General features: G+C 64.3%; 53 protein-coding genes, 1 tRNA gene and 1 pseudogene. 26 read left to right on the plus strand and 29 right to left on the minus strand.

The annotated features are described in order from the left end of the window. Positions 1–212: 212 nt before the first annotated feature. From AB4099_RS28495 to AB4099_RS28505, 3 genes are all read right to left on the minus strand, one after another. Positions 213–1,040, minus strand: a complete 828-nt coding sequence (locus AB4099_RS28495) for an AprI/Inh family metalloprotease inhibitor (RefSeq protein ID WP_162768410.1) — start codon at positions 1,038–1,040, stop codon at positions 213–215. Next, complete coding sequence (locus tag AB4099_RS28500; RefSeq protein ID WP_441480585.1) at positions 1,025–1,984, minus strand: 2-hydroxyacid dehydrogenase; 960 nt, start codon at positions 1,982–1,984, stop codon at positions 1,025–1,027. The genes AB4099_RS28495 and AB4099_RS28500 overlap by 16 nt, the downstream gene beginning before the upstream one ends. A gap of 171 nt (positions 1,985–2,155) precedes the next feature. Continuing rightward, on the minus strand, positions 2,156–2,917 hold the full coding sequence (locus tag AB4099_RS28505) for a FadR/GntR family transcriptional regulator (RefSeq protein ID WP_113518046.1): 762 nt from the start codon (positions 2,915–2,917) through the stop codon (positions 2,156–2,158). 258 nt (positions 2,918–3,175) lie between these two features. On the opposite strand from AB4099_RS28505, the gene AB4099_RS28510 reads away from it, so the two are divergent. The 5 genes from AB4099_RS28510 (at position 3,176) to AB4099_RS28530 (ending at position 8,618) form a co-directional block, all read left to right on the plus strand. Next, on the plus strand, positions 3,176–4,228 hold the full coding sequence (locus tag AB4099_RS28510) for an ABC transporter ATP-binding protein (protein WP_441480586.1): 1,053 nt from the start codon (positions 3,176–3,178) through the stop codon (positions 4,226–4,228). A gap of 176 nt (positions 4,229–4,404) precedes the next feature. Then, positions 4,405–5,724: an ABC transporter substrate-binding protein gene (locus tag AB4099_RS28515; protein ID WP_441480587.1), complete on the plus strand. Its 1,320-nt coding sequence runs from the start codon at positions 4,405–4,407 to the stop codon at positions 5,722–5,724. An 82-nt stretch (positions 5,725–5,806) separates the two neighbouring features. Beyond that, positions 5,807–6,754 (plus strand): carbohydrate ABC transporter permease, encoded by a 948-nt coding sequence (locus tag AB4099_RS28520; RefSeq protein ID WP_069882381.1) that lies wholly within the window; start codon positions 5,807–5,809, stop codon positions 6,752–6,754. A gap of 11 nt (positions 6,755–6,765) precedes the next feature. Next, positions 6,766–7,671 (plus strand): carbohydrate ABC transporter permease, encoded by a 906-nt coding sequence (locus AB4099_RS28525; protein ID WP_441480588.1) that lies wholly within the window; start codon positions 6,766–6,768, stop codon positions 7,669–7,671. A gap of 47 nt (positions 7,672–7,718) precedes the next feature. Beyond that, entirely contained in the window at positions 7,719–8,618 is a 900-nt protein-coding gene (locus AB4099_RS28530; protein ID WP_162768312.1) for an NAD(P)-dependent oxidoreductase, read from the plus strand. Between the two features lie 7 nt (positions 8,619–8,625). Here the strand turns inward: AB4099_RS28530 and AB4099_RS28535 are convergent, their stop codons facing one another. After that, complete coding sequence (locus tag AB4099_RS28535) at positions 8,626–9,705, minus strand: LacI family DNA-binding transcriptional regulator (protein WP_441480589.1); 1,080 nt, start codon at positions 9,703–9,705, stop codon at positions 8,626–8,628. 98 nt (positions 9,706–9,803) lie between these two features. Here AB4099_RS28535 and AB4099_RS28540 point away from each other — a divergent pair, with 98 nt between their 5' ends. Continuing rightward, on the plus strand, positions 9,804–10,721 hold the full coding sequence (locus AB4099_RS28540) for an NAD(P)-dependent oxidoreductase (RefSeq protein WP_441480590.1): 918 nt from the start codon (positions 9,804–9,806) through the stop codon (positions 10,719–10,721). Positions 10,722–10,734: 13 nt separating this feature from the next. Here AB4099_RS28540 and AB4099_RS28545 read toward each other — a convergent pair whose 3' ends face one another. From AB4099_RS28545 to AB4099_RS28565, 5 genes are all read right to left on the minus strand, one after another. Beyond that, entirely contained in the window at positions 10,735–11,649 is a 915-nt protein-coding gene (locus AB4099_RS28545) for a DMT family transporter (protein ID WP_441480591.1), read from the minus strand. A 97-nt stretch (positions 11,650–11,746) separates the two neighbouring features. Further along, complete coding sequence (locus tag AB4099_RS28550; RefSeq protein WP_441480592.1) at positions 11,747–12,229, minus strand: MarR family winged helix-turn-helix transcriptional regulator; 483 nt, start codon at positions 12,227–12,229, stop codon at positions 11,747–11,749. Between the two features lie 93 nt (positions 12,230–12,322). Further along, the gene (locus AB4099_RS28555; protein ID WP_113517144.1) at positions 12,323–12,904 is read right to left on the minus strand and encodes an NAD(P)H-dependent oxidoreductase; all 582 of its coding nucleotides are present in this window, start codon (positions 12,902–12,904) and stop codon (positions 12,323–12,325) included. A gap of 2 nt (positions 12,905–12,906) precedes the next feature. Further along, complete coding sequence (locus AB4099_RS28560; RefSeq protein ID WP_441480593.1) at positions 12,907–14,334, minus strand: FAD-binding oxidoreductase; 1,428 nt, start codon at positions 14,332–14,334, stop codon at positions 12,907–12,909. After that, on the minus strand, positions 14,331–15,659 hold the full coding sequence (locus AB4099_RS28565; RefSeq protein WP_441480594.1) for a cytosine deaminase: 1,329 nt from the start codon (positions 15,657–15,659) through the stop codon (positions 14,331–14,333). Before AB4099_RS28565 ends, AB4099_RS28560 begins: the two co-directional genes overlap by 4 nt. A 222-nt stretch (positions 15,660–15,881) precedes the next feature. Here AB4099_RS28565 and folD point away from each other — a divergent pair, with 222 nt between their 5' ends. Continuing rightward, positions 15,882–16,742, plus strand: a complete 861-nt coding sequence (gene folD / locus AB4099_RS28570) for a bifunctional methylenetetrahydrofolate dehydrogenase/methenyltetrahydrofolate cyclohydrolase FolD (RefSeq protein ID WP_113517147.1) — start codon at positions 15,882–15,884, stop codon at positions 16,740–16,742. A gap of 136 nt (positions 16,743–16,878) precedes the next feature. Here folD and lpdA read toward each other — a convergent pair whose 3' ends face one another. After that, positions 16,879–18,276 carry a dihydrolipoyl dehydrogenase gene (gene lpdA / locus AB4099_RS28575; protein WP_441480595.1) on the minus strand — a complete coding sequence of 466 codons (1,398 nt, stop codon included), beginning with the start codon at positions 18,274–18,276 and terminating at the stop codon, positions 16,879–16,881. 221 nt (positions 18,277–18,497) lie between these two features. On the opposite strand from lpdA, the gene AB4099_RS28580 reads away from it, so the two are divergent. After that, positions 18,498–20,159, plus strand: coding sequence for an L-lactate permease (locus AB4099_RS28580; RefSeq protein WP_113517149.1), 1,662 nt, complete (start codon positions 18,498–18,500; stop codon positions 20,157–20,159). A 66-nt stretch (positions 20,160–20,225) separates the two neighbouring features. Here the strand turns inward: AB4099_RS28580 and AB4099_RS28585 are convergent, their stop codons facing one another. The 8 genes from AB4099_RS28585 to zapE all read right to left on the minus strand — a co-directional run bounded on the left by AB4099_RS28585 (position 20,226) and on the right by zapE (position 30,369). Further along, positions 20,226–20,651: a VOC family protein gene (locus AB4099_RS28585; protein WP_113517150.1), complete on the minus strand. Its 426-nt coding sequence runs from the start codon at positions 20,649–20,651 to the stop codon at positions 20,226–20,228. A gap of 164 nt (positions 20,652–20,815) precedes the next feature. Continuing rightward, positions 20,816–22,045, minus strand: a complete 1,230-nt coding sequence (gene odhB, locus AB4099_RS28590) for a 2-oxoglutarate dehydrogenase complex dihydrolipoyllysine-residue succinyltransferase (protein ID WP_441480596.1) — start codon at positions 22,043–22,045, stop codon at positions 20,816–20,818. Between the two features lie 45 nt (positions 22,046–22,090). Next, positions 22,091–25,048 (minus strand): 2-oxoglutarate dehydrogenase E1 component, encoded by a 2,958-nt coding sequence (locus AB4099_RS28595; protein WP_113517152.1) that lies wholly within the window; start codon positions 25,046–25,048, stop codon positions 22,091–22,093. Between the two features lie 111 nt (positions 25,049–25,159). Then, positions 25,160–26,044, minus strand: a complete 885-nt coding sequence (gene sucD, locus AB4099_RS28600) for a succinate--CoA ligase subunit alpha (RefSeq protein WP_441480597.1) — start codon at positions 26,042–26,044, stop codon at positions 25,160–25,162. Positions 26,045–26,053: 9 nt separating this feature from the next. Next, positions 26,054–27,250 (minus strand): ADP-forming succinate--CoA ligase subunit beta, encoded by a 1,197-nt coding sequence (gene sucC, locus AB4099_RS28605; RefSeq protein ID WP_113517153.1) that lies wholly within the window; start codon positions 27,248–27,250, stop codon positions 26,054–26,056. Positions 27,251–27,333: 83 nt separating this feature from the next. Then, positions 27,334–28,296, minus strand: a complete 963-nt coding sequence (gene mdh, locus AB4099_RS28610; protein WP_113517154.1) for a malate dehydrogenase — start codon at positions 28,294–28,296, stop codon at positions 27,334–27,336. A gap of 260 nt (positions 28,297–28,556) precedes the next feature. Next, complete coding sequence (locus AB4099_RS28615) at positions 28,557–29,156, minus strand: TetR/AcrR family transcriptional regulator (RefSeq protein WP_113517155.1); 600 nt, start codon at positions 29,154–29,156, stop codon at positions 28,557–28,559. A 13-nt stretch (positions 29,157–29,169) separates the two neighbouring features. Further along, on the minus strand, positions 29,170–30,369 hold the full coding sequence (zapE, locus tag AB4099_RS28620; protein ID WP_441480598.1) for a cell division protein ZapE: 1,200 nt from the start codon (positions 30,367–30,369) through the stop codon (positions 29,170–29,172). A 234-nt stretch (positions 30,370–30,603) separates the two neighbouring features. Here zapE and AB4099_RS28625 point away from each other — a divergent pair, with 234 nt between their 5' ends. Then, positions 30,604–31,221 carry a GNAT family N-acetyltransferase gene (locus tag AB4099_RS28625; protein WP_162768313.1) on the plus strand — a complete coding sequence of 206 codons (618 nt, stop codon included), beginning with the start codon at positions 30,604–30,606 and terminating at the stop codon, positions 31,219–31,221. Between the two features lie 21 nt (positions 31,222–31,242). On the opposite strand, the gene AB4099_RS28630 is transcribed toward AB4099_RS28625, so the two are convergent. Next, positions 31,243–31,932: an AprI/Inh family metalloprotease inhibitor gene (locus tag AB4099_RS28630; RefSeq protein ID WP_441480599.1), complete on the minus strand. Its 690-nt coding sequence runs from the start codon at positions 31,930–31,932 to the stop codon at positions 31,243–31,245. A gap of 173 nt (positions 31,933–32,105) precedes the next feature. Here AB4099_RS28630 and AB4099_RS28635 point away from each other — a divergent pair, with 173 nt between their 5' ends. Beyond that, positions 32,106–32,489, plus strand: coding sequence for a RidA family protein (locus AB4099_RS28635; RefSeq protein WP_113517158.1), 384 nt, complete (start codon positions 32,106–32,108; stop codon positions 32,487–32,489). Between the two features lie 9 nt (positions 32,490–32,498). On the opposite strand, the gene AB4099_RS28640 is transcribed toward AB4099_RS28635, so the two are convergent. Beyond that, positions 32,499–34,088, minus strand: a complete 1,590-nt coding sequence (locus tag AB4099_RS28640) for an OpgD/OpgG family glucan biosynthesis protein (RefSeq protein ID WP_441480600.1) — start codon at positions 34,086–34,088, stop codon at positions 32,499–32,501. A gap of 295 nt (positions 34,089–34,383) precedes the next feature. On the opposite strand from AB4099_RS28640, the gene AB4099_RS28645 reads away from it, so the two are divergent. From AB4099_RS28645 to AB4099_RS28660, 4 genes are all read left to right on the plus strand, one after another. Continuing rightward, the gene (locus tag AB4099_RS28645) at positions 34,384–34,941 is read left to right on the plus strand and encodes a glyoxalase superfamily protein (RefSeq protein WP_113517160.1); all 558 of its coding nucleotides are present in this window, start codon (positions 34,384–34,386) and stop codon (positions 34,939–34,941) included. Positions 34,942–35,525: 584 nt separating this feature from the next. Continuing rightward, on the plus strand, positions 35,526–36,671 hold the full coding sequence (locus AB4099_RS28650; RefSeq protein WP_069878757.1) for a type III PLP-dependent enzyme: 1,146 nt from the start codon (positions 35,526–35,528) through the stop codon (positions 36,669–36,671). A gap of 117 nt (positions 36,672–36,788) precedes the next feature. Next, positions 36,789–37,316 (plus strand): GNAT family N-acetyltransferase, encoded by a 528-nt coding sequence (locus AB4099_RS28655; RefSeq protein ID WP_441480601.1) that lies wholly within the window; start codon positions 36,789–36,791, stop codon positions 37,314–37,316. Between the two features lie 166 nt (positions 37,317–37,482). Beyond that, on the plus strand, positions 37,483–38,919 hold the full coding sequence (locus tag AB4099_RS28660; RefSeq protein ID WP_441480602.1) for a homospermidine synthase: 1,437 nt from the start codon (positions 37,483–37,485) through the stop codon (positions 38,917–38,919). 136 nt (positions 38,920–39,055) lie between these two features. Here AB4099_RS28660 and AB4099_RS28665 read toward each other — a convergent pair whose 3' ends face one another. Together AB4099_RS28665 and AB4099_RS28670 are read right to left on the minus strand one after the other, a co-directional pair. Continuing rightward, positions 39,056–39,361, minus strand: coding sequence for a hypothetical protein (locus AB4099_RS28665; RefSeq protein WP_441480603.1), 306 nt, complete (start codon positions 39,359–39,361; stop codon positions 39,056–39,058). A 141-nt stretch (positions 39,362–39,502) separates the two neighbouring features. Next, positions 39,503–40,567, minus strand: a complete 1,065-nt coding sequence (locus AB4099_RS28670; RefSeq protein WP_441480604.1) for a hypothetical protein — start codon at positions 40,565–40,567, stop codon at positions 39,503–39,505. Positions 40,568–41,041: 474 nt separating this feature from the next. On the opposite strand from AB4099_RS28670, the gene AB4099_RS28675 reads away from it, so the two are divergent. Further along, positions 41,042–42,076, plus strand: a complete 1,035-nt coding sequence (locus AB4099_RS28675) for an aspartate-semialdehyde dehydrogenase (RefSeq protein ID WP_113517165.1) — start codon at positions 41,042–41,044, stop codon at positions 42,074–42,076. Between the two features lie 218 nt (positions 42,077–42,294). Continuing rightward, the gene (locus AB4099_RS28680; RefSeq protein WP_441480605.1) at positions 42,295–43,167 is read left to right on the plus strand and encodes a DMT family transporter; all 873 of its coding nucleotides are present in this window, start codon (positions 42,295–42,297) and stop codon (positions 43,165–43,167) included. Between the two features lie 5 nt (positions 43,168–43,172). Here the strand turns inward: AB4099_RS28680 and AB4099_RS28685 are convergent, their stop codons facing one another. Continuing rightward, positions 43,173–43,832: a TetR/AcrR family transcriptional regulator gene (locus AB4099_RS28685; protein WP_113517166.1), complete on the minus strand. Its 660-nt coding sequence runs from the start codon at positions 43,830–43,832 to the stop codon at positions 43,173–43,175. A 141-nt stretch (positions 43,833–43,973) separates the two neighbouring features. On the opposite strand from AB4099_RS28685, the gene AB4099_RS28690 reads away from it, so the two are divergent. The 7 genes from AB4099_RS28690 to AB4099_RS28720 all read left to right on the plus strand — a co-directional run bounded on the left by AB4099_RS28690 (position 43,974) and on the right by AB4099_RS28720 (position 49,490). Beyond that, on the plus strand, positions 43,974–45,161 hold the full coding sequence (locus AB4099_RS28690; RefSeq protein WP_441480606.1) for an HlyD family secretion protein: 1,188 nt from the start codon (positions 43,974–43,976) through the stop codon (positions 45,159–45,161). Positions 45,162–45,308: 147 nt separating this feature from the next. Further along, a complete protein-coding gene (locus tag AB4099_RS28695) occupies positions 45,309–46,886 on the plus strand; it encodes a DHA2 family efflux MFS transporter permease subunit (RefSeq protein ID WP_441480607.1) in 1,578 nt (525 codons plus the stop codon). Positions 46,887–47,031: 145 nt separating this feature from the next. After that, entirely contained in the window at positions 47,032–47,571 is a 540-nt protein-coding gene (gene irrA / locus AB4099_RS28700) for an iron response transcriptional regulator IrrA (protein ID WP_113517169.1), read from the plus strand. Then, on the plus strand, positions 47,568–47,855 hold the full coding sequence (locus AB4099_RS28705; RefSeq protein ID WP_113517170.1) for a (2Fe-2S)-binding protein: 288 nt from the start codon (positions 47,568–47,570) through the stop codon (positions 47,853–47,855). Before irrA ends, AB4099_RS28705 begins: the two co-directional genes overlap by 4 nt. Before the next feature lie 109 nt (positions 47,856–47,964). Next, positions 47,965–48,450, plus strand: a complete 486-nt coding sequence (gene bfr / locus AB4099_RS28710) for a bacterioferritin (protein WP_113517171.1) — start codon at positions 47,965–47,967, stop codon at positions 48,448–48,450. A 245-nt stretch (positions 48,451–48,695) separates the two neighbouring features. After that, a complete protein-coding gene (gene hemP / locus AB4099_RS28715; RefSeq protein ID WP_441480608.1) occupies positions 48,696–48,878 on the plus strand; it encodes a hemin uptake protein HemP in 183 nt (60 codons plus the stop codon). 69 nt (positions 48,879–48,947) lie between these two features. Further along, entirely contained in the window at positions 48,948–49,490 is a 543-nt protein-coding gene (locus tag AB4099_RS28720; protein WP_441480609.1) for an MOSC domain-containing protein, read from the plus strand. Here AB4099_RS28720 and AB4099_RS28725 read toward each other — a convergent pair. The 6 genes and pseudogenes from AB4099_RS28725 to AB4099_RS28750 all read right to left on the minus strand — a co-directional run bounded on the left by AB4099_RS28725 (position 49,487) and on the right by AB4099_RS28750 (position 52,644). Then, complete coding sequence (locus AB4099_RS28725; RefSeq protein WP_441480610.1) at positions 49,487–49,903, minus strand: inositol monophosphatase family protein; 417 nt, start codon at positions 49,901–49,903, stop codon at positions 49,487–49,489. The two genes, AB4099_RS28720 and AB4099_RS28725, sit on opposite strands and share 4 nt — an antisense overlap. After that, on the minus strand, positions 49,887–50,330 hold the full coding sequence (locus tag AB4099_RS28730; protein WP_441480611.1) for an inositol monophosphatase family protein: 444 nt from the start codon (positions 50,328–50,330) through the stop codon (positions 49,887–49,889). Before AB4099_RS28730 ends, AB4099_RS28725 begins: the two co-directional genes overlap by 17 nt. Before the next feature lie 200 nt (positions 50,331–50,530). Next, positions 50,531–51,175 carry a cold-shock protein gene (locus AB4099_RS28735; protein WP_113517174.1) on the minus strand — a complete coding sequence of 215 codons (645 nt, stop codon included), beginning with the start codon at positions 51,173–51,175 and terminating at the stop codon, positions 50,531–50,533. A gap of 90 nt (positions 51,176–51,265) precedes the next feature. Then, complete coding sequence (locus AB4099_RS28740; RefSeq protein WP_113517175.1) at positions 51,266–51,964, minus strand: carbonic anhydrase; 699 nt, start codon at positions 51,962–51,964, stop codon at positions 51,266–51,268. A 71-nt stretch (positions 51,965–52,035) separates the two neighbouring features. After that, positions 52,036–52,352 (minus strand): annotated as a pseudogene (locus AB4099_RS28745) (DUF167 family protein). A 1-nt stretch (position 52,353) separates the two neighbouring features. Next, a complete protein-coding gene (locus tag AB4099_RS28750; RefSeq protein WP_113517231.1) occupies positions 52,354–52,644 on the minus strand; it encodes a YggT family protein in 291 nt (96 codons plus the stop codon). Between the two features lie 118 nt (positions 52,645–52,762). Here AB4099_RS28750 and AB4099_RS28755 point away from each other — a divergent pair. The 3 genes from AB4099_RS28755 (at position 52,763) to AB4099_RS28765 (ending at position 55,967) form a co-directional block, all read left to right on the plus strand. After that, positions 52,763–52,838: transfer RNA gene (locus tag AB4099_RS28755), tRNA-Ala, on the plus strand. A 356-nt stretch (positions 52,839–53,194) separates the two neighbouring features. Beyond that, entirely contained in the window at positions 53,195–53,809 is a 615-nt protein-coding gene (locus AB4099_RS28760; RefSeq protein WP_441480612.1) for a transglycosylase SLT domain-containing protein, read from the plus strand. Between the two features lie 220 nt (positions 53,810–54,029). Next, a complete protein-coding gene (locus AB4099_RS28765) occupies positions 54,030–55,967 on the plus strand; it encodes an AI-2E family transporter (protein ID WP_441480613.1) in 1,938 nt (645 codons plus the stop codon). The last annotated feature ends 79 nt before the right edge of the window (positions 55,968–56,046 follow it).

Here is a 56,046-nt window from a genome sequence, read left to right on the forward strand (position 1 = left end):
GCCGCCATGCGCACGATCCGCTCTCGACCCAGCGGCGTCAGCCGGGCATTCTTGTGGATGTTCATCCGGTTCCTCCCCGAGGGCTCTGAAGCTTCGCAACCTCAGCTTCCTCGCTCGGGACCGGATGGACAACCTATTGAGAGCTCACATCTAGCCCTTTGTCTTCGCATCGGCTTTCCCGAATACCGCAAACCACTTTTCGGGCCGGTGCTTTAGGGCGCGAGCTTGCGCAACATTAGCGGCGCGCCCACCGCAGGGTCCTTGCGCCATTGGCCGTTCTCGAAGACGAGATCGACGCTGTGTCCCTTGCGCGCAACCAGCGATAGGCGTCCGGCGGCATAGCGCCAGCCGACGGGATCGAAGATCGTCAAGCCGGTATCGTCGCAGCGCCCGTCAAAACGGGCGGGAGCGCCACCGGGTGAGTTTGCGGGACCGGCCACAAGCATGAGGCGACATCCCTCGCGGTTCTGCTGGCGCATGGTGACATAACGTCCGGGCACGGCGTCGGTCGCCGGCGCACCCGCCGGGTCGACGACAGTCGGCCGGGCCGCGGCGGTCGCGGCGCGTTCCGCCGCACTCGGAGGCACCGGACGCGCGCTGCGCGGATGGTCCTTCGGATCCAGCAGATAGTCCTGCCCATCGGTGCCCTTGCCATTCAGGCCAGCGGCCGACTTGCTGAGCGTGATCACGGCCTTGCCGGCCTCGTCATTCAGACGCAGCCCGCCTCCTTCAGCCGCGCTCCAGGACACAATCTGCCCGATAATGGGCAATGCCCGCCGGCAGGTGGCAGGGAAGCGCAATTGCCGTCCCTGCCCCGACTGTTCCACCCCAAGGGTAATGGTGCATTGGCGCGGCGCGCCGACCTGTTCGAGGTTCCAGGCACCGATCAAGGGGCGAACGGTGTCAGGCGCGGTCTCCGCCCCTTTCGGGAGCGGCGGCCTCTGCGCCTGTACTGCCCCCGCGAATAGGACGCCCGCCATAAACGGCAGGCATCCTCGACTCATCGGAACCAAAATGCGGTGTCTCAGGCTTTCTTCCATGGCGTCTCGGCAACCGGCGTCAGTGGACCCTTGCCATCGAACCATGAAACCAGGTTGTCGACCAGAAGCTGGCCCATCTGTTCACGCGTATGCACCGATGCCGATCCGACATGCGGCAACAGCACCACATGATCCATCGCGATCAGTTCGGCCGGCACGCGCGGCTCGTCCTCGAAGACGTCGAGGCCAGCCGAAAGAATGACCTTGTTCTTGAGCGCCTCGATCAATGCCTGTTCGTCGATCACCGAACCGCGGCCGACATTGATGACGATGCCATTCGGGCCGAGCGCCTTCAGGACGTCGGCATTGATCATGTGATGAGTCGAAGCTCCGCCGGGCGCAACCGAGATCAGGGTGTCGACATCGGCCGCCATCTCGATCAGCGAAGCATAGTAGCGATAAGGCACGTCGGCCTGACGGGTGCGGCCATGATAGCTGACTGGCAGGCCGAAGGCCTCGATGCGCTGCGCCACGGCCTTGCCGATTCGGCCGAGCCCGACAATGCCGACCTTGCGGGTCCGCAGCGAGGTCGTCAGCGGATAGGCCTTCTCCAGCCACTTGCCGGCACGCAGGTAACGGTCGACCTGCGGCAGCTGGCGCACCGTCGCGAGTAGCAGGCCGAGCGCCAGATCCGCGACCTCATCGGTCAGCACGTCCGGCGTATTGGTGACGATCAGCCCGCGCTTGCCGGCTTCCTTGGCATCGACGGTGTCGTAACCGACGCCGAAATTGGCGACGATCTCCAGCTTTGGCAGGGCGTCGAACAGTGCGCCGTCGATCCTGACATGCGCGCCGCCGCCGGCAACACCACGAACCTTGCCGCCGATCTCCTTCAGCATGGCGGCCCGGTCCTCTGCCTTCCAGAGTTCATGCACCGTGAAACGGGCCTTCAACTGGTCGGCAGCATAGGCCATCAGCGGGCCGGTCATGATGATTTCGGTCATATCGTGAACTTTCGTCGGGCGTGGGTGTCAGAGCGGCTGGCTTGATTTCAATTCTTTAAAACGATTAGATCGCGAAACCTCAAGGCCTCCGCTACGCGGCATCGGCAGAGCAGTACTACACGGGCTGCAGAGCGAGAAAAGCGCGTCTTTGTCATATGTAGTATGACTTATTCAGGCGATTTTCGGAGTGTTCTGCTGTCCTGCCCAGGCCAGGAAGGTGAGCGTGGTATTCAGACTATCCGTGACGAGCGCGCTCATCCGGGCTGCGGCGAGATCTCCGTCCCGCTGGATGATCGCATCGAGCACCCGTTCGTGGTCGAACAGCGAGGTGACATAGAAGCCCTGATCGTCTCCCGACTTCAGCAGCAGCGACCATTGGATCGTCGCCGAGACGACGCTTGCCAGACATTGCAGCGTCGAATTCTGCGCCGCAGCGAGGATCGCCTCGTGGAAAGCCAGGTCGGCACGGATGGTTGCCTCGGCATAGGGCGGGTTGTCGATCATCCCGTGGTAGCCGGCTTGGATTCGCGCGAGATCGGCAGGCGTACGTCGCAGTGCCGCAAGCCGCGCCGCGCTCGGCTCGACAAAACTGCGCAACTCGAACAGGTCGCGAATGAATTTCTCGTTCGGGTCGGCCTCGAAATGCCAGGACAGCACGTCGGGGTCGAGCAGGTTCCAGCCGTCACGCGGCGCCACCCGGGTGCCGCTCTTGGGGCGCGCCTCGACCAACCCCTTCGCCGTCAGGTACTTCACGGCTTCGCGATAGGCTGTGCGCGAAACCGAGATTTCGGATTTCAGATCGGCCTCGTTCGGCAGCAGTTCGCCGGCCTTGAACGTCCCTGAAATGATCGCGACCGCGAGCTTCTGAGCCACCTGCCCGAACAGGCGGTCGGGATTCAGGGTCGTCGGCCGCGAAAAGTCGCGCACCCGCATCGGCTGGCGTCCTCACCCGTTTTCAATCGCTCCCAAGCCGCGGGAAAGCGGTTTCAATGGAACGATTCCGGCGCTTGACACGCCTGTCCGTATCGTATGACTTTATCGCAGATGGAACCCGGCGCAACAGGCACTGCCTGGTCTGCGGCGCTTTTCGTCGGTCGGTCACGAGAAGCCGGCAGCAGCGGCGGTGCGGAGTGCCCGGACACGGGCCGATACCGGACCCCAGAGGAAACTTAAGTCCGAGAGAGGGTTCAGATGGCCTCAGTCCAGATCGCTGATGTGCGCAAGGCTTACGGCTCGACGCAGGTCATCCATGGCGTCGATATCGACATCAACGATGGCGAGTTCGTTATTCTGGTCGGCCCCTCGGGCTGCGGAAAATCGACCCTTCTGCGCATGATCGCCGGGCTGGAGAATATTTCCGGCGGCGAGATCCGCATCGGCCCGCGCGTCGTCAACGACGTACCGCCGAAAGAGCGCGACATCGCCATGGTATTCCAGAACTACGCACTCTATCCGCATATGACGGTGGCCGACAACATGGCCTTCTCGATGAAGTTGCGGAATGCCCCCAAGGCCGAGATCGACGAGCGCGTCAACAAGGCCGCCGGCATTCTCGGCCTCAACAAGCTGCTCGACCGCTATCCGCGCCAGCTTTCGGGCGGTCAGCGCCAGCGTGTCGCCATGGGCCGCGCGATCGTGCGCGATCCGCAGGTCTTCCTCTTCGACGAACCGCTCTCGAATCTCGACGCCAAGCTGCGCGTGCAGATGCGCACCGAGATCAAGGAACTGCATCAGCGTCTCAAGACCACGACGGTCTACGTCACGCACGACCAGATCGAGGCCATGACCATGGCCGACAAGATCGTGGTGATGCATGACGGCATTGTCGAGCAGATGGGCGCTCCGCTCGACCTCTACGACCGGCCGAATAACCTCTTCGTGGCGGGCTTCATTGGCTCGCCGTCGATGAATTTCCTCAAAGGCAAGATCACCGCGGCCGGGTTCGAGACCGAGGGCGGCGTGATCTGGCCCATCGGGCAGCATCCGGCCGATTCGAACGGCAAGGCTGCGGTTTTCGGCATCCGTCCGGAGCATGTCCAGCTCAACCCGAATGGCCTCAAGGCCGAGGTCGTGGTCATCGAACCGACCGGCTCCGAGACGCAGGTCGTCGTGCGCTGCGGCGGGCAGGAACTGACCTGCGTCTTTCGCGAGCGCATCACGGCCAAGCCTGGCGAGACCATCGGCATCACGCCGGACACCAGCGTGACGCATCTGTTCGACGCCGCCACCGGCAAGCGTATCTGAGCTTCTGACTGCGGAGGCCCGCGCCGCGTTGCGCCCTGGCCCGCATGACATGACGTTACGACAGGCCAGTCCAGATGCTGGTTGGCCTGGCGCATCCAAAAGAGCCGGCGACGGCTTCCAGGGACGGGTCGCAGGCGAAATAAAAAAGGTCCCTTCTTTCCGGGAAGGAACAACCAATGACGATTTCAAGACGCGATATGCTGCTAGGCAGCGCGGGCGTGGCCGCGGGCGCCGGCCTGATGGGGCACTTGGGAACCGCCCCCGCCTTCGCCCAGGCGGGCGCTCCAAAATTCACGCCCGAGCCGGGCGCTCAATTGCGCGTCCTGCGCTGGGCCCCCTTCGTCAAGGGTGAGGAAGACGCCTGGCTCGCCAATACCAAGAAGTTCACCGACGCGACCGGCGTCCAGGTCCGTATCGACAAGGAAGGCTGGGAGGACATCCGCCCGAAGGCAGCGGTTGCGGCCAATGTCGGCGCCGGCCCCGACATCGTCTTCGTCTGGTTCGACGATGCCTTCCAGTATCCGGACAAGCTGCTCGACGTCTCTGACCTCGCCAATTATCTCGGCGGCAAATATGGCGGCTGGTATCCTGGCCTCGAAGGCTACACCAAGAAGGATGGCAAGTTCATTGGCCTTCCGCTGGCGGCCATCGCGAACGCGATCCTGTATCGCGAGAGCTGGGTCAAGGAAGCCGGACACTCGACCTTTCCGACCAAGACCGATGCTTTCCTCGATCTCTGCAAGGCGCTGAAGGGTAAGGGCCACCCGGCCGGTTTCGCGCTCGGCAAGGCCGTAGGCGATGGCAACAACTTCGCCCATTGGCTGCTCTGGAGCCATGGCGGCCGTACCGTCGACGACAACGGCAAGGCCGCGATCAACAGCCCCGAGACGGTGGCTGCAATCAAATATGCCGCCGAGCTCTATAAGACCTTCATCCCGGGCACGGAAAGCTGGCTCGACATCAACAACAACCGTGCCTTCCTGGCTGGCGAAGTTTCGGTCACGGCCAACGGCGTCTCGCTGTATTATTCGGCCAAGAATGATCCGAAGCTCGCTGACATGGCCAAGGACATCAAATCGGCCAATCTGCCGGTGGGCCCGATTGGCCAGTCGGTCGAACTGCACCAGACGACCTCTTGTGTCGTTTTCAAGTACACGAAGTTCCCGCAGGCTGCGCAGGCCTATCTCCAGTTCATGTATGAGCAGGAACAGATGCCGACCTGGATCACCCAGGCGAGCGCCTATTGCTGCCAGCCGCTGAAGGCCTATGCCAACAACCCGGTCTGGACCTCGGACCCGGTCCACACGCCCTATCAGCGGGCCTCCGAGACGCTGCGGCCGAACGGCTATTCCGGCCCGCTCGGCTATGCCTCTGCAGCGGTGATGGCTGACTATGTCCTGCTCGACATGTTCGCCGAGGGCGCGACCGGCCAGCGTACGCCTGAGGAAGCGATCAAGCGGGCCGAGGCGCGCATCAACCGCTACTACCGCGTCTGATCGCTGCGATGAGACGGCGCGGCCACGGCCGCGCCTGCCGGCGGCGGACGGCCGCCGGCCCTGCATTCCAGGGAGGCCCATTATGGCTGACACCGCACTTGCGCGGCCAACCGAACGCGCCAAGCCGTCATTGCTGTCGCGACTGAGCCAGAGCCGCAACGGACTCGGCCTGCTCTTCATGGTCCCTGCGGCCATCTTCCTGCTTGTCTTCCTCGCCTGGCCGCTGGTGCTTGGCGTCTGGCTCGGCTTCACCGATACCCGCATCGGCCGGGCGGGCGTCTTCATCGGCCTCGAGAACTACGAGTCATTGCTCACGGACTCGGTGTTCCGGCTCGCGGTCTTCAACACCATCCTCTACACGGTCGTCGCCTCGGCCCTGAAATTCGCGCTCGGGCTCTGGCTGGCGCTGCTGCTGAATGAGCACCTGCCCTTCAAGGCCTTCATCCGCGCCATTGTGCTGCTGCCCTGGGTGGTGCCGACCGTGCTCTCGGCGATCGCCTTCTGGTGGATCTTCGACACCCAGTTCTCGGTGATCTCCTGGGCTCTGAAGGAGCTCGGCCTGATCTCGACCAATATCAACTTCCTCGGCGACACCACGAATGCACGCGCCTCGGTGATCGCGGCCAATGTCTGGCGTGGCATTCCCTTCGTCGCGATCTCGCTGCTGGCCGGCCTGCAGACCATTTCGCCCTCGCTCTACGAGGCCGCGATGCTGGACGGCGCGACCAACTGGCAGCGCTTCCGCTTCATCACCTTGCCGTTGCTCTCGCCGATCATCGCGGTGGTGATGACCTTCTCGGTGCTGTTCACCTTCACCGATTTCCAGCTCATCTACGTGCTGACCCGCGGCGGCCCGCTCAACGCCACTCACCTGATGGCGACCCTCTCCTTCCAGCGCGCCATTCCGGGTGGCCAACTCGGTGAAGGCGCGGCAATCGCGGTCGCGATGATCCCCTTCCTGCTCGGAGCGATCCTGTTCAGCTATTTCGGCCTGCAGCGGCGGAAATGGCAGCAGGGCGGCGCGGACTGAGGACGCCAGCCATGACCGACATCAGCCAACCGACCGCCCCGCGCGTTCAGCTCACCGACGAAAGCGTCGGCACCAGCTACATGGCCAACCTGCCGCGTCGGCTGGTGACCACCTGGTTGCCGCTCCTCGTCTTCATCTTCGTGCTGTTGTTTCCATTCTACTGGATGGGCGTGACGGCGCTGAAACCCAATCACGAGTTGACGGATTTCAAAAGCCAAAACCCGCTCTGGCCGGGCGAGCCTACGCTGCGCCACATCAAATATCTGCTGTTCGAAACCACCTATCCGCACTGGCTGCTTAACACGATCGTGGTCTCGATCGGATCGACGATCCTGTCGCTCACCGCCGCCGTGTTCGCCGCCTATGCGATCGAGCGTCTGCGCTTCACCGGCTCGCGGATCACCGGTCTGGCGATCTTCCTCGCCTATCTCGTTCCGCCCTCGATCCTGTTCATTCCGCTTGCCGTGCTGATCTTCGGCTTCGGCATCTACGACACCAAGTTCGCGCTGATCTTCACCTATCCGACCTTTCTGGTGCCGTTCTGCACCTGGCTTCTGATGGGTTATTTCCGCTCGATCCCCTACGAGCTGGAGGAATGCGCGCTCGTCGACGGCGCCAGCCGCTGGCAGATCCTGGTCAAGATCATCCTGCCGCTGGCGGTGCCAGGGCTGATCTCGGCCGGCATCTTCGCCTTTACCCTCTCCTGGAACGAGTTCATCTACGCGCTCACCTTCATCCAGTCCTCGGAGAACAAGACCGTTGCGGTCGGCGTGCTCACCGAGCTGGTGCGCGGGGACGTCTATGAATGGGGGGCGCTGATGGCCGGCGCGTTGCTCGGCTCGCTCCCGGTCGTCATTCTCTACTCCTTCTTCGTCGAGCATTACGTCTCGTCGATGACCGGAGCGGTGAAGGAATAATCAAGCGGGGCCCGCCGGGCCCCGCCTGCGTTTGAGGAACTGCTTTCGTGAACGAGATCAAATCCATCGCCTTCGTCGGGCTCGGCGCCATGGGGGCGCCGATGGCCGAGAACCTCGTGAAGCGTCAGTTCCGGGTCACCGGCTTCGATATGCGCGAGAGCGCCCGCGAGGCGCTGGTCTCAGCCGGGGGCCACGCTGCCGAGAGCGCCGCGGCGGCCGCAAAGGATGCCGATGCGCTCGTCATGATGGTCGTCAATGCCGCGCAGGCGAGGTCAGTCCTGTTCGAGGCCGGCACCCTGGCGGCACTCGCGCCCGGCGCAAGCGTGCTGCTGATGGCCACCTGCCCTCCCGGCGAGGTCGAGGCGATCGCGACGGAGGTCACGAAAACCGGCCGGCACCTCGTCGATGCTCCCGTCTCCGGCGGCATCAGCGGCGCGCGCGGCGCGACGCTGACCATCATGGTCGGTGCCCCGCAGGAGAGTTTCGCACTGGCCAAGCCCGTGCTCGATGCGATGGGCGACAAGGTCTTCCATGTCGGCCAGAAGCCCGGGCAGGGCGCGACCGTGAAGACGGTCAACCAACTGCTCTGCGGCGTCCATATCGCGGTCGCGGCCGAGGCACTCTCGCTCGCCGAGAAGGCCGGGATCGACGGCAGGATCCTCTTCGAGATCATGGGCGGCTCGGCCGCCTCGTCCTGGATGCTGCGGGATCGCGGTCCGCGCATGCTGCTGGACGATGCCCCCGTCGCCAGTGCGGTCGATATTTTCGTCAAGGATCTCGGGATCGTCCTCGATGCCGGCCGAGCCGCCAGGACAGCACTGCCGCTCGCCGCCGCCGCGCATCAGATGTTCCTGGCGAGTTCCGGCCTCGGCCATGGCGCGCGCGACGATTCGCAGGTCGTGCGGGCCTATCGCGCGCTCAACGCCAAACCCGCGAATGATCCGTGAGCGGGATCTAGCGTTTGGGCGGTGTCGTCGTGCCTCGCACGATGAGCTCCGGCGTCAGCACGATCCGCTGCGTCGGCGCGGTCGGATTCTCGATGCGCCTGATCAGCAGTTCCGCCGATTTGCGGCCCATCTCATCCTGGAAGTTCTTCAGCGTGGTCAGCGCCGGATACCACTGAGCCGCTTCCTGCACGTCGTCGCAGCCCACGAGCGAGAACTCGACCCCGGCCTCCAGCCCACGATGACGCAAGCCGAGCATCGCGCCGAAGGCGATGAGGTCATTGAAGCAGACGGCCGCGGTTGGCGGGTTCTCCGCATCGAGCACCTTCTGAATGCCCTTGAGGCCGTTCTCGCGGGTGCCGATCGACGCATAGACCAACGCAGGATCAAGCGGAATCCCGTGCCGGGCGAGCGTCTCGCAGTAGCCGCGGTACCGGTTCCGGCCCGTCGAGATCAGGTTGTTTTCGCCGAGGAAGGCGATGCGCCGGTGGCCAAGCCCGATCAGATGTTCGAGCGCCAGCACGGTGCCATGATGATCATCCGACCCCACGAAATCGAGGTCGAGGCCCGGAATCTCCCGGGAGAGCTGGACCAGCGGAACACCGGCCGCAATCAGATGGCCGAAGGTTTCAGCCGTGCTGCCGCCTGCGGCACAGATCACCATACCATCGGGCCGGTACTCCTTCAGGGTGTTCAGGACGCGGTCCTGCCGCTCCAGGTTCTCCGCATAGGTGCCGAGCAGGATCGAGCGGCCATGCGCCGTCGCCGTTTCCTCGATCGCGGCCAGGAGTTCGGCGAAATAGGGATTGGTGATGTCGTGGAAGCCGACGCCGAGGATATTGGTGCGGTCGGTTCTCAGCGAGGCGGCGCTGCGGTTGTAGCTGTAGCCCATGTCGCGCGCGATCTGCTGTACCCGCAGCCGCGTCGCATCCGCGACGAGAGGCGAGCCGCGCAGGGCCAGCGACACCGTCGCCGTCGACACAGAGAGGTGGTCGGCGATGATCTGCAACGTCACGCGCCCACGGCCCGGTGCAGCCAGTCCCGCCTTCCCGGCTGGCTCGGCCTCCGGGATGTGGCCGTTGCTGGTCATGACACGCCCTCTTCAGACGGAAGCGAAAGAGTCCCGCGAGTTTCAACCGGCCTGCGAAAGGCCGTCTGACCGAGTCCTTCTCATATAAGTCGGAGAAATTGAAGATGAGCACCGCGAAAGAGTCCATCGGCTTCATCGGCGTCGGCCTGATGGGGCAAGGCATGGCCCGCAACCTGCTCGACAAGGGCTTCCAGCTCACAGTGATGGGCCACCGCAACCGAAAGCCGGTCGAGGAGTTGGTGGCGGCTGGCGCGACGGAGGCCAGGACGCCGAAGGAACTGGCTTCGCAGGCGACGATCATCTTCCTGTGCGTGACCGGCTCGCCCCAGGTCGAGGCCGTGCTGAACGGCCCGGACGGCATCGTCGCCGGCGCCAGGCCGGGCACGACCGTGGTCGATTGCTCGACCTCCGATCCCGGTTCGACCATCCGCCTTGCTGCCGAACTCGAGGCGAAGGGCCTGAATCTCTGCGACGCACCGCTCGGCGGCACGCCGGCACAAGCCGTCCAGGGACAGCTCTCGACCATGATCGGTGCCAGCGATGCGGTCTTCGCCCGCATCAAGCCGGCCTGCCAGGCCTGGGCGCAGAAGGTCGTCCATCTCGGCCCCGTCGGTGACGGCCACAAGATGAAGCTGCTCAACAACTTCCTGTCGATGGGCTATGGCGCGATCTATTCGGAGGCCCTCGCGCTGGCCCAGAAGATCGGCATCTCGCCGCAGACCTTCAACAGCGTACTCTCCGGCAGCCGGATGGATTGCGGCTTCTATCAGACCTTCATGAAATACGTGCTGGAGCGCGACCGCGACGCGCACAAGTTCACGCTGGTCAACGCGCTGAAGGATGTGCGCTATCTCGAAGGCGTCGCCAATGCGGCAGGCGTCCCGAACCCGATCGGCAACGCCGTCAAGAACGCTTATGCTTCTGCCGTCGCCAATGGCCGGGGCGATGACTACGTGCCGATGCTCTCCGACTGGATTGCGGAGCAGAGCGGCGTTTCGCTGGTACGGAAGGGCTGAGCCCTGCCAGCGCTCAGTCGAGTCGGGCCGAGCCTTCGGGCACGGCCCGGACCCGCTCGCGATAGAGCAGATAGAGGCCCGACGAGATCACGATGGCTGCGCCGATGAAGGTCCAGCGGTCGGGAAGCTGCCCGAAGACGAGATAGCCCAGCGCGACCATCCAGACGATCTGCGAATAGATGAACGGAGCCAGCACCGTCGCGGGCGCCAGCCGGTGCGCCAGGATCAGCAGCCAATGACCGAAACCACCCATGGCGCCGGTCACCAGCATCAGCGCCCAAGGCAACGGTCCATCCGGCCAGGTCCAGAACAGGGGAATGAGCGGCAGCAGCGCGACCGTTCCCGCGACGCCGGAATAGACCATAGTCGTCTCCGGCGGGTCGAAGGCCGCCAAAAGCCGGGTCGAGATCGAATAGAACGCATAGCAAACGACGCCGATCATGCAGAGCAACGCCGCCGGATGCATGCCGCCGAGGCCGGGCCGTGTGATGACGAGCACGCCGATGAACCCGATACCGATCGCGACGAGCCGGCGCGGCCCCGGCCATTCGCCGAGCAGCGGCCCGGAAACCAGCGCCACCAAAAGCGGCGTCGCGAACATGATCGACACGGTCTCGGCGAGCTGCAGATATTTCAGCGCGAAGAAGTTCAGGCCCGTCGAACCGAGCAGCAACAGCGAACGGACTGCCTGCAGCCAGGGCTTCTTGGTGCGCAGGATACCGGGATGGCTCCAGGGGTTCAGCAGCAGCGAGACCAGGATCATGCTGCCGGCATAGCGCGCGAACACCACCTGAAGCGGGTCCATATGACCGGCCAGCCATTTCGCGCTGGTATCGAGCAGTGAGAAACACAGCACAGCGCCGCACATCAGCCCGATGGCGATCAGGCGGGAGCGGCCCGTTTCCGGTCGATGGGAATAGGCGGGCAAAGGACCGTCCCGTCATGCGTGAGGAGAATGACGGAGAGAGATTTAACCGATTTAGGGAACGACGCCAGCGCCAGAGGGCATGCGTTCCATGCGCTGATCAGGCCTCAGCCTCGGCCTCGTCGCCATCAGCGTCAGGCTCGTCGATCTCAGCCCCCGCCTTGGACAGGCCCTTCGAGGCCTTGCGCAGCAGCTTACGGAGCTGCTTGCGCTCCTTGGCGTCGAGCTTTTCCAGCAGTTCGTCCTCGACCTGATTCCAGACCGCATCGAGCGCAGCCGCGGTCTTCTGACCGTGCTCGGTCAACGCGACCTGAACCAGCCGGCCATCGCGGCTACCGCCCTCGCGCGTCACCAGCCCCTGCAAGGAGAGCCGGCCAATGGTCTTGGACACGGTCGGCGGTTTGACCCGAAGCAGGGTCGCGAGTTCGCCCATCGTCATCGGGGCTGGCTGGAGGGCCTTCAGCGCCTGCTCCTGCCCGGGAAAGAGCCCGAGACCGTTGAGCCTCTCGCCCATGCGCGCCCGATGCAGGCGCGCGGCCACAAGGAGAGCTCGACCGACGCTTTTCTCGAGGGACTTGGTCATGAGCCGGTCCTTGGAAACTGCTCGGAAATCTATTCGCCGGCTCTGAGATCGCTTGCGATCATGACAGTGTGATGACGCAAGTGCAGCGCACAATCACAGAGTACGCATCTTTTTCGAGACGCGCGCAAGGAAGGCATCGCGGCTCCCTGCTGTCGCGCGATTCATGTCGTAGTGAGCCAGGTAATGCGGGCGCGCACTCGGATGACAAACGGCGCGCAGGGCCCGGCACACCACCTTGCGCGGCGGATCGCCCATCAGAAAGGCGCGCCAGCGCGAGCCGCCATAGGTCGTGACGGCCACGAGACGACGAATATTCCAGAGATTGGGCCTGACCTTGCCATCGTTCAGCTTGAACGAAACACCGGGCAGGAAGACGCGGTCGAAATAGCCCTTGAGGATCGCGGGATAGCCGAAATTCCAGACCGGAAAGCACAGGACCAGCGCCTCGGCTGCCCGCAGCCGCTCGACATAGCCGGCAACCGGAAGCGTGTTGCTGGCAACATCGTGATAGCCGACCCGGCCCTCCCGGCTCAGCACCGGATCGAAGCCTTCGGCATTGAGATCGCAATCGTCGACCTCATGGCCGGCCTCTTCGAGCCCCTTCACCACGGCCCTATGCAACGCCGCCCCAAAACTGTCCGGATCGGGATGAGCGTAGAGCACGAGCACGCGCATGATCAGCCACCCACGCCGGCATCGGCCAGGCTGCGGAACAGGAAGGTCTTGCCCGACTTGTAATCGTAGGACGGATCCTCCCAGGCGATCATCTTGCCGGGATTGAGCAGCCCCTGCGGATCGGCCTCGCGCTTGAAGGCGAGCTGCAGCTCGTCGGTCTGCTTCATGCCGCCTTCTTCCAAGGTGTAGCGATGCGGATTGAAGATCGGCGCCCCCATCTCCTCATGGATCGCCATGATCTCCTCGAGCCGCTCCTCGCTGGTGAAGCGGACCAGCGGCAGGCCAAAGCAGGTGACCTTGCCGTCGAAGCGGACGAATTCGAGATGGCAGCGCACCTCGTCGCCAAAGCGCTCATGGATGCGCTGGATCAGCTCGACCTGGTTCGGGAAGGGGTAGAGCACCTGGAGATAGGTGATGGATGGGTCAACCCGAAGGGCCCGCAGCGTCGTGTGGTTCCAGCCCAGCTCGTAGCCCGGCGGCAGGCCCTTGGCCTCTTCCGGCGAGAGTTTGTCGGACCGCATCAGCAGTTCGGCGCCGCGGAAATGCCGGGCATAAGCGAGCAGTGCATCGACTGCGAAATCCGCCGCCATGACGATCACGATATGACTGTCGCGCGGCAGGAATTTCTTGTGCCGCAGAAAATAGTCATGCGGCACTGGGGCCGCGACGACCGCGAGGTTCTTCAGCGCCAACCCGTCCTGCTCGCCGAGCGCATTGGCGAACTCGGTCGCCGCGCGCAGCGTGTCGAAGCCGAGGATGACGTCGACCCAGTCATAGGCGGGCCCGAGCGGCATCTCGACCTCGGCGATGATGCCGTTGGTGCCGTAGGCATGGGCAACCTTGTGCAGGTCGTCGCCGGTGAATTCGAGGATGCGGGGCGAGGCCTCCATCGTCGCGACCTTGAGCCGGATGATGTTGCCCCAGTCGCGCAGACCACCCCATTTGATCGAGCCGACGCCGCCCGAGCCCCCGGCGATGAAGCCGCCGATCGAGGCGGTCTGATAGGTCGAGGGATGCAGGCGCAGCTCCTGTCTGGAATGCGCCCGCGTCTGCTCGTCGATGCGGGCCATGATCGCACCCGGCTCGGCGACATAGCGTCCGGGCCCGATCGACTTGACCTTGTTGAACCCCGAGAGATCGAGCAGCACCCCACCGGAGAGCGGCATCGCCTGGCCGTAATTGCCCGTGCCGGTGCCGCGCGGCGTCACGGGAATGCCGAGTGCATGAGCGGCCGCAAGGACGTCCAGCACCTCGGCCTCGCTGGTCGGCGAAACGATGATGTCGGCCGTGACATGGTCGAGCTGGCGCTTGAGGGTCGGCGAGTACCAGAAGAAGTCACGGCTCTTCTGCTTCACCAGTGCCGGATTATCCTCGGTCCTGATCCCGCCGAGACGGCTCTTCAGGGCAGCGATGTCGTAGCGGGGGCTCATGCGCTCTTGCTCATCAGATGGTCGAGTTCGCGGTAGTCCGGCAGCGTCCGGTCGATCGCCTTGCCGGCGACCAGCACGGTGCGATCGGCCTGGGGGCGCGCAAAGAATTCGGTCCAGTCGCGGGCGCGGGTCAGGATCAGGTCGGCGGCCAGTCCCGGTGCCACAACGCCCTTGTCGGCGACGCCCATGATCGCGGCCGGCGCGCGCGCGATCATCGCCGCGAAATCGGTTGGGCCATGGTCGAGCTGGAGGATGCGGGTGCCTTCGCGCAGCACCTCGACGAGGTCGAGATCGCCATAGGCATAGAACGGATCGCGCGTATTGTCGGAGGCGATCATCACCGGCACGCCGGCGGCCTTCAGTTCGTGCAGCGCAGTGACTCCGCGCCAGCGCGGTGTGCGGCCGCCGTCACGGTCCTGCAGATACATGTTGCACATCGGCAGGGACACGACGGCAATGCCGGCTTGCCTGACCTTGGCGATGATCCGCGCCTCATCCTGCGGAGCCTGCACCGCGAGCGAACAGCAATGGCCGGCAAGGATCTTTCCGGTGAAGCGATGCCGGAGTGCAGCCTCGGCAATGTATTCAAGCGACCGCGCCGCCGGGTCATTGGTCTCATCGACATGGAAATCGAGGTCAAAGCCGTTCTCGATCGCCGTGCGGAAGACGATGTCGAGCGCCTCCGCGAGCTCCGGGATCATATAGGTAACGCAGCCGAAGATGCCGTCGCCATGCGCCTTCACGGCCCGCGTTACCGCCTGCATATGTTCTGCATCGAGCGCGAACTGGATGCCGAAAAGCGGCGAGGCCTGCAGCGCGACACGCCCTGCCCATTCCGCCCGCATCTCGGCCAGAACCGGCCAGGAGATGCCGATCTGCTTGCCGAGCGAGTCGATATGGGTGCGGACCGCGCTCGTGCCATGGGCGAAGGCGCAACGCAGGCCGAAATCCATGCGGGCACGCACGTCTTCCGACGTCCAGTTGGCCTCGCGATCGGCCATGACATTCTCGAGTGCGCCCATGAAGGTGCCATCCGGATTGCGGCGGCGCGGCCAGATATGGCCCTTGTCGAGATGGACATGCCCATCGACCAGCCGCGGCAGCACGATGCCGCCATCGAGATCGAGCCCGGGACCGCCCTTGGGCGCTTCCATGCCGGCCGGCAGGATCGACGCGATGCGCCCATCCTCGACGCGAAGATCGACCAGCGCCAGCCCGTCACGATCGGCCGCAAGGTCCGCGCCCTCGATCAGACAGAGCGGGGAGCGGACATTGGTCAGGCGGTAGCTGGTCGAGGCGGGAATGGCGGCAAATCCGGTCGTCACGTCGTCAGCTCTCCATCCCGTCAATCGCAGCCTTGCCCTCGCTCGATACAGGCCAGCATGAGTGGCGGCAAGGCGCCGATCACGCTGACGTCGCCGCAGGCAAGAACAGCGCCTGCGGCGCAAATGGCCAAGACGACGCGCATCGATAATGGTGCGTCGATACTTGCCGCCCGCGCGATGATCGCGCATGAGGAGCGCTCAGCGAAACACAGGCGGTGGGTCATGGCGGATCAGGCGCGCATCATCGACGGCAAGGCGGCAGCTGCGGCACTGCGTGCCGAGATCGGGCAGGAGATCGTCGCGATCAAGGCTGCGCGCGGCCTGGTACCCGGTCTGCATGTCGTGCTCGTCGGCGACGATCCGGCGAGCCGCGTCTATGTGAACTCGAAGGAAAAGCTCGCCGGCGAAATCGGCATGAATTCTGCCGTTCACCGTCTGCCGGCCGAGACCAGCGAAGCGCAACTGCTGGCCAAGGTCGCCGCGCTGAACGCCGACGACAGCGTCGACGGCATTCTGGTGCAATTGCCCTTGCCGAAGCACATCAATCCCGACCGTGTGATCGAGGCGATCGACCCCGCCAAGGACGTCGACTGCTTCCATCCGATCAATGTCGGCCGCCTCGCCAACGGACAGGCCAGCCTGATCCCGTGCACGCCGCTCGGCTCGATGATCCTGCTGAAGCAGACCCTGCCATCACTCGCCGGGCTGGAAGCCGTGGTGATCGGCCGCTCGGGCATCGTCGGCCGGCCGATGGCGCAGTTGCTGGTCCAGGCCGACTGCACCGTCACCATCGCCCATTCCCGCACCCGCGATCTTCCCGCAATCTGCCGGCGCGCCGACATCCTCGTCGCGGCGGTCGGGCGGCCGCATTTCGTCAAAGGTGACTGGATCAAGCCCGGCGCCACCATCATCGATGTCGGCATCAACCGCCTGCCCGACGGCAAGCTCGCCGGCGATGTCGACTTTGCCGAGGCCGTGAGGGTTGCAGGCGCGATCACCCCAGTACCGGGCGGCGTCGGCCCGATGACCATCGCCTGCCTGTTGCGCAACACGCTGACCGCCTTTCACGCAAGGCGGGGCTGATAAAGCCGAGGTCACGCGGAAGCCGGTTCTGCCTCCGCATCACCTGAAACGTGAAACGCCCGGCGAAGCGCCGGGCGTTTATCATATGGACTGAGTTTCCCGGGTCCTTCGCTTCGCCAGGGAAGGGAAATGCCGCTCACATATGGATCGCGCGTTTGTCGACCGCGAGCGCAGCCTCCTTGACCGCCTCGGCCAGCGTCGGATGCGCATGGCAGGTGCGGGCGAGATCTTCCGACGAACCGCCGAACTCCATCAGCACCGTGACTTCGGCGATCAGGTCGCCGGCATGCGGGCCGATGATATGGCAGCCGAGCACGCGGTCGGTCGCCGCATCGGCGAGGAACTTCACGAAACCCTCGGTATGGCGCATGGCGCGGGCGCGGCCGTTGGCAGTGAAGGGGAATTTGCCGATCTTGTAGGCGATGCCCGCAGCCTTCAGCTCCTCCTCGGTCTTGCCGATCGCGGCGACTTCGGGGGCCGTGTAGATGATGCTCGGGATGGCGTCATAGTTCACATGCCCGACCTTGCCGGCGATCAGCTCGGCCACCGCCATCCCCTCGTCCTCGGCCTTGTGAGCGAGCATCGGACCGCGCACCACGTCGCCGATGGCATAGATGCCCGCGACATTGGTCTTGAAATCGTCGTCGATCACGACGCGGCCACGCTCGGTCGCGACACCGGCGGCGTCCAGGCCGAGGCCATCGGTGTTCGGACGGCGGCCGATCGCGACCAGCACGATATCGGCAGACAGCGTCTTGGCCTCACCGCCGGCGGCGGGCTCGACCGTGACGGTCGCGCCCTTCTTGCCCGTCTCGACCTTGGTGACCTTGGAACCCAGGTGGAATTCGAAGCCCTGCTTCTGCAGGATGCGCTGGAACTGCTTGGCGATTTCGTCATCCATGCCGGGCAGGATGCGATCGAGATATTCGACCACGGTGACCTTGGCCCCGAGACGGCTCCAGACCGAACCGATTTCGAGACCGATCACGCCGGCGCCCACCACCAGCAGTTCCTTCGGCACGGACGCAAGCTCGAGTGCGCCGGTCGAGGTCACCACGGTCTTCTCGTCGATCTCGACACCCGGCAGGCCGGCCGCTTCCGAACCCGTCGCAATGACGATGTTCTTGGTCTCAAGGACCTGGCTCTTGCCGTCTGCGCCCGTGACCTCGACCTTCCCCGCGCCGGGGATGCTGGCGACGCCCTGGAAGGCCTCGATCTTGTTCTTCTTCAGCAGGAAGCCAACGCCGTTGACGTTCGCGTCGATCGTCTCCTGCTTGTGGACCATCATCTGCTTGAGATCGAGCTTGGGCGTGCCGACGCCGATGCCGAGGCTCGGGAAGGTGTGGCCGGCCTCTTCGAACATTTCCGACGCGTGCAGCAAGGCCTTGGACGGGATGCAGCCGACATTCAGGCAGGTGCCGCCATGAGTCTTGCGCTTCTCCACGACGGCGACCTTGAGGCCGAGCTGAGCGGCGCGGATGGCACAGACATAGCCCCCGGGGCCAGTACCGATGACGACGAGATCGTAGGACATGACTTCCTTCCGTTGAGCAGGCAATGCGCGCCGACACTCGCGGCGCGGCGTCTTACCGGCCGCAATACATCGCTTTGGCGCCGTCCGCCATGCCCGCAGTAGATGTCGTCCCTGCGAGCCCGGTTGCTATCATTTCCATTGATTAAGCGTATAATTCGCAACAATACCAAGAAACACATTTCGCGTTCCCGCCCTGGGATGGCTCAAGGGAAGATAGCGCCATGTGGAATCAGGTCTACGACCCATTCGGAAACAGCACCCTGTCGACGCTCGCTGCAGCGCTTCCGATCATGGTATTACTAGGTTTGATCGCATCCAATACAGTCAAAGCACATATTGCAGCGATCATCGCACTGGTTGTCGCGAACCTCGTCGCGATATTTATATTCACGATGCCGGCGGGAATGTCGATCCGCGCAACAGCGCTCGGCGCTGTAACGGGTTTCTTTCCAATTGGCTGGATCGTTCTGAACGTGATCTTTATCTACCGACTCACGGTCGAGAAAGGCGCCTTCGAGACCTTGCAGGTCACGATCGGCGGAGTAACCAACGATCGCCGGATTCAGTTGCTGCTGATTGCCTTCGCTTTCGGGGCCTTTTTCGAAGGCGCTTCCGGCTTCGGCACCCCGGTCGCGGTGACAGGCGCGATCCTGATCGGCCTTGGCTTCTCCCCCCTGGCGGCATCCGGTCTTTCCCTCATCGCCAATACGGCGCCGGTTGCCTTTGGCGCTCTCGGAACACCGATCCAGGGGCTCAGCCAGGTCACCGGGCTTGACCCCTTCCTGCTTGGAGCCATGGTCGGTCGGCAATTGCCGTTCTTCTCGTTGCTCGTGCCGTTCTGGTTGATCTGGGTCTTCGCCGGCCGGCGCGGCATGCTGCAGATCTGGCCAGCCATATTGGTCACCGGCGTCTCTTTTGCAGTGCCGCAGTTCCTCATCTCGAATTTCATCAATCCCTGGATCGTCGATATCGGCGCCTCGCTGATCTCGATGGCTTGCCTGATTGGCTTCCTGCAGGTCTGGAAACCGCGCGAGATCTGGACCTCGCCGGCCCTGCGCGGCCATGACGTCTCCGCAGAAGGTCGGATCGTACCGGCTGCGCCGACGGAACGGCCGGCGTCCGCGCGGGTCTGGATGGCACTGACCCCGTGGATCATCGTTTGCGCGATCCTGCTGATCTGGGGCACGGACTGGTTCAGGGCCAGCGCGAATTCCTGGGCAGTGTGGAGCTATCCGGTGCCGGATCTCCATAACCAGATCGCCAAGGTGGCACCGGTTGCGCCACGTCCGACCCCGGAGGCAGCGGTGTTCTCATTCACCTGGCTCTCCTATACCGGCTCAGGCTTGCTGATAGCCGCGATCATTTCCGGCTTCGTCATGGGGTTCACGCCAGGCCGCATGATCATGACCTATGTCCGGACGATCAGGCTCTGCGCCTATTCGCTGATCACCATTTCGGCCATGCTGGCAATTGGTACCCTGACCAGGCTCTCAGGCATCGACGCCACGCTCGGCCTCGCCTTTGCCAGGACCGGCGTGCTCTATCCCTTCTTCGGCACCCTGCTCGGCTGGCTCGGCGTGGCGCTGACGGGCTCGGATACCGCCTCGAACGTGCTGTTCGGCAATCTGCAAAAGGTCACCTCCGAACAGCTCGGCCTTTCGCCGATCCTGATGGGGGCCGCCAACTCGTCCGGTGGTGTCATGGGCAAGATGATCGATGCCCAGTCGATCGTCGTCGCCTCCACGGCGACAAACTGGTTCGGGCATGAGGGCACGATCCTGCGCTTCGTCTTCTGGCATTCGATCGCGCTGGCCTGCCTGGTCGGCGGCCTCGTGATGCTGCAGGCCTATGTCCACCCCTTCTCGGCCATGGTCGTGCACTGAAGCATCGGCCCGAAAAGTGGCTCACCGTTTTTCGGGCCGATGCGACGGCGCGATCTGACTTAGGCTTCAGCCCTGCGCGAGCGGCGCGTTGAAGGCCCAGACATGGCCGAAGGGATCGGTCAGGCGGCCATAACGCGCGCCCCAGAACACGTCGCCCGCCGGCATGAAGGTGAGTGCGCCCGCGGCTTCCGCCCGGGCCATTGCCGCGTCGACATCGCTTGGGCTCGGCAGATTGACGTTCAGCGCGATACTGGCGCCGCCATGGGCATGCGGCGAAGCGACCGGCCCCCCGAATTCCGGGAACTCGTCATGCAGCAGGATTTCGCTGCCGAACAGCGCAAGATTGGCGTGCAACACCCGCACGCCATCCTGTGCCATCTGCTTGAAGGTGCACTGCGCGCCGAAAGCCTTCTCGTAGAAGGCGATCGCCTCGAGGCCGCCCTTGACGCAGAGATGCGCCTGGAGCGAGGGAGGATTGGGGCCAAAAGCCATCGCGAACTCCTTCCCTATCCCTGATCCCAGCGCGAGACCGCAAGACAAGCCGAGTGGTCGCGCGGCCGGATCAGGCCCTTGAAATGAGAACCATGCTCGCACCGGCAATGGCCGCCTGAGCGACGTGCCGGGCACGGGCGCGGTTCCCGCAGTCCTATGCGAACTCAGAGGTCCAGGACGAGACGTGCCGGGTCCTCCAGAGCTTCCTTGATGCGAACGAGGAAGGTCACAGCCTCCTTGCCGTCGATGATGCGGTGATCGTAGCTGACCGCCAGATACATCATCGGGCGCACCACGATCTGGCCGCCGACCACCATCGGGCGCTCCTGGATCTTGTGCATGCCGAGAATAGCCGACTGCGGCGCGTTCAGGATCGGCGTCGACATCAGCGAGCCGTAGACGCCGCCATTCGAGATCGTGAAGGTGCCGCCCTGCATGTCCTCGATCTTGAGCGCGCCATCGCGCGCCTTCTTGCCGAGCACGCCGATTTCCTTCTCGACACCGGCAATCGAGAGCTGGTCGGCATCGCGAACCACCGGAACGACGAGGCCCTTGTCGGTGCCGACCGCGACCGCGATATGATAATAGTTCTTGTAGACGATATCGGTGCCGTCGATCTCGGCGTTGACCGAGGGGATTTCCTTCAGGGCTTGCACGCAGGCCTTCACGAAGAAGCCCATGAAGCCGAGCTTCACGCCGTGCTTCTTCTCGAACACGTCCTTGTACTGGTTGCGCAGCGCCATCACGGCCGACATGTCCACCTCGTTGAAGGTGGTGAGCATGGCGGCAGTGTTCTGCGCCTCTTTGAGGCGGCGCGCGATGGTCTGGCGCAGCTTCGTCATCTTGACGCGCTCTTCGCGCGAAGCGTCATCCGGAGCCGACGGGGCGCGAACCTGAACCGGAGCTGCGGGCGCAGCCGCAGCTGCCGAGCCCGTCGCGATGGCGGCCAGCATGTCGCCCTTGGTGACCCGGCCATCCTTACCGGTGGCCGCGACCTTGGCCGGATCGACACCGCTCTCGGCAGCGAGACGCGCAACGGCCGGGCCGGAATCGGCAGCCTTGGTCGCAGGCGCAGCAGCAGCGGCCGGAGCAGCGGCAGGCTTCGGAGCCTCGGCAGCCGGAACAGGCTTCGCCGGAGCTGCAGCAGCAGCGCCATCACCAGCCGAGATCGAGCCAAGCAGCGCGTTGACGCCGACCGTCTCGCCTTCCTTGGCGACGATCTCGCCGAGCACGCCGGCAGAAGGGGCGTTCACCTCGAGCGTGACCTTGTCGGTCTCGAGCTCAACCAGAGGCTCGTCGGCCTTCACAGCCTCGCCCGGCTTCTTGAACCATTTGCCGATCGTCGCTTCCGAGACGGATTCGCCGAGTGTGGGTACGCGGATTTCGGTCGCCATATCAGGCCTCTTGTTCGTGTCTTTGTCTGGCGTCTTCGGACAGGGTCAGGCCGCGAAGGCCTCGTCCATGAACGCTGCGAGCTGGGCGGTATGCTTGGACATCAGGCCGGTCGCTGTCGCGGCCGAGGCCGGGCGTCCGACATAACGCGGGCGTTTCGGCTTCGAGCCGGCATGGCCCAGCACCCATTCGAGATAGGGCTCGACGAAGGTCCAGGAGCCCATGTTCTTCGGCTCCTCCTGGCACCAGACCACATCGGCGGCCTTGAAGCGCGCCAGTTCCTGCGCCAGCGTCTTCAGCGGGAACGGATAAAGCTGCTCGACGCGCATCAGGTAGACGTCGTCGATGCCGCGCTTCTCACGCTCGTCGAGCAGGTCGAAATAGACCTTGCCGGAGCACAGCACGACCCGGCGGATCTTGCCATCCTTGACCAGCTTGGTCTCGGACCGGCCGCGCTCGGCATCATCATGCAGCACGCGGTGGAAGGTCGAGCCCTCGGCCAGCTCCGACAGGTCGGAGATGCAGCGCTTGTGGCGCAGCAGTGACTTCGGCGTCATCAGGATCAGCGGTTTGCGGAAGTCGCGCTTCAGCTGCCGGCGCAGGATGTGGAAATAGCTTGCAGGCGTCGAGCAGTTCGCGACCTGCATGTTATCCTCGGCGCACATCTGCAGGAAGCGCTCGAGGCGGGCCGAGGAGTGCTCCGGTCCTTGTCCCTCATAGCCATGCGGCAACAGGCAGACGAGGCCCGACATGCGCAGCCACTTGCGCTCGCCCGACGAGATGAACTGGTCGAACACGACCTGCGCGCCATTGGCGAAATCGCCGAACTGCGCTTCCCAGGCGGTCAGGGCGTTGGGCTCCGACAGCGAGTAGCCGTATTCGAAGCCGAGCACCGCCTCTTCCGAGAGCATCGAGTTGATGACCTCGTAGCGCGACTGGCCTTCGCGGATGTTGTTCAGCGACGTGTGGCGGGCTTCGGTCTCCTGGTCGATCAGCACCGAATGGCGCTGCGAGAAGGTGCCGCGTTCGCAATCCTGGCCGGAGAGACGCACGGGGTGGCCGTCGAGCAGCAGCGAGCCGAAGGCGAGCGCCTCGGCCGTCGCCCAATCGATGCCCTGCCCGGCCTCGACCGCCTTGCGGCGATTGTCGAGGAAGCGCTGGATCGTGCGGTGGACGTTGAAGCCGGGCGGCGTCGAGGTGATCTTCTCGGTGATCTCCTTCAGCACCGCTGCCGGAACGCCGGTCGCGCCGCGGCGCGGGTCGTCCTCGTCGGCGCGGATCGCCTTCATGCCGGCCCAGCGTCCGTCCAGCCAGTCGGCCTTGTTGGGCTTGAAGGTCTGGCCCGCGTCGAACTCGATCTCGAGCTTGCCCTTCCAGGCCGCCCTCATTTCGTCGAACTCGCCCGGCTGCACCACGCCTTCAGCTTCCAGCTTGGTGGCGTAGAGCTCCAGCGTGGTCTTGTGGCCGCGAATCTTGCGATACATCAGCGGCTGGGTGAAGCCCGGCTCGTCGCCCTCGTTATGGCCGAAGCGGCGATAGCAGAACATGTCGATGACGACCGGCTTGTGGAATTTCTGCCGGAACTCGATCGCGATCTTGGCGGCGAACACGACCGCTTCCGGATCGTCGCCGTTCACATGGAAGACCGGCGCCTCGACCATCTTCGCCACATCCGACGGATAAGGCGAGGACCGCGAATAGCGCGGATAGGTGGTAAAGCCGATCTGGTTATTGATGATAAAATGCACCGAGCCGCCGGTGCGATGGCCCTTCAGCCCGGACAGGCCGAGGCACTCGGCCACGACGCCTTGGCCGGCAAAGGCGGCATCGCCATGCAGCAGCAGCGGCAGCACCTTGGAGCGCTCGACGATATCGCCGAACTGGTCCTGCTTGGCGCGAACCTTGCCGAGCACCACGGGATCGACGATCTCGAGATGCGACGGGTTGGCGGTCAGCGAGAGATGGACGTTGTTGCCGTCGAACTCGCGGTCGGACGAGGCACCGAGATGGTACTTGACGTCGCCCGAGCCCTCGACATCGTCGGGCGCGAAGGAGCCGCCCTTGAACTCATGGAACAGCGCGCGGTGCGGCTTGCCCAGCACTTGGGTCAGCACGTTGAGACGGCCGCGATGGGCCATGCCGAAGACGATGTCGCGCACGCCGAGCGCGCCGCCGCGCTTGATGATCTGCTCCAGCGCCGGGATCAGCGCCTCGGCGCCATCAAGGCCGAAGCGCTTGGTGCCGGTATATTTCAGATCGATGAACTTCTCGAAGCCCTCGGCCTCGACCAGCTTGTTGAGGATCGCCTTCTTGCCCTCGCGCGTGAAGGCGATCTCCTTGTCCGGCCCCTCGATCCGCTCCTGCAGCCATGCCTTCTGCTCCGGATCGGAGATGTGCATGAACTCGATGCCGATCGTGTTGCAATAGGTCCGCTGCAGGATCGCGACCATCTCGCGAAGCGTGGCGAACTCCATGCCGAGCACGTTGTCGATGAAGATCTTGCGGTCGAGATCGGCATCCGTGAAGCCAAAAGCGGTCGGCGACAGCTCCTCGGGGTCTCTCGCCTGCTCGATGTCGAGCGGATCAAGCTTGGCGTGGAGATGGCCGCGCATCCGGTAGGCGCGGATCAGCATGATGGCGCGAACGGAATCGCGCGTCGCCTGCTGGACGTCGGAGGCGCTGAGCGTCGCGCCGGCAGCCTTGGCCTTGGCGCTGAGCTTGTCGCCGATGACCTTTTCGACCACGCCCCAATGGCCATCGAGCGCCGAAATCAGCTCGCCATTGGCATGGATCGGCCAGTTCGGCTTCGTCCAGGACGCACCCCTAGCGTTCTGGATAATGGCCGGGCCATCATCCTTCAGCCCGGCGAAGAACCCGCGCCACTGCTCGTCGACCGAGTTCGGATCGGCCTGATAGCGCGCATAGAGGTCCTCGATATAGGCCGCGTTGCCGCCATAGAGGAAACCCGTCTGCGCGAGAGCCTCGTTGATGTCTTGGCGAGCCATTGTCGTCCTGCCTTCTACCGTCGTCCTGCCCCGTTCCCGGAGCGTCTCATGCCGTCATTGCGTCTTAAGTAAGATGGCCGGGCTGGGCCGGCCATCTCTTCGTCCGGGCGTTCAGCTCTTCAACACGTCGACCAAGGTCTTTCCGAGGCGAGCCGGCGAGGGCGAGACCCGGATACCGGCCGCTTCCATCGCGGCGATCTTGTCTTCCGCGCCGCCCTTGCCGCCCGAGATGATCGCGCCGGCATGGCCCATGCGGCGGCCGGGAGGAGCCGTGCGACCGGCGATGAAGCCGACCATCGGCTTCTTGCGCCCGCGCTTGGCCTCGTCCTTGATGAACTGCGCCGCGTCCTCTTCCGCCGAGCCGCCGATCTCGCCGATCATGACGATCGACTCGGTCTTGGGATCGGCTAGGAACATTTCGAGCATGTCGATGAACTCGGTGCCCTTGACCGGATCGCCGCCGATGCCGACTGCGGTGGTCTGGCCGAGACCCTCGCGGGTGGTCTGGAACACCGCCTCATAGGTCAGCGTGCCGGAGCGCGAGACGATGCCGACCGAGCCGGGCTTGAAGATATTGGCCGGCATGATGCCGATCTTGCTCTGGCCAGCGGTGACGACGCCCGGGCAATTCGGCCCGATCAGGCGCGATTTCGAGCCGGAAAGCGAGCGCTTGACCCGCACCATGTCGAGCACCGGGATGCCCTCGGTGATGCAGATGATCAGCGGGATCTCGGCGTCGATCGCCTCGCAGATCGCGTCCGCCGCGCCCGGAGGCGGCACATAGACGACGGAGGCGTCGGCCCCGGTCGCGTCGCGCGCCTCGGCGACGGTGTCGAAGACCGGCAGGCCGAGATGCAGCGCACCGCCCTTACCGGGCGAGGTGCCGCCGACCATCTGCGTGCCATAGGCGATCGCCTGCTCGGAGTGGAAGGTGCCATTCTTGCCGGTGAAGCCCTGGCAGATGACCTTGGTGTTCTTGTCGATCAGGATGGACATTGTTTTTCCTCAAGCCTTCTTGACCGCAGCGACGATCTTCTGTGCCGCATCGTCTAGATCGTCCGCCGGGATGACATTGAGGCCGGAGGTCCGGATGATCTCCTTGCCTTCCTCGACATTCGTGCCCTCGAGGCGCACCACCAGCGGGACCTGGAGGCCGACCGCCTTCACCGCGGCGATGACGCCACGCGCGATGACGTCGCACTTCATGATGCCGCCGAAGATGTTGACCAGGATGCCCTTCACCTGCGGATCGGCAGTGATGATCTTGAAGGCGGCAGTGACCTTCTCTTCCGAGGCGCCGCCGCCGACATCGAGGAAGTTCGCGGGCTCCTCGCCGTAGAGCTTGATGATGTCGAGCGTCGCCATGGCCAGGCCCGCGCCGTTGACCATGCAGCCGATCGTGCCGTCGAGCGCGATATAGGCGAGGTCATATTTGGACGCCTCGATCTCCTTGGCATCCTCTTCCGTCTCATCGCGCAGCGTCATCACCTCGGGGTGACGATAGAGCGAGTTGGAATCGAACGAGACCTTGGCGTCGAGGCACTTGAGCTGGCCCTGCGTCGTCACGATCAGCGGGTTGATCTCGAGCATCGCCATGTCCTTGCCGACGAAGGCGGCATAGATCTGGGCGATGACCTTCTCGGCCTGCTTGGCGAGGTCGCCGGTGAGGCCCAGCGTCTTAGCAACGGTGCGGCCGTGATGCGGCATGATGCCGGTCGCGGGATCGACCGAGAAGGTCAGGATCTTCTCGGGCGTGTCGTGGGCGACAGCCTCGATGTCCATGCCGCCTTCGGTCGAGACCACAAAGGCAACGCGCGAGGTCTCGCGGTCGACCAGGGCCGAAAGGTAGAATTCCTTCTCGATGTCCGAGCCGTCCTCGATATAGAGGCGGTTGACCTGCTTGCCGGCGGGGCCGGTCTGCGCCGTCACCAGCGTGTTGCCGAGCATTTCCTTGGCATGGGACTCGACCTCTTCGATCGACTTGGCGAGACGCACGCCACCCTTCGCGTCGGCCGGCAGTTCCTTGAACTTGCCCTTGCCGCGACCACCCGCATGGATCTGGCTCTTCACGACATAGAGCGGGCCCGGGAGCTTCTTGGCGGCCTCGACGGCTTCCGCCACCGTAAGGGCCGGGAAGCCGGCGGAGACGGGCGCGCCGTACTCCTTGAGGACCGCCTTGCCTTGATATTCGTGGATGTTCATGTGCTCGAATTCCTTGCGTGCGCTGGCGAGGGCGTATGGAAGGGCGTGCGGCAGCGGGACTGCCGCACGCCCCTCGCTCTATCTCACGCCAATGACGAATCGATGGACTTGCAGGCGTCGATCAGGCCCTGCACCGAAGCCACCGACTTCGAGAGCATTTCCTGCTCCGCCTTGTTGAGACGGATCTTCACGACCTTCTCGACGCCCTTGGCGCCGATGACCACGGGAACGCCGACGAACATGTCGCGCACGCCGTACTGGCCCTTCAGCGCGGCGGCGGCCGGCAGGACGCGCTTCTGGTCCTTGAGGTAGCTCTCGGCCATCGCGATGGCAGAGGCCGCCGGAGCGTAGAAGGCCGAACCGGTCTTGAGCAGGTTGACGATCTCGCCGCCGCCCTTGCGGGTGCGCTCGACGATGGCGTCCAGACGCTCCTGCGTCGTCCACTTCATCTTGACGAGATCCGGCAGCGGGATGCCGGCGACGCCGGAATAGCGCACCAGCGGCACCATGTCGTCGCCATGGCCGCCGAGCACGAAGGCCGAGACGTCCTTGACCGAAACCTGGAACTCTTCCGCCAGGAAATGGCGGAAACGGGCCGAGTCGAGCACGCCGGCCATGCCGCAGATCATGTTGGGCTTCAGGCCCGAGAACTTCTGCAGGGCCCAGACCATTGCGTCGAGCGGGTTGGTGATGCAGATCACGAAGGCCTTCGGCGCATATTGCTTGATGCCTTCGCCGACCGACTTCATCACCTTGAGGTTGATGCCGATCAGGTCGTCGCGGCTCATGCCGGGCTTGCGCGGCACGCCAGCGGTGACGATGACGACATCGGCGCCCTTGATGTCCTCATAGGACTGGGTGCCCTTGTAGGCGGCGTCGAAGCCGTCGACCGGGGACGACTCGGCAATGTCGAGGCCTTTGCCCTGCGGGATGCCTTCGGCGATGTCGAACAGCACGACGTCGCCGAGTTCCTTGAGCCCGGCGAGATGGGCGAGCGTGCCGCCGATCTGGCCGGCGCCGATGAGGGCGATCTTCTTGCGGGCCATAGCCTAGTCCTTGTGCTTGCGCTGCGAGATGCCGGGGACCCGGCGAAACCGTGGGTTTCTTTGGCCCAAACAGGCCTTTTGCTGCAAGTCGTCTTGTGGCGATCACGGTCGGGCGGGAGGGCGCGCGCCCTGGAAAACAGCCTTCACCTTTCTCGCCGTCAAATCAATGTCTTGCGCAATGCGCGCCTCGCGCGAGGCGCGAATAAGGCAACGAAACCGTCAATGACGAATTACAGGAAATGTAATTTGTAACCTGATTTTCAGACGATGCCCGTCGCCAGCACGCGCAGGATGACCCTGATCAGCGTCGCCAACCGAAGGTCTACCGAAGCCTGCGGCACATCCGCATCGAGGGCCAGAGCGGCAGGGTGAATGAAGCGATGCGTGGCGTCGATGACGAAGGCGATCGCCCTGTCGCGATCGCGCGGCTCGAAGGCGCCCGAGCCGATGCCCTCATCGATGACCCGCTCGAACAGCGCCCTGACCCGGGTGCGGTTGCGGCGGCTGATCGCATGACGCCCGGCGACAGCCTGCGACAACGCGGTGAACAGATGCCGGTCCTCCAGCAGCAGGTCGCGATTGGCCTTGGCCAGAGCCAGGATCAGCCGTTCCAGCTTGTCATGGGCGGGGTCTGGTCCGTCGGCAATGTCGGCGAGGCTGCGCTCCGTCGCCTTGAGCCAGACATCGACGACGGCGTCGACGAGCGCAGCCCGCGACGGGAAATAGCGATAGACATTGGCATGGGTCATGCCGGCTTCTTCGGCGACCGCCACGACGGTGAAGCGCTTCAGCCCGTATAAGCGCAGATGCTCGCTGGCGACGGTGAGAATGCGGGTCTCGCTCGGCTCGCGCGTCGGCATGCGGCGACGCTTCTCAGGTCTCGACCAGGCCGGTCGTGTCGCCGCTGGCGGCGGAATCGGCACGACCATGCGGCAAGGCCAGGTAATCGCCGGAGCGCATCTCGATCAGCCGCGAAACCGTGCGGTCGAACTCGAATGCCTCGCGACCGCTGGTGGCGATGTAGAGTTCGTGCGGCTCGGCCTGCGCCGACGCGATCAGCTTCACATGGAGCTCATAGAGCGTGTCGATCAGGATGATGAAGCGCTTCGCCTCGTTGCGCTGCGTCTCGTCCATCACCGGAATGTCTTCGATCAGCAGCGTATGGAAGCGCTCCGCCATCTCGAGATAGTCCGAGGCGCCATAGGCCTGGGCGCAGAGATCCTTGAAACCGGCGCGCGCAACGCCGCCGGCGGCTTCCGGCACGCGCAGCTCATGCCCCTTGACCGACAGGACGACCGGCTGCCCATGGGCGACCCCGCTCAGCGTCAGAAACGCCTTGTCGAGCGCGGCCCTGGCCGTCGCATCGGCAGGCACATGATAGGTCGGTGCGCCGCCAAGCTTCTCCAGCCGGAAATCGGTGCGGGCATCGAGACGCAGCACATCGACCTTCTCGGTCAGCAATGCGATAAAGGGCAGGAACAGCGCTCGGTTGAGCCCGCCCTCATAGAGACGCGAGGGCTCGACATTCGAGGTTGCGACCACCACCACCCCGGCTGCGAAGAGCGCCGTGAACAAGCGCCCCAGGATCATCGCATCGGCGATATCGGTGACGGTGAATTCGTCGAAGCAGAGCAGCGTCGCCTCTTCGGCGAGCTCGGCTGCGACGGGACCGATCGGGTCGGGCTCCTTGACCTCGCCCGCCTTCAGGCGCTGGCGGTAGGCGTGGATGCGGGCATGGACATCGGCCAGGAAGGAATGGAAATGCACGCGCCGACGGGCCGCGACCGGCGCCGAGTCGTAGAACATGTCCATCAGCATGGTCTTGCCGCGGCCGACCGAACCCCAGATGTAGAGGCCCTTGATGCCATTGGCCGACGCCTGCCGCTTGCCGAACAGCCAGCCGAGCGCACTGCTCTTTCTGGCCAGTTGGCGTGAGGCGAGCGTCTCCGACAGCGCCTCGAGCCGCTTCACCACGGCGAATTGCGCCGCATCGCGCTCGATGACGCCGGCCTCGACCATGGCGACATAGCGTTCGGAGATGGTGGCGGGCATGGCCTGCGGGCGGGACAGCATCGGCTGCCCGAGTTAAGCCAGGCTCGGCGCGACCGCAAGCCTGCTGGCTGATGCTCGCTTAGGCATGGGCCGCAGATCGGGGCAGATTGAGCGAAATATCCGCCCTCCCGCCCAAATTTGCCACAGCTTCGCCTCTTGCATTCCCAGATTGGGGGCGCATCTTCCGACCCGAGCTCTAGGGACGAACGCCTCCTGGACGGTAGCGCGATATGGCGCTGTGACAGGAGAAGACAATTGGCTCGTTCGACAAAGGCCGGCGCAATGTCCGGCCAGGGTGAAATTCGCAGGCTCTGGCCTACGGAGCGCGCCCTCTTCATCGATCATCTGCTGCGCTTGGACGTGCTCACGCGTCGCGAGCGCTTTGGCACGGCGGTCAACGACGATTTTCTCGTCAATTACGCTGAGACCACCTTCGGAGTCGGCGGTCTGGTCTATGCCTATATCGAAGACGGTCACGTCCGCGGTGCGGCCGAACTGCGCGGCCTGGAAGACATCGTCACCCAGACGGGAGAAGCCGCGTTCAGCGTCGAGAAGGCCTGGCGTCGGCAAGGCATCGGCGAAACGCTGTTCACGCGGCTGATCACGGCCTCGCGCAATCGCGGCATTCGCACGCTTTATATGACCTGCCTGCCCGAGAACGCCGCCATGCGCCGGCTGGCTCGCAAGTTCGAGGCCGAGCTGATTGGCGGCTACAACGATGTCGAGGGGACGATCGCCACTGGCGGCCCGACGCCCTTCACCGTCCTCGACGAGGCCTTCGACAACGCCAAGGGCTTTGCCACTCTGGCGCTGTCGCTGCAACGCCGGTTCTGGCGCCCGGCCTTCTTCGCGAGATCGTCGTCGCGCCCATGAGGCGCGACAATCGGGCCCGCATCAGCGGTTGAGCGAGAGTGCGGCGCCGGATTTGGTCACGGCGCCGTTCATGCTGCCGCTATCGCCGGCACGCAACCGCGCAACCACCGTGCCTCCGGGCTGGTAGAGATAGACCTCGCCATCGCGATAGTCCCAGGCATTGACCTTCTGCAGGTCGCGATTGGCGCAGCCCGCCGCATTGGCGCGGTAGAGATCCAGGGCCGGCGTGCTCGACAGCTGGATCCGGCAGGAGCTGCCCGTCGCCTCGCGGGCGGTCCAGCTCCCAATAACGCTGTCACGCGACGATCCCGCGCTGCGGGCGGGGGCCGAGCCCTGACCGAGCGTCGCGACCTGGCCGCCGCCGCCTCTGAGTTGCGGAACCTCGGTTGCCCCCGCGACCGGCGGCGCGCTCTGCTGCGGTTGCGGCTGGCCAGCATTGGGATCGTAGAACGGATCCTGCGGCGGCGGCAGGGCTCCGGGCGCGGAGGCGGCCGGATATCCGCCCGGCGGCGGCAAGGGCTGCGACGTCACGGGAGCAGAACTGATCGGCGGAGCAGATTGCAGCTGAGGCTGGCCGTAGCTGGGCCCCCCGGAAAAACCGGGTCCCGGCCCGTTGAAACGCTGCGATCCCGCGCAGGCCGTGAGCGCAAGGAAGGGCAGCAGGCAGGCGGCCTTGAAGAAGCGATATCGTGTCGCGGTCACGGTCGTCATGCGGTGCCTATTCCCGTCTCGTTGGCTCAGCTGATTCGCAAGCCTAGGCCTGCGCAATGAACGTGGCATGAGCGCCTCAATCCCCCAAATACCGGAACTGATCAACTCCGCCACGGGGCATTTGGTTCTTGGGCGCCCGGCGCGGCATAGTCCGGCAGCCTTGGAGAACCAGCATGAAGCCGCTCAACCCGCCATCGATCCGCCCGCCCTTCGCCCGCTACAGCCATGGAGCCGAACTGCCCGGCGGGCAGCGCCTCGTCTTCTGCTCCGGGCAGCTCGGCATCACGGCCGATGGCAGCATTCCCGAAGATGCGCGGGCGCAGGCTGATCTCTGCTTCGCCAACATCGCCAAGATCCTCGGCGAAGCCGGCATGACGCTCGCCGATATCGTGCGGATCAATGCCTATGTCACCGACCGGGCGCATATGAAGCCCTATATGGAATCGCGTGACGCCCATGTCGGCACGCCACCTCCGGCCTCGACCCTGATGATCGTCTCCGGCTTCACGCTGCCCGAGTTCAAGGTCGAGATCGAGGTCGTGGCCGCAGCAGCCTGATCCGAGCGATCAGGCCTCGGCGCGCCAGGGGTAGCTCCAGGTCTCCGTCAGCGTCTTGTCGCCGCTCTTCAGGAAGGCACGCATCTCGGCGAGTTGCCCGGGCTCGACGACGATGTCGATGAAGGCGCGGAAGCCTTCGGTCTTCGGGTTGGGCACGATGAAGGCACGGTTGATCCGGCCATAGGCGATCGAAGGCACGATCTCGACCTTCTCCGGCTGCTTCAGGTGATAGGCGAGATCGCCGCCGGCAAAATCGACGATGAAGCGGCGCGCGCCATCGGTGACGGGCTCGCCCGAGCCGAGCGCCTTCGGCTTGGCCTGGTAGGTGTTGATCACGCGGCCGCCGGGGTGAAGGTCGCTCGAGTCGAGCAGCGCGGTCAGCTTGTAGCCGAAGCGGAACTCGCGGCCGGCCTCGAGCGCAGCCTTGGGTACCCAGAGCGCGACGATATTGTCATTGGTCTCGTCGCCGGTCGGAAGCTCGATCAGCTCCACCACGCCCTCGCCCCAGTCGCCCTGGGGTTCGATCCAGTAGGACGGTCTGAGCTCGTAGCTCAGATCGAGATCCTGATAGTGCTCGAAGACACGGTCGCGCTGCATAAGTCCGAAGCCGCGCACATTGCTTTCGACGAAGGTGGAAACCGCCTGCTGCCGCGGATTGCGCAAAGGCCGCCAGATCCATTCGCCCGTGCGCGAGTGCACCATCAGGCCGTCGGAATCGTGCAGCTCCGTCCGGAAATCGTCATGGAAGCGCCGGTCGTTCTCGCCGGTGAAGAACATCGAGGTCAGCGGCGCGAGGCCGAGCCTTTCGATCGCCTTGCGCGGGAACAGCGCGACGCTGATATCGACCACGCTGTCGACATCCGGATAGATATGGAACTGGTAGGCGCCCGATACCGAGGCTGAATCGAGAAGCGCATAGACCGTGACGCGCTCGGCGCCCGCGCTCGGCGCCTCCACCCAGAACTCGCGGAAGACAGGGAACTCCTCGCCTCCGGGCACGCCGGCACCGATGGCAAGACCGCGCGCCGAAAGCCCGTAACGCTGCTCGCGGCCGAGCACCCGGAAATAGCTGGCACCGATGAAGGAGATCAGCTCGTCGAAAACGCGCGGATCGTTGAGCGGGTAATGCAGGCGAAAGCCGGCAAAGCCGAGATTGACCGGCAGCGGCTTCTCGAACTTGATCCGGCCATAGTCGAACAAATTCGACGAATAAGGCACCGGTGTCGGTACGCCGTCGCGCACGATGTTCACGGTCACCGGGCGCGTGAACAGGAAGCCGGGGTGGAACATCTGCATCCGGAAACCCGAACCGGTCTGCGCCAGCAGCGCCCGCTCGGGGCGGAAGCGGATATCGCGCCAGGCGTCGAAATCGAGACGCGACAACGGTTCCGGCAGGGTAGGACCGGGCTCATAGGGCGCGGCCGCGATCTCGCGGGCCCGGCGCACCACATCCTCGAAGCCGAAGCGCGGCTGCGGTGGGGTCGGGGTCGGAGCCGGCTGCGTCTCAGGCTGCTGCGCGAGCAGCGCGGCGGGCGCCACGGAAAAGCTCAAGGCGGCGGAAAGGCCGGCCAGGATCTGGCGGCGATTGGATACGGTCATGATTCGAGGAAGCCCCGTCGCGTTTGCGCCCGAAGACGCATCTCGCCAACGACTTAGGCGATGAAATGGGGCCGGTCTAGGGCGCAGCGGCGGCGCATCTCCGGCATGCATGATGTTGACAGCCGATCGTCCTGTTTTCTACCCTTCGGCCCGGGCCGGATGCAGCCCGCCGCTCGCGCCCTCGCAGGGCATGGTGAATACATCCCGCTTCCGTCCCGATCCCGATCGATCCGGTGGACGCTTCCAGCAACGCGAGCCCTGGCCGCTTCGTCCACCATCGAGAAGGATTGTGACCATGCGCACCTATCGCGATGCGAAACTGATGGCCAAGGCCCTGCGCGAGGCCGTGGCCCCGCAGACACCGCTTTCACATGCCCAGGCCCTCGAAATCGTCGCCCGGCAGTTCGGCTATGACGACTGGAACATCCTCGCCGCGAAAATCGGCGAGGCAGAAGCCAGCCCGGCCGCCAGCACCGCGCCAACAGGCGTGACCCTCAATATGGGTATCCCGATCCTCCGCATCTTCGACCTGGAGAAAGCCAGGGAGTTCTATCTCGGCTTCCTCGGCTTCAGCATGGATTGGGACCACCGCTACGGACCTGAATTCCCGATCTATATGCAGGTTTCACGCTCGGGCCTGCAGCTTCACCTCTCCGAGCATCATGGCGACGCCAGTCCGGGCTCGACCGTCTTCGTCTGGATGCAGGGCGTGGACGCCTATCGCGCCGAACTGATCGGCAAGCACTATCCGTTCTCGAAACCCGGCATCCAGGAAAGCGGTCCGGGCGGGCGCACGCTCGAGGTGCCGGACCCGTTCGGGAACCGCATCCGCTTTTGCGAAAAACGGGCCTAGAAGCGCCGTCGATCGACCTAAAAGGGCCCTGTCGCGCCCCGGCTGCCACGGCCGGAGCGCTTCTCACTCGCGCGTTCGGCGAAAAATCCGAACCCCGAGGTCAAAAAGAACTTGTAGAGGGGGACCGCAGTTCGTATATGCGGCTTACCCAATTCGCACGTGCCTGTGGCCGCGTGCTGGTCGGTGGGCATTCGGACAAGAGGCCGGACAGCCGCCAGGGATGGGAAACGGATGGAGGGGGATGGATATCCCCTCAAATCACGCTCCCGGTTTTCGTAAGAGAACCGCTCCCGAACAGCGACCAGCAGCCGGAGGCGAAACCGGCAAACCCCGAATCTCCACGGGGGACGCAGCTTAAAGCAACGACGGAGCGGGCTTTTTTGGTCTCGTTGGCTTTCCACAGGTCAACACCGAAGAGGCTTGTCCTTCATTGCCGGCCGTGCGGGGATTCCCCAATCGACGGTGTTTCGGGTCCGGACGTTTCGTCCGCTGTTCTCGGCGTCTCCATCGCGCCGTGACCTGCGAACGACTCACCCGGCGATACGTCGTATCGGCGCCGCTTGCGCCGTAGGGGAGTCGCGCCGATGACCGAGCGCATCCGTGAATTTCTGCGTAACCGCCGTGAAGACGGTCCCTGCGTCGTCATCGATCTCGATGTCGTGCGCGAGAATTATCGTGCCTTCTCCCGGGCCCTTCCCGACACGCGCGTCTTCTACGCCGTGAAGGCGAACCCGGCGCCGGAGGTGCTTGCCCTGCTGGCCAAGCTCGGCTCCTGCTTCGATTGCGCCTCGGTCGTCGAGATCGAGCTCGCTCTCGCAGCTGGCGCCACCGCTGACCGCATCTCCTATGGCAACACGATCAAGAAGGAGCGCGATGTCGCGCGCGCCATGGAGCTCGGCGTGCGCCTGTTCGCCGTCGACTGCGTGGCCGAGGTCGACAAGATCGCCCGTTCCGCCGCCCTCACCGCGGTCAAGGACGCGCGCATTTTCTGCCGCATCCTCTGCGACGGCGCCGGCGCCGACTGGCCGCTCTCGCGCAAGTTCGGCTGCGTGCCCGAAATGGCCGCGGACGTACTTGAGCATGGCCACCGTCTTGGCTTGGGCGCCTATGGCATCTCGTTCCATGTCGGCTCGCAGCAGGCGAATGTGAACGCTTGGGATTCCGCCCTGGCCTCGGCTTCGGCGGTGTTCAAGGAATGCGCCACCCGTGGCATGTCGCTGTCGATGGTCAATCTCGGCGGAGGCTTCCCGGCGCGTTACCTGCGTCCGATCCCGGGCGTTCCGGCCTATGGCGATGCGATCTTCCGGGCACTGTCGAAGCATTTCGGCAACCAGCTTCCGGAGACGATCATCGAGCCGGGCCGCGGCATGGTCGGCGAAGCCGGCATGATCGAGGCCGAGGTCGTGCTTGTCTCGAAGAAGAGCGAGGACGATCAGGTTCGCTGGGTCTATCTCGATATCGGCAAGTTCAGCGGTCTCGCCGAGACCATGGACGAGGCGATCCGCTATCCGATCCGCACTCCGCGGGACGGTGACGCGACCGTGCCCAGCGTCCTGGCCGGCCCGACCTGCGACTCGGTCGACGTCATGTACGAGAAGACCCCGTACATGCTGCCGTTCAGCCTGGAGATCGGCGATCGCGTGCTGATCGAGGGCACCGGTGCTTATACGACGACCTATTCGGCCGTCGCCTTCAACGGCTTCCCGCCGCTGAAGCAATACGTCATCTGACGTCCTGGCTCCGGCACCGGCCGGAGCCACCCCCCAAATCAATCTGTTTGGCCGCGTTCGCGCGCGGCGCCGGGAAGGTCTGCGCTCTTGCGCAGACGCTCCGGCCGGAGGTGCGTCATGATCACGATCCGCGAGGAAACCGCGTCCGACATCCAGGCCCGCGAGGCCCTGCTCGACCGCTGCTTCGGCGAGCGCCGTTTCGCCAAGACCAGCGAACGCCTGCGCGAAGGCCGGCTGCCGGCCGCCGGGCTGGCGCTGGTCGCCGAGCGCGACGGCGCAGTCGTGGCGACCGTCAGGCTCTGGAACATCGATGCCGGCGGCCATGATGCACTGCTGCTCGGGCCGCTCGCCGTCTCCCCGGACCTGCAGGGCGAAGGGCTCGGCAAGACGATGATGCGCGAGGCGATCTGGCGCGCCGCCTGCCGTGGCCACCGCACGGTGCTGCTGGTCGGCGATGCGCCCTATTACGCTCGGTTTGGCTTCTCGGCCGAGCCGATGCGCGATCTTGCCATGCCCGGCCCGGTCGAGCGCGAGCGCTTCCTCGGCCTCGAACTGCGCCCCGGCGCACTCGCGGGCGCCGCCGGCGTCCTGTCCGCAACGGGGCGCCTGATCGAGCCCCTGCCTGCCGCGGCGCTCGCAGCCTGATCGCGAGCGTCACCGCGGCGTCATCCGCACCGGGTTGTCTTCAGCGTCGTCGGGGTCGGAATCGACCCTGGCGGCGCAAAAATGGCGTTCCGGATTGACGAGCGCGGCCGCTCTCCATACGAGCCCGCGAAAGATCTCCCCCGCTCACCCCAACCAAGGAAACATCATGACTCATTGGCCCGTCCACGGCACCATCACCGGACCGATCGTAATGATCGGATTCGGCTCCATCGGACGCGGAACACTGCCGTTGATCGAGCGGCATTTCGAATACGACCGCAGCCGCTTCGTCGTCATCGACCCGCATGACACCAACCGTGCCCTCCTCGACGAGCGCGGCATCCGCTTCATCCAGGAAGCGGTGACCCCCGAGAACTACAAGAGCCTGCTGCAGCCCCTTCTCACCGAAGGCGGTGGCCAGGGCTTCTGCGTCAACCTGTCGGTCGACACCGGCTCGCTCGATATCATGCAATTCTGCTCCGAGCTCGGCGCGCTCTATATCGACACCGTCAACGAGCCTTGGCTCGGCTTCTATTTCGACCACAGCAAGGGTCCCGAGGCCCGCTCGAACTATGCGCTGCGCGAAGCCACGATGGCTGCCAAGCGCGCGCGTCCGGCCGGCACCACGACGGCGGTCTCCTGCTGCGGCGCCAATCCCGGCATGGTCTCATGGTTCGTGAAGCAGGGCCTGCTCAACATCGCGGCCGATCTCGGCCTGCAGACCCCCGAGCCGAAGAACCGCGCCGAATGGGGCACCCTGATGCAGCAGGTTGGCGTCAAGGGCATCCATATCGCCGAGCGCGACACCCAGCGTGCCAGGCATCCCAAGCCGCGCGACGTCTTCGTCAACACCTGGTCGGTCGAGGGTTTCGTCTCGGAAGGGCAGCAGCCGGCGGAGCTCGGCTGGGGCACGCATGAGCGCTGGATGCCCGAGAACGGCCGCACGCACGAGGTTGGATGCCAGTCGGCGATCTATCTGCTTCAGGCCGGGGCCGAGACGCGCGTGCGCAGCTGGTGCCCGACGCCCGGCCCGCAATACGGCTTCCTGGTGACGCATAACGAGGCGATCTCGCTCTCCGATTACTTCACGGTGCGCGACGAGGCCGGCAACCCGGCCTATCGCCCGACCTGCCACTATGCTTATCACCCCGCCAATGACGCCGTGCTTTCGTTGCATGAGATGTTCGGTAGCGCCGGCAAGGTGCAGGAGAAGCAGCACATCCTCGAGGAGAACGAGATCGTCGATGGCATCGACGAACTCGGCGTGCTGCTCTATGGCCACGCCAAGAACGCCTACTGGTTCGGCTCGCAGCTCTCCGTTGAAGAGACCCGCCGGATTGCGCCTTATCAGAACGCAACGGGCCTGCAGGTGACCTCCGCCGTGCTTGCCGGCATGGTCTGGGCGCTGGAGAACCCGAAGGCCGGCATCGTCGAATCCGATGAGCTCGATTTCCGTCGCTGCCTGGAAGTGCAGTTGCCCTATCTCGGCCCGGTGGTCGGGACCTATACCGACTGGACGCCGCTGCAGGGCCGCCCGGGCTTCTTCCCGGAGGATATCGACACCAGCGATCCCTGGCAGTTCCGCAACATTCTGGTCCGCTGACGCCTACCATCCTCGGGACGCCTCGCACCGGCCCGAGGGTCTGCGGACCCCGTTGCACCGCCTGAAGCAAGGCAGCACGCACCAAACAAAAAGGCCCGCCGATCCGGCGGGCCTTTCTCGTCTCTGCCCGGTCGGCTCAGAAGCCCGGCGTCGAAAACGTGTTCCTGAACGGGTTCACACCGGCGCCGATGCGCGGCGGCAAGGTGCTATCGCCGTAGAGCTCAGCGACATTGGAATAGACCGGGGGTGAGATGAGCTGCTGAGTGGCGTATCGGTTCAGCGAGCCGACCGGCACGACATTGCCGGGATCGAGATAGCTGCGCTTCTGCACGATCACGCGCAACGGCTTGCGCGGCTGCTGCGCCTCGGCCACCGAAGCGACCGCGGTCAACGCCACGAGCGAAATGCCGAGACCGGCGGCGAGACGCTTGAAGGAATTCATGGCGAGGGTCTCCTGAGGCGATGACCAAGGGGAAGTAAGACGGCGATTGATAGCGCCAAATCTATCCCGCCGCGGTTAACGCTTTTACTGCCCCATAGCTCTGAGATAACGCTCGGGCAGCCGATTTCAACGGCCGCCCCCTCACCTTTTCAAGGCCGCCTTGTGGCTCGGCACCGTGCCGTCGGCGTCGAGCGATGATGCCTTGCGACCGGCCGCGGATGGGCGCGGCGGTGAGCAGGCGCCGTCGCGGTTGCGTTCAGCTGCGGCAAAGAGGCTGCGCAGCGCATGATCCTCGCCGGCACCGAGCAGGGCGAGCCCGTCGACCAGGCAGGCCAGTTGCTGACGATCGGCCGGCCGCGCGCCCCCGCCGCACCACCAGCCGCTCAAGCTGAGCGGGGTGTCGCCGCCACGGTGGCGGAAGCCGATGCAGGCACGTTCAGTCGCACCATCGCTCAGGGTTACGTCCGTGGCTTCGACGAAGCCGAATTTGGTGGTGAGCCTCGTTGGCGCGCCGCTGCGCTGCACGGACATGCCACGGGCAGCAGCCTCACGCACGAGCGCGATGATGAAAGGCTGCGTCAAATGATCATCGCCATGGTCAACGACGAGACGCAGCAGCAGATGCGGCTTGGCCTCGGTGAGAGCCCCAAAGCTCAACACATCCTCGCGCTTCGTTCCGTCCTGGCTCCGGCTCGCCTCATAGACTGGGGCCTGGCGCTCCAACTCCGGTGAATCGAGGCCAAACATGGCGATCGGCCGCGCGATCCTGACCCAGTCTTCATGTCGGGAGGCAAGGAGACGTGGCTCCTGGCGCACATCCCGAACGGGCCGAATCTCCGCAGCCGGTTGCTCCGCAAGGCTGGCGATCTGCATCTCGCCGCCATCGCCCGAAAGTCCCGTGACGAGCGCAGCCGCCATCCCGATACCGGCAACAGCAGCCAGGCCGCGCCAGGCCAGACCGCCGGTCAGGCCGAGGCCGCGATGGCGGATGGCCGCGCGCAGCCACCGGAGGATCGTTCGCACCGCAGCCTCGACATGGTCCACGATGCTGATCAGGGCGCCTATGGGATCGGAACCGCCGAGCTTGCCCTTCACGCCATCCGCGACCGGCAAGGCACGATGCGCGGCCGCCGCGCCGAGCTCCCGGCAGCCCGAGCCGAGCCGGCGAAAGCCATTGACCAGTAACGCTGCGAACTCACGCGACACGACAAGACCCCGCTTACTGCCTGCGCCTGCGCGCCGGCAGCCTGTCCCCACCCGCGGGCGAAGCTGAAGGCATCGCAGTCAGTATCGGGTTACCGGCGGCCGGCGAACCGCGATCGTCGTGAATCGCTGGTTAGGAGGCAGGGTTAATCCCGCCCTGACGCGCTTGGCTGCCGAGACCGATTGACTTTTTATCGCCGCGGGTGTTGTGGATGGGCATCGCGAGGCGAGTATCCACTCGAGCGCGACCGCGAATGCTATCAGCCCTATGGGATTTGGCTCTGTGATTGTCGCCCTGACGACGAAACGCACGACCAAAACGACGACCGGCACGCTCCGGACGTCGCGCTGACGCTTCGCCTCGGTTCCGGGCCCTCCCCCCCGGCGGGGGCTAAGGCCGAACCCGCCATAAAGGCCAGGCGGATCGGCCATCTCCCGGGGGAGACAGAACCGGTTACTTCCAAAAGGAACAGCAGCATGAGCTTCAAGGTCGCGGTTGTCGGCGCCACAGGCAATGTGGGTCGCGAAATGTTCGACATCCTTGCCGAGCGGGCTTTCCCGGTAAGCGAGGTCGTGGCGCTTGCCTCCTCGCGCTCGATCGGCACCGAGGTCTCCTTCGGCGACAAGACGCTGAAGGTGAAGGCGCTCGATCACTATGATTTTTCCGACACCGATATCTGCTTGATGTCGGCCGGGGGCGAGGTCTCGAAGCAATGGTCGCCGAAGATCGGCAGCCAGGGTTGCGTCGTCATCGACAATTCCTCAGCCTGGCGCATGCATCCCGACGTGCCGCTGATCGTGCCGGAGGTGAATGCCGCAGCGGCCGCCGGCTTCTCCAAGATGAACATCATCGCCAACCCGAACTGCTCGACCGCGCAGCTCGTCGTGGCCCTGAAGCCGCTGCATGACCGCTTCGGCGTCAAGCGCGTCGTCGTCTCGACCTATCAGTCGGTCTCGGGCGCCGGCAAGGAAGGCATGGACGAGCTCTTCAACCAGACGCGCGCCGTGTTCTCGGCCGGTGACGTCGTCACCAAGAAGTTTCCCAAGCGCATCTCCTTCAACCTCATCCCGCAGATCGACGTCTTCATGGAGGACGGCTTCACCAAGGAAGAGTGGAAGATGATGGCGGAGACCAAGAAGATCCTGGATCCGAAGATCAAGCTGACCGCCACCTGCGTGCGCGTGCCGGTCTTCATCGGCCATTCCGAGAGCGTCAATATCGAGTGCGAGAAGCCGATCACCGCCGACGAGGCGCGCGAGGTGCTCCGCACCGCGCCCGGCATCCTCGTTATCGATAAGCACGAGCCCGGCGGCTACATCACCCCGCACGAGGCGGCCGGCGAGGACGCGACTTATGTTTCGCGCATCCGTGAGGACAATACGGTCGAGAACGGTCTCGCCTTCTGGTGCGTCTCGGACAATCTCCGCAAGGGCGCAGCCCTGAACGCCGTGCAGATCGCCGAGGTGCTGATCAACCGCAAGCTGATCCAGCCGCGCAAGAAGGCGGCCTGATACCGACAGCTCGGAACGCTCTACGAAGGCGGGCGCAAGCCCGCCTTTTTCATGAACGGGCCCAGGCGCATGGGCGCTGTTCCGAGTTTGCGCGCCCGCCGCAGGCAAATCCTGCTAGCGTCGTTCCACTCTCCAGTTCCGGCGTCGCCTTGTCCTCTCCCCACCCTTCAAAAGCTCCGGTACCGGCTTTGCCCGCGCATGCCGAGGCCGTCCCTCCCGTGCCGCAACGTCGCGACGCCGCGCTGCGCGGCATCGGATTGATGCTGCTTGCCAGCATCTTCCTGTCCAGCGCCGACGTCGCTTCGAAATATCTCGCGGCGACGATGCCGGCGCTACAGATCACCTGGCTGCGCTATGCCGCCTTTGCGGCGATCATGTTGGCGGTGGCCCTGCGGGGCGGCGCAGCACGCCTGCGGCCGAAGCGCCTGCACATGCAGTTGCTGAGGGGCGTCGCGGTCACCCTCTCCTCCATCATCTTCGTCTCGTCGCTGCGATACCTGCCAATCGCCGATGCCACCGCGACAAGCTTCATTGCGCCGCTCTTCGTCACGGCCTTGTCGATCCCGATGCTTGGCGAGAAGGTGGGCTGGCGGCGCTGGACCGCGACCCTGGTCGGCCTGGCCGGCGTCCTGATCATCGTCAGGCCCGGAGGCGCCAACTTCCACGCCGCGTCGCTTTTGCCAGCGCTTTCAGCCGCGACCTGGGCCTTTGCCCTGATCGTTACGCGCATGATGAGCACGACGGAGGATCCGGTGACGACGCTGACCTGGTCGGCGGTGGTCGGCTTCCTGCTGCTGACCGTGCTGCAGCCCCTCGGCTGGCAGCCACTGACGGCGGAGGCGATCGCCATCGGCATCTTCATCGGCGTCGCGTCGACCATCGGGCACTGGTTCGTGATCATCGCCTTCCGCCATGCCGACGCCTCGCTGCTCGCGCCGTTCTCCTATGTGCAATTGCTCTGGGCCTCGGTCTTCGGCTTCTTCCTGTTCTCGGTCCTGCCCGATCTCTTCACCTTGCTGGGCTCCGTGATCATCGCCGCCTCCGGCCTCTACACCGCCCATCGCGAGCGCATGCGGGCGCGAGCCCTGTAAGCGGACTATCGCTTGCCGTATCGCGCCAGGAACATCGCGACCGCCGAGGCGACGACGCGGGAGATTTCGGCATCGGAGGGTCGCTCGCGCACCGCATTGAACAGGCGCGGGCGCAGCACTGTGGACTGGCACAGATCGACGAACTGCACTGCTGCCAGCGCCGTATCGTCGATCTCCAGCTGTCCCTCCGCGACCTTGCGGTCGAGATAGCCGGCGATGCGCCGTGCGCCCTGCAACGGTCCGTTCTCGTAGAATTCACGGCCGAGATCCGGCATGCGCTCCGCCACGCCCACGACGATGCGCTGGGCGCTGAGCGCAAAGTCGCAGACCAGGAGCTGGACGATCCGCTCGCCGAAATGCGTTAGCGCATGACCGAGATCGGGATCGTCGTCGAGCGCTTCGAAGATCCCGCGCTTCTGTTCTTCGCGCTCGCGTTCGATCAGGGCGACGAAGAGATGTTCCTTGTCCTCGAAATAGACGTAGAGCGTGCCCTTCGAGACATTCGCAGCCGCGGCTATGTCGCTCATGCTGGCATTGTCGAACCCGCGCGTCAGAAAAACCTCATGCGCTCCGTCCAGGATCTGGCGACGTTTGTCGGGATCTGCGCCCGCCGCACGCCGCTTCCGACGCGGCGGCACTCCTGCGATCTTCACAACCTCGTCCATGACCCAACTCGTTCCGGCATATTGCGCCGCACAAAAATAATCGAACCGATCAGTTCGATTTCACTTGATATGCGCCATCACCGGCGCTACTTCAACTGAAATCGAACTGATCGGTTCGAACAGTGATTATCAGGATCGCCCATGTCCGCCGAGACAAAGACTGAGTCGCGTCGGGACCGGCTGAAGCTGGTCGACCCCACGCTCGAAACCACGCCGCTCCCCGCTCAGGCCCGCAAGGCCGACGAGGCAGCTCCGCGAGAAGCCGAGAGCCCTGCCGCCGCCAGGCCGCGCGGCAAGACGGTGCGCCGTGCGGGGATGATGCTGCTGGCGACAGCCGCGCTCGGCACCGGGCTCTGGTTCGGCGTCGACTGGTGGCGCAATGGCCGCTTCATCGTTTCGACTGACGACGCCTATGTCGGCGCCGAGATGGCCACGATCTCGGCCAAGCTCGCAGCCAATGTCGCGACCGTCGCCGTCAAGCAGAACCAGCAGGTCAAGGCAGGCGAGCCGCTCGTCATCCTCGATGATGGGGACCAGCGCATCGCACTGGAAAGTGCCCGCGCCAAGAGCGCCACCGCAGCCGCGACGCTGCTGCGCATCGACAGCCAGATCGAGGCGGGCCGTGCCAGCCTGCTCCAGGCCCAGGCGCAGCGCGACTCAACCCAGGCCGATATCGTCCGTACCGTGGCTGATTTCGATCGCGCCAACAGCCTTGCCGCCAAGTCCTACGGATCGCAGGCGACCCTCGATGCGGCAACGGCAGCGCGTGACCGGGCCCGCGCGGCATTGGCCAGTGCCGGGGCCGGCGTCACCGCGGCCGAAGCCAATATCAAGGTGCTGGAGGCGCAGCGCAACGAAGCCTCCCGCCAGATGGACGAGCTGAAGGTCGCCGAAGACAAGGCCGCCCGCGACCTGTCCTTCACCAGGATCGCAGCGCCGATCGACGGACTGATCGCCAACACCAATGTCCAGCTTGGCGACCTCGTCAGCGCCGGCAAGCGGCTGATGTCGATCGTCCCGCTCGAGCAGGTCTATATCGATGCCAACTTCAAGGAGACGCAGGTCGGCGGCCTGAAGATCGGCGACAAGGCAAGGGTCACCGTCGACGCCCTGCCCGATCAGGTCTTTGACGGCGTCGTCAGCGGCATTTCCGGCGGCACGGGTTCGGTGTTCTCGCTGCTGCCGCCCGACAATGCCACCGGCAATTTCACCAAGATCGTCCAGCGCGTCCCGGTGCGCATCTCGCTCAGCCCGGAAGCCATTGCGCGCCATGCGCTGCGCCCGGGCATGTCGGTCGTGGTGAAGATCGACCCGCGCCCTCAGGCCTGAGCGGAACCACAAGACCCATTCCGGATGGCGCTTAGCGACGATCCGGAATCCATGCAGCCGTAACGCCCACCGATTGCCCCCGGCTTTGCGCGGCCGATGCCGCTTGGGTGGGGTGATGGTGCGGGGCGCCAGGAAGACGAGGCCGTCATGGCCACTGCAACACTGACAGCCGACACGCCACCGGCCTCCGACGCCATCCCGATGCGGCGGATCTTCGCCTTCCTGGCGATGGTCTTCGGCATGTTCATGGCGATCCTCGATATCCAGATCGTCTCCGCGTCGCTGGCCGAGATCCAGGCGGGTCTGTCCGCCAGCGCCGACGAGATCGCCTGGGTCCAGACTGCCTATCTGATCGCCGAAGTGATCATGATCCCGCTCTCCGGCTATCTCAGCCGGGCGCTGTCGACCCGCGTCTTCTTCTCGATTGCCGCAGCCGGCTTCACGATCTCGAGCGTGCTGTGCGCGATGTCGTCCTCGATCAACGAGATGATCCTGTGGCGCGCGGTCCAGGGCTTCATCGGCGGCGGCATGATTCCCGGCGTCTTTGCGGCTGCCTTCACCATCTTCCCGGCCTCGAAGCGGCCGATCGTCTCCCCGCTGATCGGGCTTGTCGCGACGCTCGCGCCAACCATCGGCCCGACGGTCGGCGGCTATCTCAGCCATGCCTTCTCCTGGCACTGGCTCTTCCTGGTCAACGTCATCCCCGGCATCGGCGTCACCATAGCAGCCTGGACGCTGATCGATTTCGACAAGCCGCAGGCCGGCCTGCTCAAGCGCTTCGACTGGCTCGGCCTCGCCGGCATGGCCGCCTTCCTTGGCAGCCTCGAATATGTGCTGGAGGAAGGCACGCGGCTCGACTGGTTCCAGAGCCACGAGATCGTGTTCTTCACTGCGCTGATGCTGGTGGGCGCAGTCCTGTTCTTTTGGCGGGCGCTGACGCGCGAGGATCCGCTCGTCGATCTCTACGCCTTCACCAACCGCAACTTCGCCTTCGGCTCGCTCTTCAGCTTCACGATGGGCATCGGCCTTTACGGGCTGACCTATCTCTACCCCGTCTATCTCGGCCGCATCCGCGGCTACGACGCGCTGATGATCGGCGAGACGATGTTCGTCACCGGCCTGTGCATGTTCCTGACGGCGCCCGTCGCCGGCAAGTTGTCGCAGAAGCTCGATCCCCGCGTGATGATGATGATCGGTTTCGCCGGCTTCGCCGCCGGCACCTATCTCGCATCCTTCATCACCAAGGACTGGGACTTCCACGAATTGCTGCTGCCCCAGATCCTGCGCGGTGTCTCGCTGATGCTGTGCATGGTCCCGATCAACAATCTTGCGCTCGGCACCTTGCCGCCGGCGCAGCTCAAGAACGCATCGGGCCTTTACAATCTGACGCGCAATCTTGGCGGCGCAGTGGGCCTTGCCGTGATCAACACGCTGCTCAACACCCGGACCGACCTGCACATCACCCGATTGCACGAAGCCGTCGCCGTCGGCAGCCAGGTCGCCGAAGAGCGGCTGGCCCAGATGATGCAGCTTTTCGCCGGCTATGGCGCCAATGCCGAGGCAATGGCGCTCGCCAAAATCAGCCAGCTCGCCCATCGCGAGGCTTTGGTCATGGCCTTCGGCGATGTCTTTCTCGGCCTGACCTGGATCTTTGCGGGGCTGGTCGTGCTGGCCGTGTTCATGCGCAAGCCGCCAAAAGCAGCGCCTGCCGGGGCCGGACACTAGGCTTGACAGAGCCTGGTGCACCGTGTCGCAGCCGGCTCCGGATTGACAATCGCGCGGAGTCCCGCCAAATATAGCAATGATATCAGTAGTTTAGATATTTTCTAAACTACAAGGCCGGCATGCCGGCGATGTGGAAGGCGTACCGATGAGCGTTTTGCCCGTGAAGGATCCCAGCCAGGCCCGTGCTGCCGCGGAACAGATTCCGTGGCCGCAGAAGAGCCCTGCTTCCTGCCCGATCAGCGCGGTGAAAACGCGGCTTCGCAATGCCGGCCTGCGTCCAACCAGGCAGCGCATGGCGCTGGGCTGGTTGCTCTTCGCCAAGGGCGACCGCCACGTCAGCGCCGAGATGCTCTATGAGGAGGCGCTGCGCGCCCGCGAGCCCCTCTCTCTCGCGACCGTCTACAACACGCTGCGGCAATTCTCGGAAGCTGGCCTGCTCCGCCAGGTTTCGGTGTCAGGCCCCAAGACCTTCTTCGACACCAATGTGTCGGAGCATCACCACTTCTATAACGAGGACGACGAAACGGTCGTCGACATTCCTGGCTCGGAAATCCAGGTTTCCGGCCTGCCGGTCGCCCCGGAAGGCATGGTGATCTCGTCCGTGGAAGTCATTGTCCGCCTGCGCAATGCCGATGGCGCCGAGGTCGAGACGCGGGTCGCAGCCGAGGCTGGGCACCACGCGTGATCGTCTGCTCCTGCAACGTCCTGTCCTGCCGGCAGATCAAGGGAACCATTGCCCCCGATGGCAGTGGACCTGTGACGGCTGGCGAGGCCTATGACTGTCTGGGCTGCAGCCCGGACTGCGGACGTTGCGCCCGAGCCGTCAGAGCTATTCTCGCCGAGGCCCGCGCCGCCTGCGCCAGCCAATGCCATTCCTGCGCCAGCCGCGACGTCGAATGCGCGGTGCATGTCTCCGTCACCCAGATGATGGACGGACTGGCGATCGAGGAAGACACGATCGCGGCCTGACGGCTCGTCGATATTTCCTTCCCCAAGGTCGACTTCTGCCTTTCATTCTCCACATCGTCGCTTTACATTAGGATCATTCTAATGTGACGCGAGCCCGAGGAGAGCTGTGATGAAGGGTGACAAGAAGGTCATCGAGTATCTCAACAAGGGGCTCCGCTCCGAGCTGACCGCGATCAATCAGTACTGGCTGCACTACCGGATGCTCGACAATTGGGGGCTGAAGGAGATGGCCAAGACTTGGAAGAAGGAATCGATCGAGGAGATGGTCCATGCCGACCGTTTCGTCGACCGCATCCTCTTCCTCGAGGGCTTCCCCAATCTGCAGACGCTTGACGCGCTGCGCATCGGCGAGAACGTCAAGGAAGTGATCGAGTGCGATCTCAAGGCCGAGGTCGAGGCGCGCGGACTCTATCAGGAAGCGGCCAAATATTGCCGAGAGGTCGGCGACTACCCATCCGAGGACCTGTTCAAGGCGCTGATGAAGGATGAGGAAGGTCATATCGACTTCCTCGAGACCCAGCTCGACCTCATCGAGCGCGTCGGCATCGAACTCTACACCCAGAAGCATATTGGCGGACTCGAAGCGGATCACTGATCCGCGAAGCTTTCCGACACCAGTCGCAAGCCGGACCTGCCCCGCAGGTCCGGCTTTTTCGCGCGGAAGCGGTTTCTCGAAGTCGGAACAAGACCATCCGTCTTGACGACGTGGCCGGAAGCGACCTAATTCATAGGCTGATACCGACGTAGTTTGTAATGATTATCGTTCAATACTGAGGCTCTACGGAAGATCAGCGCCGAATCTTGTCTGCCTCCTGCAGATTATCGACTTGGATCGCTGCGATGAGTTCCGTTCCGCCATCTGATCTCGCTGGAAAGACAGCGCCCCTCCCCGGACAATCGGACGTTCCGGTCGTCGACGTCCGTCAATTGGTCGGCGCTGGACGCGAGGTCATCCTGATGCATCTTGGCGAAGCCTATCGCCTGCGCGTCACCGCCCGCGACCGGCTCATTTTGACCAAATAGCTCCCCCACTCGCCAAGCCATGCGCTCTGTGCCAGAGAGCCTGCGAAGCGACCTCGCGGAGGCAGGCGAATGTCAGCGAAGGTTGTCTCGGTCGGGCGGGATGCGGGACATGCATTCAGCAAGCCCATCGGCGACACCATCCGGCTCCTGACCGGCCTGGGCGTCGAGGGGGACGCGCATTGCGGCATCACAGTGAAGCACCGCTCCCGCGTCGCAATCGACCCCTCGCAGCCGAACCTGCGCCAGGTTCATCTGATCCATGCCGAGCTCTTCGACGAGCTGAAACTGGCCGGCTTTGACCTAGCGCCCGGCGACCTCGGCGAGAACGTCACCACCCGCGGCATTGATCTACTCGGGCTACCTGTCGGTGCCCGCCTGCAGCTTGGCAACAAGGCCTGCATCGAGATCACCGGCCTGCGCAACCCTTGCGCCCAGATCGAGGCGTTCCGTCCCGGGCTCCTCTCCGCTGTCCTCGGGCGCGTTTCCGAGGGGCAGCTCGTTCGCAAATCCGGGATCATGGCGATCGTTCTGGCGGGCGGCGAAATCCGCCCAGGCGATGCCATCGGCCTGACCTTGCCTGACCGTCCGCATCGCGCGCTCGAACGGGTCTAGTCGCGCGCTCGTAACCAAGACTCACTCGACCGTGAACAATCATTGCGCCCATCGAAGAGCGCAATATGCGTTGCTCGCCAATGATCGGGCGTGCGTGCTGCCAGTAAGCCATGACCGCCTTGTCCAGCGCGATAGGGTGAACCATCCCAGCGCGCTACGCGGCCGCCAGCCTCGCTCAAGAACAACGCTCCGGGCAGATGATCCCATGGCAGAGTTCGCCAGAAGACGGCGAAATCGCGCTCGCCGGTGGCAATGGCAGGATATTCGGCCCCTGCGCAAAGCAGCGGGGGCACGATCAAGGGCACTCGATCCAAGCGCGGCTCGATGGCCTCAAGCACGTCAGGCGGTAGGAAACGAGTGGAAATCGAGCCCCTCCGCAGTGCATCCGACTTCCCATCAGCGACCACGGGCACGCCATTGATCTGGGCGCCGCTGCCCAGTTCGGCGACATGGAAGCTGATCCGACAACGGATCGAGCATCCAGGCTGCGACGGCCTCGCCTTCGCGTAGCAGTGCGAGCATGATCGAAAATGGTCCTCGGCCGGAAATGAAATTTCCGGTGCCGTCTAGCGGATCGATCAACCAGACGGTGCCCCGATCGAGAGTGTCAGCCAATGCAGGCGTCATTGCGCAGGCTTCCTCGCCCACGACCCTGGCGGACGGATCCAGCAGCAGCAATTGCTCGCCGATCAACCGTTCGGCATGGTGATCGGCAACAGTGACGAGTTCTCCCGGGGACTTTTCCTCCACGTCACGCGCGGTCAGATTGCGAAAACGCGGCAAGATCGCCTCTGCAGCTGCCTCTCGCAGAACCGTCGATACTTTATCGATCAGACTCATCGTGATCTCGGCTCCCTTATGTCGGGCTTGCCTTCTGGATCTCGCCAATTTGACAAGGACCGCCTACCACCACCCAAACCGGCACCGCGTTTCAAAGGAAGCGCCTCCCGAATTCGCGCCCGAACCGCCCGCACCGACCACGAAACAAAAAGGCCCGCCAAACCGGCGGGCCTTGGATCAGGTCGGTGCAAAAACACCAATCAGATGAAACTGACGTTCGCAGCTTCCGGGCCCTTCTTGCCGGCCCGGATCGAGAAGCGCACGCGCTGCCCGTCCATCGGCGGTTGCAGGCCGCTGCGGCTCAGCGAGCTGACATGCAGGAACACATCCGGGCCGCCATTGTCAGGCGCGATGAAGCCGAATCCGCGGTCGGAGTTGAAGAACTTCACGGCACCGTCATAGGGCCCTTCCATCGGGGCGCTGTTGCGATCGCCGTAGCCGCCGCGATCGCCGCGGTCGTAACCGCCGCCACCGTAACCACCACCGCCGCCGCCATAGCCACCGCCGCCGAAATCGTCACGCGGCGGGCGCGGCGAGAACGGGCGCGGGGCACGCTCGCCGCGCGGGGCGGCGGGCGTCGCGGTCGAGGCGTCGATCTCGTGCACGGCCACGACCTGAAGACCACGGCGGCCTTCGCCGAGATCGGCAACGATCGTCGCACCCGGCTGCAGATCCTGCGGATCGAGCGGACCGATGGACGAGACATGCACGAAGACGTCGCCGGATCCGTCGGCAGGAGACGCGAATCCGAAGCCCTTCTCAGGGTCGAACCACTTGATCTTGGCTTCGATATTTTCGTGGGTGACGAAGGGAGCGGGAGCCGAAGGCTTACGACGATCGAACATGCGAGCTTCAAAAATCAGTGACCGGGAAGCGACAATCTAGCGCAAGCTGCGCCCGCCGTCATGGGGGGCGGAGCAGCTAAATTTTCGCCCTCATTCGGCTTCGCTGCAGCGGATAGTCTGCACCTTTTTCGGCATCTCGCCAATGGCCGGAACGAACTGTCCGGTCGCGGGGTCAAGCACCATCAGAACGCCCGTCGCGACGGCGAAATAGGCGCCATGCAACTTCAGCCGGCCCTTGCCCTCGAGGATGCTGATGCAGGGAAAGGTCCGCAGATTGGCGAGCGATTGCTGGATCGAGGCCAGCGCCAGGCGCTCGACATAGGTTTCCAGGTCCTCGTTGCGACCGCGACCGCCACTGCGCTGCGCCGCAGGATTGATCAGCGTGATCCATTTCCCGATGAAATCGCCGGGCGACAGCGGCCCCTGCGCATCATCGGCAAAGGCCCGGATGCCGCCACAGCGGCCATGGCCCATCACGACGATATGCTCGACCTTCAGAGCCTGAACGCCATATTCGAGTGCGGCCGAGGTGCCGTGCAGCTGGTCGTCGGGCGAAAATGGCGGAACCAGATTGGCGACGTTGCGCACCACGAACATCTCGCCGGGGCGCGCATCGAAGATGGTTTCGGGCGCGACACGCGAGTCGCAGCAACCGATCAGCATGATCTTGGGAGTCTGGCCGCTTTCGGCGAGCTCCTCATAGCGGCTCTTCTCGCGGGAGAAACGTTCGTCGAGGAAGGAGCGATAGCCTTCCGTGAGCCGCTCAGGAAAAGACTGGGGTGTGTCCATTGCCCTTGTTCGGACAGGAAGTGGCCGCTTTCGTCAAGAGATTTGTGCAGCGCGGGAGGCGCGAAGACGCCCTAGTCCGACGCGAGAAGCTGCTCCAGCCGCTCGGCGAGCCGGTCGGCTTCCCCCGCAATCAGCAGAGTCTTGAGCCGCGCCGTGCTTCCGGCGGCCAGTGTCACCGCAGAACGGGAGACCGACAGGCTGCGCGCCAGCAAGGCGACCAGTGCCGCGTTGGCCTCCCCCTCGCTGGCGCGGCCCGCACCCGTGCCTTGAGCACGGCGCGGCCGTCCGCGAGGACCTCGATGCCGTCGACCCCGTCGCGCCCGCCGCGCGGGGTGAGCCTGACGCTCAGCCGCAATCCCCCGGGCGTTGCCGTCCAGGGAACGGCCATCTCAGAATACTGCAGGGTACAGATAACGCTCGATCACGCGCTCGATGAAGAAGATGATCAGCAACAGGATGATCGGCGAAATGTCGATGCCGCCAAGATTGGGCAGCATGTTCCGGATCGGCCTGAGCGCCGGCTCGGTCACCCGGTAGAGGAAATCCCAGACCGAGGAGACGAACTGATTCCGGGTATTGACGACGTTGAAGGCGATCAGCCAACTCAAAACCGCTGATATGATGAGGAGCCAAGTGTAGATGTTCAGCGCGAGCATCACCACGTCGAGAACGGCACGCATCGACATTCCTCTTGTCGTCTTCAGGCTGGTGACGCGGAAAGATTTCGCCCTCGCCGAAAAACTCCCGGCGCAGGCGATTGACATTCACGCGACGCAAGGCCTAGAAGGCCAGCGCCTTGGGGCTGTAGCTCAGATGGGAGAGCGCTGCAATCGCACTGCAGAGGTCAGGGGTTCGAATCCCCTCAGCTCCACCAGGCTTTTCCTGGTGGAATTAAGCTAGAAGAAACAAGGACCTGACGCAGCCGCCGTCAGGGCGCGTGCACATGGGCGCTCCTGGTTCGCCAACCAGCTTTTTCGCTGCCCCCTTCCCGGCCAATGGGTGACTGCCCGATTGCTTCATCAATCTGCTCCGCAGTCCTGCCGACGCTGGCGGGATGACACTGGTGGGGTAGCTGACGTCGAACGCTCCGGCTGGTTCCGCCCCACCAAATCCCCGAACCAAATATCGAGCGTCATTGGGGAAGCCACCCGTCACGTGTCCAGATCGTCCGCCGCAGAGTTGCCGCAAGTCCGCGTACTTTGGAGCCTGGGGTAAGTTGAGCCTAGGATCATGAGTTGTTGGCGTCCCCGTAAGCAGGTTCATCAGCTGATGGAGGCCAGATTGTCGTGGCAAAGACGTCTTGTTGCAGCCGGGATCATCCTGCTGTCTGGGGGGCTTGGAGGATGCACTCTCACAGACGACGCCTCCTTGGAGGCTGCGAAACCGCTCGCTTACTCCGGCGAACAGCCCGGTGACCCGCAACCGGCCTCGGACCGCGCGGGAATTGACAGGCTCATTGAACAACATTCCGCGCATTACGAACTCCCAGCGGATTGGGTCCGTCGAATCGTCAAGCGCGAAAGCAACTATCGCCCGACCGCCCAGAAGAATGGCCATTTGGGCCTGATGCAGATCAAGCACGCGACAGCGCGGAGCATGGGTTATGCCGGCCCGGCAAATGGATTGCTCGATCCCGAAGTCAATCTCACCTACGGGCTCAAATATCTCCGGGGAGCTTGGCTCGTGGCCGATCGCGACCAGGTCCGTGCCGACCGCTACTATCGGAACGGATACTATTACGATGCAAAGCGGAAGGGGCTTCTCGAAGCAACCGGTCTCGGCAAGGACCGTACGCGGCTAGCCAACTCCCGCCGCGCGAAGGACGGAGTTCCCCAGGCTCGTTAACGTAGCGAAGCCTGGCTCGTTGGGAGACGGACCAGTCACCCGCCGTTCTCGCGCCCGGCCGGGCCTCGGCACGTTCGAGATCGGTCTCTGATACTGGGAGACAGGTAGACCGGCAGACCTATTGGAACATCAGGGTCGATCTCCCGTTCAGCCACCAATGACCAACAGCGCGCCCCTACTACCGCTGAGTGGGTGAATCGTGGCCGAGGAAAACCACTTCATGCGTCCGATCGCCACTCTCGCGCCCGCCCGGGCAGTGCCCGCTCGGGCGATCGATGGTGGCCTTGGCAATGTTGCCATTGGAGCCTTGATCGTGACCGCGCTCTATCTCGGTCGCGATGTCTTCGTACCGATTGCTCTCGCGATCCTGTTCAGTTTTGTTCTCGCGCCGCTCGTCAAAGGACTCCAGAAACTTCGGGTTCCCCGTTCGCTCGCCGTCATCACTGTCGTTCTCATCGCCTTCTCGGCGCTGGGCGCCTTGACGATGGCCATGGTCGGTCAGGCGACCCAGCTCGCCGGAGATCTCCCGGTTTATCAGAGCACGATGCGTGAGAAGATCGCGTCGCTCCGCGGAGCCGGCCCAGGCAGCGGTGTTCTCTCTCGCGCAGCCGACGTCCTGCAGGATCTCGGCAAGGAACTCGACAAGCCCCAGGCGAAGGATGCATCGCCCCTGGCGCCCTCGGTCCGCCCCCCCGACGCGCGGCCAATCCCTGTCGAGGTTCATCAACCGGAGCCGGGCGCGTTGGAGACATTGAGGGCCTTTCTCACGCCTCTGATCCATCCACTGACAACGACCGGAATCGTCGTGATCTTCGTCGTTTTCATCCTTCTGCAGCGTGAGGATCTGAGGAACAGGTTCATCCGGCTAACGGGAACCTATGATCTACAGAAGACCACGGCTGCATTTGACGACGCCGCTCGTCGCCTTAGCCGGCTGTTCCTGACCCAGCTGGTCCTCAATGCTGGCTTCGGTCTCGTGATCGGGACCGGACTCTGGCTGATCGGCGTTCCGAGCGCCCTGCTTTGGGGCATTCTCTCCGCCATCCTTCGATTCATTCCCTATCTCGGCGCTATTCTCGCCGCGATTTTCCCGATGGTGATCGCAGCATCCGTCGATCCCGGCTGGACCATGCTGGCCTGGACCGCCGCATTATTTCTGGTTGCAGAGCCGCTCGCCGGTCATGTGGTCGAACCGCTGGTCTATGGCCGCTCGACCGGCCTTTCGCCTGTCGCAATCGTCGTTGCGGCCACGTTCTGGACGTGGTTGTGGGGGCCCATCGGATTGGTCCTTGCAACCCCGCTGACCGTTTGCCTCGTGGTCCTGGGCCGTCATGTCGAGCGGCTCGAATTTCTCGATGTCCTCTTGGGGGATCGGCCGGCGCTGTCTGCTCCCGAGATCTTCTACCAGCGTGTGCTCGCCGGGGATCCCGCTGAGGCAGCTGACAAGGCCGAAGAGGTTCTCAAGGAGCGCTCCCTCTCCGTCTACTATGACGAAGTCGCCCTGGAAGGTCTGCGACTCGCAGCCAGCGACGCGGCACGCGGCGTCCTTGATGCAACACGGCAGACACGGATCCTCGAAACGGTGCGTGAAGTCGTCGATGACCTCGCCGACCATGATGACCGCAATCCTGCAGTCGGAGAAATGACCAACGACCCCGAGGCAGAAGCAGCGATCGCTGAAACCGACGAGGCCGAAGGTTCAGCCGACCTGCCGATTCTGGCACCGGAAAACCTGGGTGAGGCTTTCCGAGGTGAGGACCGGGTGGTTTGCGTCGCCGCGCAGTCGGAGCTCGATGAAGCTGCAGCCCTGATGCTGACGCAGATCCTCGGCAAGCATGGGCTCACTGCCCGCGTGCTGCCTGCAGACACGCTCTCGACGAATAACCTCGCCGCGCTGGCGGCGGATCAACCCGCCCTGATCTGTCTGTGCTATCTCGACGGCACGAGCTCCGCTCATATGAAATACGCCATCAAGCGCCTTCGCCGCAGACTGCCATCCACGGTCATCATCCTTGGCAGCTTGTCGCCGAACGCGGGTCTCGCAACAGAACTCCAGGCAACGGTCCTGGCTGATAAAGTCGAGACGAGCCTGCGCGGCATGAGCAACGCCTGTTTGACCTACGCGATGCGCAACGTATCTGCATCCCTAGAGACCTAGTCTCCAGCCTCGGAATTTGGGGGGAGACTCGCCACCCATGTCCACCGGGCAGTCAAGCCAAGCCCGCCCTGCGCTTTCG

It is taken from the genome of Allobosea sp. 2KB_26, from assembly GCF_052115715.1.
Taxonomy (GTDB): domain Bacteria; phylum Pseudomonadota; class Alphaproteobacteria; order Rhizobiales; family Beijerinckiaceae; genus Allobosea.

What these genes read in the sequence shown, in the direction of transcription:
- AB4099_RS28495 (WP_162768410.1), bottom strand. Translation starts at nt 1,040, where the DNA reads ATGGAAGAAAGCCTGAGACACCGCATTTTGGTTCCGATGAGTCGAGGA.
- AB4099_RS28500 (WP_441480585.1), bottom strand. Translation starts at nt 1,984, where the DNA reads ATGACCGAAATCATCATGACCGGCCCGCTGATGGCCTATGCTGCCGAC.
- AB4099_RS28505 (WP_113518046.1), bottom strand. Translation starts at nt 2,917, where the DNA reads ATGCGGGTGCGCGACTTTTCGCGGCCGACGACCCTGAATCCCGACCGC.
- AB4099_RS28510 (WP_441480586.1), top strand. Translation starts at nt 3,176, where the DNA reads ATGGCCTCAGTCCAGATCGCTGATGTGCGCAAGGCTTACGGCTCGACG.
- AB4099_RS28515 (WP_441480587.1), top strand. Translation starts at nt 4,405, where the DNA reads ATGACGATTTCAAGACGCGATATGCTGCTAGGCAGCGCGGGCGTGGCC.
- AB4099_RS28520 (WP_069882381.1), top strand. Translation starts at nt 5,807, where the DNA reads ATGGCTGACACCGCACTTGCGCGGCCAACCGAACGCGCCAAGCCGTCA.
- AB4099_RS28525 (WP_441480588.1), top strand. Translation starts at nt 6,766, where the DNA reads ATGACCGACATCAGCCAACCGACCGCCCCGCGCGTTCAGCTCACCGAC.
- AB4099_RS28535 (WP_441480589.1), bottom strand. Translation starts at nt 9,705, where the DNA reads ATGACCAGCAACGGCCACATCCCGGAGGCCGAGCCAGCCGGGAAGGCG.
- AB4099_RS28550 (WP_441480592.1), bottom strand. Translation starts at nt 12,229, where the DNA reads ATGACCAAGTCCCTCGAGAAAAGCGTCGGTCGAGCTCTCCTTGTGGCC.
- AB4099_RS28555 (WP_113517144.1), bottom strand. Translation starts at nt 12,904, where the DNA reads ATGCGCGTGCTCGTGCTCTACGCTCATCCCGATCCGGACAGTTTTGGG.
- AB4099_RS28560 (WP_441480593.1), bottom strand. Translation starts at nt 14,334, where the DNA reads ATGAGCCCCCGCTACGACATCGCTGCCCTGAAGAGCCGTCTCGGCGGG.
- folD (WP_113517147.1), top strand. Translation starts at nt 15,882, where the DNA reads ATGGCGGATCAGGCGCGCATCATCGACGGCAAGGCGGCAGCTGCGGCA.
- lpdA (WP_441480595.1), bottom strand. Translation starts at nt 18,276, where the DNA reads ATGTCCTACGATCTCGTCGTCATCGGTACTGGCCCCGGGGGCTATGTC.
- AB4099_RS28580 (WP_113517149.1), top strand. Translation starts at nt 18,498, where the DNA reads ATGTGGAATCAGGTCTACGACCCATTCGGAAACAGCACCCTGTCGACG.
- AB4099_RS28585 (WP_113517150.1), bottom strand. Translation starts at nt 20,651, where the DNA reads ATGGCTTTTGGCCCCAATCCTCCCTCGCTCCAGGCGCATCTCTGCGTC.
- odhB (WP_441480596.1), bottom strand. Translation starts at nt 22,045, where the DNA reads ATGGCGACCGAAATCCGCGTACCCACACTCGGCGAATCCGTCTCGGAA.
- AB4099_RS28595 (WP_113517152.1), bottom strand. Translation starts at nt 25,048, where the DNA reads ATGGCTCGCCAAGACATCAACGAGGCTCTCGCGCAGACGGGTTTCCTC.
- sucD (WP_441480597.1), bottom strand. Translation starts at nt 26,044, where the DNA reads ATGTCCATCCTGATCGACAAGAACACCAAGGTCATCTGCCAGGGCTTC.
- sucC (WP_113517153.1), bottom strand. Translation starts at nt 27,250, where the DNA reads ATGAACATCCACGAATATCAAGGCAAGGCGGTCCTCAAGGAGTACGGC.
- mdh (WP_113517154.1), bottom strand. Translation starts at nt 28,296, where the DNA reads ATGGCCCGCAAGAAGATCGCCCTCATCGGCGCCGGCCAGATCGGCGGC.
- AB4099_RS28615 (WP_113517155.1), bottom strand. Translation starts at nt 29,156, where the DNA reads ATGCCGACGCGCGAGCCGAGCGAGACCCGCATTCTCACCGTCGCCAGC.
- zapE (WP_441480598.1), bottom strand. Translation starts at nt 30,369, where the DNA reads ATGCTGTCCCGCCCGCAGGCCATGCCCGCCACCATCTCCGAACGCTAT.
- AB4099_RS28630 (WP_441480599.1), bottom strand. Translation starts at nt 31,932, where the DNA reads ATGACGACCGTGACCGCGACACGATATCGCTTCTTCAAGGCCGCCTGC.
- AB4099_RS28635 (WP_113517158.1), top strand. Translation starts at nt 32,106, where the DNA reads ATGAAGCCGCTCAACCCGCCATCGATCCGCCCGCCCTTCGCCCGCTAC.
- AB4099_RS28640 (WP_441480600.1), bottom strand. Translation starts at nt 34,088, where the DNA reads ATGACCGTATCCAATCGCCGCCAGATCCTGGCCGGCCTTTCCGCCGCC.
- AB4099_RS28645 (WP_113517160.1), top strand. Translation starts at nt 34,384, where the DNA reads ATGCGCACCTATCGCGATGCGAAACTGATGGCCAAGGCCCTGCGCGAG.
- AB4099_RS28650 (WP_069878757.1), top strand. Translation starts at nt 35,526, where the DNA reads ATGACCGAGCGCATCCGTGAATTTCTGCGTAACCGCCGTGAAGACGGT.
- AB4099_RS28655 (WP_441480601.1), top strand. Translation starts at nt 36,789, where the DNA reads ATGATCACGATCCGCGAGGAAACCGCGTCCGACATCCAGGCCCGCGAG.
- AB4099_RS28660 (WP_441480602.1), top strand. Translation starts at nt 37,483, where the DNA reads ATGACTCATTGGCCCGTCCACGGCACCATCACCGGACCGATCGTAATG.
- AB4099_RS28665 (WP_441480603.1), bottom strand. Translation starts at nt 39,361, where the DNA reads ATGAATTCCTTCAAGCGTCTCGCCGCCGGTCTCGGCATTTCGCTCGTG.
- AB4099_RS28675 (WP_113517165.1), top strand. Translation starts at nt 41,042, where the DNA reads ATGAGCTTCAAGGTCGCGGTTGTCGGCGCCACAGGCAATGTGGGTCGC.
- AB4099_RS28685 (WP_113517166.1), bottom strand. Translation starts at nt 43,832, where the DNA reads ATGGACGAGGTTGTGAAGATCGCAGGAGTGCCGCCGCGTCGGAAGCGG.
- AB4099_RS28690 (WP_441480606.1), top strand. Translation starts at nt 43,974, where the DNA reads ATGTCCGCCGAGACAAAGACTGAGTCGCGTCGGGACCGGCTGAAGCTG.
- AB4099_RS28695 (WP_441480607.1), top strand. Translation starts at nt 45,309, where the DNA reads ATGGCCACTGCAACACTGACAGCCGACACGCCACCGGCCTCCGACGCC.
- irrA (WP_113517169.1), top strand. Translation starts at nt 47,032, where the DNA reads ATGAGCGTTTTGCCCGTGAAGGATCCCAGCCAGGCCCGTGCTGCCGCG.
- bfr (WP_113517171.1), top strand. Translation starts at nt 47,965, where the DNA reads ATGAAGGGTGACAAGAAGGTCATCGAGTATCTCAACAAGGGGCTCCGC.
- hemP (WP_441480608.1), top strand. Translation starts at nt 48,696, where the DNA reads ATGAGTTCCGTTCCGCCATCTGATCTCGCTGGAAAGACAGCGCCCCTC.
- AB4099_RS28720 (WP_441480609.1), top strand. Translation starts at nt 48,948, where the DNA reads ATGTCAGCGAAGGTTGTCTCGGTCGGGCGGGATGCGGGACATGCATTC.
- AB4099_RS28730 (WP_441480611.1), bottom strand. Translation starts at nt 50,330, where the DNA reads ATGAGTCTGATCGATAAAGTATCGACGGTTCTGCGAGAGGCAGCTGCA.
- AB4099_RS28735 (WP_113517174.1), bottom strand. Translation starts at nt 51,175, where the DNA reads ATGTTCGATCGTCGTAAGCCTTCGGCTCCCGCTCCCTTCGTCACCCAC.
- AB4099_RS28740 (WP_113517175.1), bottom strand. Translation starts at nt 51,964, where the DNA reads ATGGACACACCCCAGTCTTTTCCTGAGCGGCTCACGGAAGGCTATCGC.
- AB4099_RS28750 (WP_113517231.1), bottom strand. Translation starts at nt 52,644, where the DNA reads ATGCGTGCCGTTCTCGACGTGGTGATGCTCGCGCTGAACATCTACACT.
- AB4099_RS28760 (WP_441480612.1), top strand. Translation starts at nt 53,195, where the DNA reads ATGAGTTGTTGGCGTCCCCGTAAGCAGGTTCATCAGCTGATGGAGGCC.
- AB4099_RS28765 (WP_441480613.1), top strand. Translation starts at nt 54,030, where the DNA reads ATGCGTCCGATCGCCACTCTCGCGCCCGCCCGGGCAGTGCCCGCTCGG.